The following is a 57,671-nucleotide window of genomic DNA, read 5'->3' on the forward strand; positions in this document are numbered from 1 at the left end:
GTAGCACAGTCACAACGATTAAAAATAGCGCCCCTTGGAAAAATAGCCAGATCTCGGCAAATTGTTCGCTGAAAAAACTTCTGGCATAGTTGACGAGCAACGCTCCTACAACTGCGCCTACCAAACTGCCACGTCCGCCAATTGCTACCCAAATTACCATTTCAATTGAGAAGGCAACATCCATCGCTCTTGGAGACACAGAGCCGCTTTGGAGAGTATACATTGCCCCAGCAATCCCCGCGATCGCCCCTGAAATTGCGAAGACTAGCACTTTAAATTCTGTCGGGTCGTAACCGGAAAAGCGAACTCGACTCTCATCATCCCGAATCGCTACCAGCAGCCGTCCGAAGCGTCCGCTAGTTAACCAGCGACACAAGGCATAGGTAGCAATAAGTAACAGCACTGTGAGGACGTAAAAGCTAAATCGCGTCGGTCGCGTCCCTACTGCTGCGCCCAAAAGAGTTTTGAAGTTAACTAATCCGTTCGTACCGTTAAATAGTTTTTGCTGTCCGTTAAAAAAGTTGAAAAAAACGATGGTTGCTGCTTGAGTCAAGATCGAAAAATAAACGCCACGAATGCGATTGCGAAAGACCAAATAGCCCAAAGCAGCAGCTAAAAGCCCAGGAATTAGTACGACAGCAGCCGAAGCAAAGGGAAAAGCTTGAAATGGATGCCAAAACCAAGGTAGTTCGGTCACGCCATAAAGTCCCATAAAATCGGGAAGTTCGCCTTGGGGGACTTGGAGTTTCAAATGCATTCCAATCGCGTATCCACCCAAACCAAAAAAGATACCGTGACCTAAACTGAGCAACCCCGTGTAACCCCAGATCAAATCTATGCCCAAAGCGACAATTGCCAGAGATAAAAATCGTCCTAACAAATTGAGGCGAAATGGGGAAATTAAAGCTGGAATGATAAAAATTAATAAGATAGCGATCGCGCCTATTATACCTGCTTCAATTAAGAGCGATCGCTTCTTATCCCGCACTAAACTTCGTCTTCCGATCGCTAATTGGTCATTTGTCATTTGTCAATCGTCATTTGTATTTAGTGAGTAGTCGTAAGTCGTAATTGAAATTATTCGATCGCTGATAACTGTTCACTGATAACTGATAACTGGTCACTGATTAAGCATCCACAGTCCGTCCTTTCTGTGGGAAAATCCCCCCTGGGCGCACTTGTAGAAAGGCAATAATTAAAGCAAATACCATAACTTTTGCCATACTCGTAGTGGCAAAAAAGGTAAAGAACTCAGATAAAGGCGGGATGGGCGCTGTGAGGATTGCGAGAGTTCCAGAACCAACTAGGTAATTTACCGTACCAATTGCTAATGCGGCTACAATTGTGCCGACTAATTTACCAACACCACCGACAACCACTACCATAAATGTATCGACAATGTAGTTCTGTCCTGTATTTGGTCCCACAGAACCGAGATAGCTAATCGCACATCCAGCTACCCCAGCTAGTCCCGAACCAATTGCAAATGTAAGGGCATCAACTTTTTGAGTCGGAATGCCCAAGCAAGAACTCATGCTACGATTTTGCGTTACAGCGCGAATTCGCAACCCCCAAGCAGTGCGTTGCAAGAATTGATAAACTCCAATGACACAAATAATTGTCAGTGCAATGATAAATAATCTGGCATACGGCAATTGAAACCCACCTACAGGTAAACCACCACGCAGCCATCTCGGTGCGGAAACATCCACGTTCTGCGCTCCAAACCAAGGCTGATTCACTGCGAGTTTGTAAGTTTGACTCAAAATATTGCCAACTGCGATCGCAATACCTAAAGATAAAGGCAGCATCACTAGTACAAACCAATTCCGAATGCGATGGAAGTCCGAACGACGCTGGACGAGCCACAAACTGCCGAAAAATAACAAACAAAATAAAGCTATTCCAATTGCCAGCACCCAATTCACGCTGCGCACGAACTGTTGCAAGATTAAACTCACGCCCCAAGTTGCTAGTAGGGTTTCTAAAGGTCTGCCATAAAGATAGCGAATGACTCCTCTTTCTAAAATCACCCCCACCCCAGCGGCGACTAAAAAAGCAAGTATGAGAGCGAAAAAGATATAAAAATCGAACCAAGGTTCGCCCAATTTTTTAAAGCCCGCTTGGACTACAAAAGTCGTGTATGCTCCTAGCATCATCAACTCGCCATGTGCCAAGTTGATTACACCCATCAGTCCAAATACGATCGCTAACCCTAGTGCTGAAATCAATAGCACCGAACCGATACTAATACCGTTAAATAAACCGTCAAATAATCCAATTAACACGCTTCCTCCTATTCAGTTGTCAGTTATCAGTTATCAGTTATCAGTTATCAATCTAGAGACGTTACATGTAACGTCTCTACTTTCTACCAGCTACTATTAAACAGTTTGATAGCGATCGGCGATCGCGATTGTTTATGAGAAACAAAATTTTTCTCGATCGTCAATAATTTAGCTGTAATTGACAACTGATAACTGATAACTGACAACTGATAACTGATTAAGCTGACTTGTATTTTCCGCCTTTGTTGGGATCTGACCAATCGCAGCTATATCCCTTAGTTTCTTTGACAAATTGATTCCAAGGAAGCGGTGCAACTGCCTTATCAGTAGAGTAAACGATTTCAAACAAACCATCGTCTCTCACTTCACCAATTCGGACAACTTTAGAGATATGATGATTTTTATTTAGAGCGATTTTACCTTCTGGTGCATCGAGGGTTTGTCCGTAGGCAGCAGTTCTAACTTTAGCTAAATCGTCAGCCGTACCAGCCTTTTCTACTGCTTGTTTCCACAGATAAACCGCGATATATGCAGCTTCCATTGGATCGTTAGTTACTCTATCTTCGCCGTATTTCTTCTTAAAGGCTTCGACAAATTTCTTATTAGCAGCAGACTCAACTGTTTGGAAATAATTCCAAGCGGCGTAGTGTCCTTTTAGATAATCTGGGCCTATTGCTCTGACTTCCTCTTCCGCAATACTCACAGACATGGAAGGATACTTATCTGGACCCATGCCAGCACCTTGTAATTGTTTGAAGAAAGCTACGTTGCTGTCTCCATTCAATGTGTTGTAGATGATGCCACCATTAGGTAGAGCTTGTCTAATTTTGGTAATAATTGGGGTAACTTCTGTGTTGCCAAGTGGTAGATAATCTTCACCGACAACCTTACCACCTTTTGCTGCTAATTGCGCTTTGATAACGGTGTTAGCAGTCCGGGGAAAAACGTAATCGGAACCAACTAAAAAGAATTCTTTTCCTTTATTTTTCAGCAACCAATCTACTGATGGTTCGATTTGTTGGTTTGGAGCTGCACCAGTGTAGAAAATATTTTTAGAACACTCTTGTCCTTCGTACTGCACTGGATACCAGAGCATATGGTCTTTAGATTCAAATACTTCTAGCACGTTCTTGCGGCTAGCAGAAGTCCAACAGCCAAATACTGCAACGACGTTATCTTCGTCGATCAACTTGTTGGCTTTCTCTCTAAAAGTATCCCAATTAGAAGCACCATCTTCAGTAATTGGAACAATTTTCTTTCCTAACACGCCGCCAGCAGCATTGATCTCCTCAATTGCCAGCATTTCTGCGTCTACGACGCTCTTTTCGCTAATCGCCATCGTACCGCTCAGGGAGTGTAAAATCCCCACCTTGATTCCATCTCCACTAGCAGCAGCCGTGCTGACATTAGCAGCTGATGGCGATGCAGTTCCATTCGGACTCGATTCAGTCGTAGGCGAATTTGCACAAGCTTTTAATAAAATACTGGTTCCCAAAGTGGCAGAACCGTACAGTAAAAACTTCCGCCGATTAAATTGTGTTGTCATATGTGGAGAAATTATTTCGTGCAGATATATGCTTTACAGCAGCTATATCAAAAGTATGGACATTGATAGATACTATGGCTCTACTTGCAGGTAAATTGTATTTTATTATACTAATTTCATATTTTCGAGACGGTAGGGTGTAAAGTAAGGTAAAAATTTTCAGTCTTAAGCTAGAAGCGGCTCTTGAAAGCGCTGTGTCACTCCGGCGATCGCTGCTAACAGAATCCAGAATAGAGTATTCAAACGTGCATCGAATATAGTGACATCTGTAGTGTTAAAAAGCAGACAAGCACAAACAGCCACTAGATAAGTGAAAACAATGAGGCGATCGCCGTTGTGTAATAGTCGGGAGTTGGTAGGGGCGGGTTTATTCGGGATATCTGTCAAAGAAGGAATAATTTTTCGAGCGAACCCGCCCGTACGGGAGTCGGTAGGTCTGTTTGCTAAGAATTGAATCGATTGAAATAAAATCCAGCCGATCCAAGCACAAAAAACGATGGTTGCTGGAAGACCAATTTCCGCTGTCAGCATCAGAAAAAGATTGTGTGGATGACCCATCCAAGTTTGCGTTTGTGCCATGTAGAGAGGCTGAAAATTTCGTAACCCCCAACCCGTCCAAGGACGCTGTAGGGTCAAATTCCAGGCAAATCGCCACTGTGTCGTTCTCAGCGTCGCCTCTGGACGAACGTAGAGTTGGTCTGTTAACCTCTGCCAAAAGTAAGCGGGAACGATAAGCCGCAGCCATTGTTGCAGGGGTGGAGGTGAAAAAGCTGCGCCAAAAATAGCCGTCGCGATCGCACTTACTCCCACCAGCAACCAATACCAACCTCGATACACTGCAAAAGCGATCGCGGCGATCGTCGCGATCGCCCAAGCATTGCGAGAATTCGTCAAAATCAAAGCTGCCAAATTGCCCAGTACAATTGCACCTAGTAAGATTTGAGTGATAAGGGGTGAGGAGCGAGGAGTGAGGGGTGAGGGATAAAATAGTTTTGAATTTTGACTTTTAACTTTTGACTTTTCCAAAAAGCTTTCAATCCACAATCCCAACGAGAGAATAAAAGCGATCGCCAGGTAAGCAGCAAGGACGTTGGTATACATGAAAATAGAGGTCATCCGTCCGGGTGGATTACCTTGAGGTGCGATCGCGCAACCTAGTGTCACTAAAATATCGTGCCACGCTTTCGGAGTTGCCCAGCCCCAATATAGTTGACCAAAGCCCGCGATCGTTATCGGTATGGATGTGAATACTAAGATTTGTGCTAATCGTCTGAGTTGAGCTGGTGTCTGTAACAAGACGCTAAAAGTTACAAATAAGCCAAAAAATGGCACGAAATTAAATAAACCCAACCAAGCATCCTGGCGATAATAAGCATACAAACTCATTACCACCAACCATCCACTTAAGAGTATCAGTACCCAATTGAGTTGCCTGCGGAAAATCGTGCGATACTGTTTTCGCCAAATGACAAATTGCGCCCATAGCAGAGCGATCGCTCCTACCAAAGGTAGTAACGGAAATAGTAGCAGCCCTAATTGGATGCTGTTCCAAGCATTCTGTAGGCGTTGATCTTTGACAGCCATCAGTTATCAGTAGAGAGTGACTAGTGACTAGTGGCTGGTGACTAGAGATAGAATCTAACCACTAACTACTGGTCACCAGCCACTCATCAATGACCAATTTATGCCATTTCCCAACATTCAGCACGGGTGAGGCGAATTTGTGCTAGAGCAAAGATTGCTGGAATAACGCGACCGTAATTGGTTGAAATTGCCCTCCAACCTAAATCGGCGAGAAACCACGACCACATAATCGGTCCTAGAAAGGTAAATGCTCCCCTGACTGCTCCATACCTAGCTGCACTTACAGCCATACCTTGCTGGGCTGTTTTCAGCGTGACGTAATTTTGAAACTGAGCTGCTGCAACTGCACCACCTTGAACGATCGCTTCTTTAGCCATTTGATAGCTGGCAAAATGCAAAGCAAATTGCTGGGCGATCTGTTTGAGCAGTATTGGTTGGATAATCGAGCTAACGGCGATCGCACTACCACCTTTGACCAGCAAAGACATCGGATCTTTTTGTATGGTTAGCGGTAGCGGTTGTGATGGGGAAGACGCTGCTAGCGATCGCTGTACCCGTGCTGTCAGTTGTTGCTTTTCTGAGGCAGGTAGACGCTTCCACGTCCGTCCTAAGAGATTTAAAAAGACTTCTACCTCTAAATCGGTGGTACTCAGCGCCGTGGAGTAAGAAATTTTGAGATAGCGACAAACTTGAATCAGAGCTTGTCTGTAGGTAAATTTGTTCGTGTCTCCACGCAACACAGTCATTCCATCGGCAGCTAAATAGCGGAATCGTTCTTCTAGCGTATCTAACCACGCTTCCCTATCTAAGCTTTGGACATCAATCGGTTCGGGGGTCTGAACGTAATCCAGGGGATTAAACTTACGGCGAAATAACAGTTGGGTTAAATGCTGCAATTCTTCTTCCGTAGCTAGTTCCAATGCCGCTCTCAGTTCATCCAAAATCCCGTCCTCCCGCAAGTCCAGCAACAGTCACTCACGATCGCTATTTTACTTCTAAAGTGAAGGGGAAGGGAGAAGTCAAAAGTCAAAAGTCAAAAGTCAAAATTCAAAATTCTTTCTGAATTCTCCCCACCACACCCTACATCCTACACCCCACCCTCTTTCCTACTCCCTACTCCCTACTCCCTACTCCCTATTCTTATGTACGACATTGCGATAATTGGGGCTGGAATGGCTGGCTTGGTTTGCGCTCAGCAGTTGCACCAAGCTGGATATAACGTGCTAATTTTGGAAAAATCGCGGGGGTTGGGGGGCAGAATCGCCACGCGCCGTTTGCATAATACTCTCGCCGATCATGGGACTTGCTACTTAAAGCCAAAAGGCGAGTTGATGCAGCAGTTCGTGCAATTGTTATGCGATCGCCATATTCTCCAAGTTTGGACAGATAATTCCGAATTCCGAATTCCGAATTCCGCATTCCGTTACGTCGCTCCTGCGGGAATGAATGCGATTGCAAAGTTTTTAGGACAAGGTTTGGAAGTTTGGCGTTCTCAAAGGGTAGAGGCGATCGCTTGTCATAATTCTTATTGGCAGCTATCTCTAGAATCTGCTGGTTCTGAAGCTACTACTAACCGATTGTCAGAAGTCATAGCTAAAGCTGTTGTTTTGGCGATTCCCGCACCGCAAGCTTTAGCAATCTTGGAGCCATTAACCGAGCTTTCCACTGTTTCTACATTGTGCGATCGACTGCGTTCTGTGGAATTTAATCCGTGTTTGAGTGTTATGGCTGGATATTCATCTCAATTGGAACCACAACCAGATTGGCAAGCAGTGAGTTTTGTTGACAATCCGGTTCTCGCTTGGGTTGGTTGGGATAGTAGCAAACGAGGCGAAAAAACTAGTAATTACGAAGTTTTTGTCGTGCAAAGTAGTGCGGATTTTGCTCGGCGTTATTTAGATTCCGATCTACAAGCTGCTGGTTACGAGTTGTTAGCCAATGCCTCTGAATGTTTGCTTCCTTGGTTAGCAAAACCGGAATGGATGCAAGTTCATCGTTGGCGCTACGCTTTTCCCAGTCGCCCTTTAATGCAATCTTATTTATCTACTGAAACTAACTTACCTTTAGTTTGTTGCGGTGATTGGTGTGGCGGAAATTTTGTCGAAGGTGCAATGCATTCCGGTATAGCAGCAGCAATAGAGATTAATCGTCAAATGGAGGAGCGATCGCTCCCTGGATCTAACTTTTTACAGGCGATCGCTCTAGAATAATCTCAATTCGATACAGATCTTATCTAATCTCATTTGCAATCGGGGATCGCGAATCTTGAATTAAAAATAAGCTTAAACTAAAGAAAATTGTACAAATCTCAAACCTTAATTTCTGTCAATTATTTCTAGAATTTTCCTCTTTGTTACTCACTTGTATATTAAGTTGAGTAAATATTTTACTGAGTTTTGTATAGATTCGTGCTAGAAAATCTTGGCATTGAAATAATTGTAAGTGAGAGGTAGATCGATTTGCTGCAAGAGGTTTTTCAGAGTTAGTAACGAGCTTAGAAACAGGGTTTATATAATTCTATTCTCCAGTCTAAATCTACTTACACAATTGAACGATCGCTTCGCATCTATCAAAAGAAATAAATTTTATCAAAATACACTTTTGCTTGGGGATTGGAGGAATGAAATATGCCGAAAACATTAGTTAATTTAACCCATCAAGCACTAATAGCAGAAATTGAGACAGTTTTAGATAGTTATCCTTACTATCCTCACTGTCAAGCTTTTGCTAATCCCGATTTACGGCAAGAGTTAATTGCTTACGTCCTCAGTCGGATTCCTTGTGCTTTTAGTGCAGTAGACGATTGCAATTTAACTTTTCTAACCTATAGACTTCCTGGCGATCGCGCGGAGTATCGCATCCAGATTGAAAATTTAATTCATCAAGGGATTTGCTGTGTCTTACAGGATAAAGCAGATTGGGTCAGCTGTCACATTCCCGAACCATATCAATGTAGTGTAGAACCTTCGCATTGGTTCGGTTAAAGATCGTAGTCAACTATGACTCGCCACCTTGAAATCCCTTGACAATTCGCGATAACTCTGCTTTCTCGTCCGTACTAACGCGACTGGGAGAGCCGCTGATGATTCCCTCGTAGTTACTAAAAGAATCGGTAATTTCAGGACCGTCAGCACTAATTGTATACTCGCGAATCCCATTATCGTGCCAGGAACCGCGCATCTTAAACACGTTAATTGCCCGCGACATTTGCCCGCGAATTTCTACGTATTGCAGTAATAAAATCGTGTCTGTAATTGTCGAAATATGGGATTCTGTGATTGAATGCGCTCCCATGAACTGATCGGTAGTATTGGTGAAAAAACCCGTGATCTCTTCTTGTTTAGCAAAACCAGTTACGCCAATGACGAATTGTCGAAAAGCATTGTTGCTCACTCCTCTAGCTAAAGCTGAAAGCGAGTCGATCGCCACTCTAGCTGGTTTAAATTCAGCAATTTCTGATTTAATAATCTGTAAATGGTCTTCCAATCCTGCCGATTCAGGATAAGCACAGATAATCTTTAACAGTCCTTTTTTCTCTAAGTCTTCAAAGTCAATTCCCCAAGAATAAGCATTGCGTGACAATTGAGCGCGAGATTCTTCGTAAGCAAATAAAATTGCTCGTTCGCCGCTGCGACAGCCATTTTCGAGAAACTTACTGACGAGTAACGTCTTACCTGTACCAGTAGCCCCCGTTGCCAAAATAATCGAATCTTTAAAGAAACCACCGCCGCACATTTCATCCAACGTCTTCACCCCGGAAGAGACGCGCACGTTAGAAGAACGCTGCGTTAAGCGCATTGCACCCAAAGGAAAGATATTCACTCCATCGTTGGTAATCGTGAACGGATATTCTCCTTTCATATGCGTCGTGCCACGCAGTTTTAAAATCTCCATCGTGCGACGACGGCGTTCTCCTTCTAGAACGTTACGCACGATCGCCACGTTGTCAGCGACAAACTCTTCTACACCAAAAGAGGCGATCGCGCCATATTCTTCGGTGCGTTCGGTTGTAATTATTGTGGTTACGCCAATCTGCTTGAGTCTGGCAACCAAGCGAAAAATTTCCCGCCGCACGACAGAAGCCGCTTCATACTGTTGAAAGACTGCCGTAATCGAGTCGATCGCCACCCTTTTTGCCTTATATTTATTGATAGCGTATTGCAAACGCTCGATCAACGCCGATAAGTCGAAGTTCCCAATCACCTCTTGTCCCTCTGGATCGGGCGAAGCGTCTAAAATAAATAGCTTGCCTTCCTCAATCAGTTTTGGTAAGTTCCAGCCAAAACTGTAGGCGTTTTTAATAATATCGCTGGGAGACTCTTCAAACGTAACGAATACACCTGGCTCGTCAAAAAAAAGTATCCCGTTGTACAAGAATTGTACGGAAAATAAAGTTTTACCAGTCCCCGAAGTCCCGCTAAATAGAGTGGTTCTCCCTAGTGGTAAACCACCATGACTGATATCGTCAAACCCCTCAATCATGGTGCGAATCTTTTGCACGCCTGTCCCATTTGGGCTAATCTTATTTTGCTTACCGCTGGAAGTGATTTCGCTCATCGCTTTAGAATGAAAGGGTTATTAAACCAAATTAAGACTAAATTAAAATTAGTTTATTTTCTATAACAATCCAATTTTACTGAAAGATTATCCCATATTGAAGTTGTAAAATCACTCCTCAAGTGCCTCTGCCTCAACGAGTTCTTCGTAGAGTAAATCTAAGCCGATTAAAACTTTTTCTCGATCGGAAAGATCCCCGATAATCTTCCGTACTGGTGGAGGCAAAATTTTCGAGAGCGTTGGCGTAGCTAAAATTTTATCTTCCTCTGCCAGTTGCGGGCTTTTCAGCACATCAATTACTTTCAGAGCATAGACTCCTTGAAATTCTTGTTCTAGGATGTTTCTGAGCGTTCTTAATGCCCGAATAGAGTTAGGAGTATTCCCGGCTACATACAGCTTTAGAACATAAGTTTTTTTAGGCACGTTCATAGATAAAGACGCAAAGGTTGTTTGGACTGAAATCTGACCACTTATTATGCTATCAAAGTTTAATTGATACATCGATTGTCAAGACATGGAGGTGCGATAAATTTCGCACAGGTGAGCCAAAATATCAATTAGAGTCAAGCGATAGTCTAGCAACACTTCGTCATTTCGCCCCTCTAGCTTCAACTGCTTGGAAAATTCGTCAATTAATTCCATATGAATTTCAATAATCTGAGGCACGGGAACTTTAGCATCAAAAGCTACATTAATAAATCGATCGATCTGTTGTTTTACTGTATTATCGTTGTTAAAATAACGCAACAAGATTTGACAATAATCAGCTTTTAGTTGCTGTAGAAACTCCCGATCGCGATTCAGTGTCATCTGCTGTGATAAGCTTTGGCGTTTTCCGAGTTGATGTTCATCCATGCAGTTAACTGGCAATTACTCTGAGGAAAATAGCTAATAGCAAGGCAGTCGTGTTACATAGCATTATATGGTTAGCTTAATACTATTTTTAGATTTGCAATTTGACTAAAAAAAAGCAGGTAGTTCAATTTAACTGCTTTGCGATCTAGGAAGGGATCGAGCGATCGCCATCAAAAAGAAATTGAGGTTGAAGCCGCGCACTCGGTCAGTGCATTACTAGTCATAATGATTTCATCAAACAATCGAGACGACAAAACATAAAATTATTTGTTTATTTATGGGCGACAGCAGACAGAATAGAGTAAAAAAGATTCTAGATTGCTCCAGTGGATATAGTTCGATTGCTCGCTACTAAGTCAGCATTCATATCTCCAGAGTTCAAGAAAGGTGTCAGTTCCGTTACTTTTATGAAGTTAATTAAACTAAATTAAAACATTATAGCGTTTTCTCGTGCGCCTTTCCTTCCACAACTTCAGTTTGAGAGACTATAACTGGTATATGCGTAGCTCTGTTGCTAAAGGAGCTATAACTGTAATCGAAAGTCTCTATTGCTTGGCAGTTTTAGATTCAATTATCTATCCAGCAAAACACTAGAGCCAAAGATGGCAGCGCCAAGCGTTCAATTCGTGGATCGAGTACCGCATTTTTGCTTTCTCCCCACTCACTATTTTGTTAGCTCATGTCAAAGTCCAAGTACAACTTAGGTGACTTTATCGAGACTGTCCCTAGCTGTTTACAGACAGCTACTTTGGCTATGGCATGGGAAATCTTCAGCCAGGAGCAAAGCGATCGCCTGATCGTGTTAGATCGGCAACGATCTCCCCTGGGAGTGCTGCATCTGCGGCAATTTTTCCCCTACTGGTTGGCAGCAACAAGTAATACCAAGAATGCCAAGCAATCCTTATTCAAAGCAACCGCTCGCATACTAGAGCCTATAGAAAAACTACCCAATGAGTTTAGCCTAGAACAGTTCCAATCGTATATAGATTCCCGTCCCGAACCCAGCGACATCAAGCAGACTTTTGCGATCGTCGATGCTGAGGGAAAGTTTTTAGGGCTATTGGAGCAAACAAAGCTCTGGAAAGTTTTAGCCGCAGCCGCGAGAACCGAAAAGCGCGATCGCTTAGCAAAGACAACTTTACTCCAAGCAAGCATCCAGCGTGGCATCGAGCCAGAGCAACTCGACCCGATCGTCCAACTGCTAGAAAGATTACCCTTACCATTGATGTTACAAACAAGCCTGGGCGAACCGATCGCCCAGAATCCTGCCTGGAATCGGCAATTTGGTAACATGGGCAATCCCGAAGCAATTCGGCAAGAAGTCGAAGCAATTTTGAATGTGGCGGGAACTCAGCAATCGGTAATTGACTTGGAATCGGCAACAGCAGAAGTTACCGAAGCTAGTCGAGACATCGATCGCGCCAAGTTAAGCGATTGGCAGGCAACAACTCATCACTTCAGTCTCACCGCACTACAGGAGCAAGTCTCTTTACTATCCACACCCGATTTAGCAGAGTCCAACATCATACGTTACTGTCAGCGGGGAGAGCAAGAAGGAACATGTATCTGTGTTTGCCCCGGACAACAGGGACAAGACAGAGTGTGGCAATTTCTCAAAATTCCTTTACAGATGTCAGTCGTCAGTCGCCAACAGCAATCCGAGCGAATTTGGTTGTTGATGGCTACAGATGTGACAGAACAGCGGCAGATGGCTTCGGAACTAGCCGCCAAAAATGCCGATTTGATTCAACTCAATCGCTTGAAAGATGAATTTCTCGCGTGTATCAGTCACGAGTTGCGGACACCCCTAACAGCAATGTTAGGGCTGTCTACCTTACTTAAAGATCAGGCACTAGGACAGCTCAACGAGCGTCAAGCACGGTACGCGCGGCTAATTCACGAAAACGGACGGCATTTGATGAGCGTGGTCAATGACATTTTGGATTTGACCCGCATGGAAACAGGACAGTTAGAATTAACCCTCGAACCAGTCCACATTCGTAAAGTCTGCGAACGCGCGGTCGAGCAAGCTCGGCTTGCCTTTAGTCCAAAAAACAACAAAACTGCTGTGGTGGAGGCAGGGACAGACAGTCATCTCGAACACCACTTTACCTTAGCGATCGAACCCGAGTTAGAGATCGTTGTGGCGGACGAACTGCGCCTGCGCCAGATGCTGGTTCACTTATTGGCAAATGCCTTCAAATTCACGGCATCCGGCGGGGAGATCGGTTTGCGAGTCAGTTACTGGGCGGGGTGGATTGCCTTTACAGTTTGGGATACAGGAATTGGCATTCCCGAACACCAGCAACACTTAATTTTTCAGAAATTTCAACAGTTGGAAACACCGTTGACGCGGCAATTTGAAGGTACGGGTCTGGGTTTGGTTTTAACCAGAGCCTTAGCTCGGCTGCATGGTGGTGATGTCAGCTTTTTGTCTCAAGAAGGTAAAGGCAGCCAATTTACCCTGTTGCTAGCTCCTACGCCGCCGAAGAAGAGAACTGGGGGAGTTGGAGAGGCTGGGGAAGTTGGGGAGCAGGTGGGAAAAACGTCCGCCAATTTACACCGACAGTCACTCACTAATATCTCTACTAGCAACAACGCACTGGCAGCTCAGAGCCGGACACCCGGACGTGGAGAAAGCAATTTTTCTCTGGGGTCTTTGGTTTCTCCAGCTCCCGATCGCCATTTGGTGCTGGTTGTGGAGGCTGCACCCCGATTTATTGAGGATTTAGCAGAACAGCTGACGAGTTTGGGATATTGGGTGGCGATCGCGCGTTCTGGAACTGAGGCGTTAGAAAAAGCCCGTCGTTTGCAGCCAGGAATTATATTTATCAATCCCTTACTCCCTTTACTCTCTGGCTGGGATGTCTTGACTTTGCTCAAATCCGATCCAGCTACAAGTCAAATTCCGATCGTCGTCAATACCACAAGAGCCGAGAAAAATCAAGCTCTTTCCCACCGAGCTGACGAATTTATCAGCTTACCCGTACAGCAGCAAGTCTTGCAGCAGGTGATGACTCGTTTGTGCGGCGCGCCAGTGACCCACTCTCAGATCGAATTGTCGCAGCGCGTCCAAAAGTACAAACAGCTGACGATTTTACGATTAGTAACTCCCAACACCGAACTTTTAACCAGGGGCGATGTCAACCATTTAGAATCATCTCTAAATCACTGTCGCGTTCTCGAAGCCGACGACTTAGAGCAAGCATCATTGCTAGCCCGGATTTGGCGACCAAATGTCATTTTACTGGAGCGGGCGATCTGCGAACCCCTCGATTTCCTGCAACAGTTGACCGAGTATCCAAGCTTGGCAGATTTACCCATCGTGACGCTAGATGCCGCGATCGCGCAAGTTGCGAGTCAAATAGAGCAACTCAATATATTTCCTTGTTTGACAAATCCGCCAGAGCCATCGGCTGAAATGTTGCTATCCGTTCTGCATGTGGCAGCAGGCGTGAGTTGGGAATATAGCGTGTTAGTTTTAGATATTGCTAATTTGGACGATTTGTCTGACGAACACAGCTACAATACTCAAGCTTCTGCCGTATCGTTGCGGGCGGAATGGTTGCAAGCTTTAATTCAATATTTGCAAACGGCTGGTTTTCGCGTCGTGATGCCGCATACTTGGGAAGAAGTGCAGCAGCAAATTCAACAACAAAACGTCGATCTGATGCTCGTTTGTTTGGGAGAGATGCAACAAGTCGAGAAAGCTTGCACGGCGATCGCAACTTTAGAGCAGCAGAAATTACCACCTATCATCGCTATGGAGCGATTATTTACCCAAAATGAAGTGAGAGAGCAATTTCCCGCTTACTTGGAGTCAGAGGGGCGATCGCTGCCTTCAGAGCAAATGCACAATTTGGGTAACGCGAACGCCGCATCCGATTTGGAGTCGATCGAGCGCGCTTTGGGGGCGATCGCAACTAAAGTTTTGCCTTCCTCTATCTCTATGGAAGAGTTATTAAACAATATTCATCAAACTCTGTTGGCTCACCCTGTAGAAAAGGATTGAGCGTACAGAGGAAGGCAACATTGAGAAACGCGATCGCGAATAAATGCAAATGGATGCAACGCGATCGTAAAATTTGTATTGATTTGTAAAAATATTTGTTAAAAGATCGTACTACTTTGCCAGAGTCAATTATACGGAGTGGTGCGGTGAATTTATAACTGGCAGTACTTCTCGGGCTAAAAAGTTAATAATGCAACGGTACGAACAATAGGAAATATCGACTAGAACGAACGCGATTGAGCGAGGTCGCGAATCAAAGACGTTTTCCCGCGCAAGTATGTACTCACATTCGCGATCGCTTCTCCATCCAAGGGCTGCTTGTTGTCAAGTTCTGCGATCAAGTGCGAGACCAGTTCTGAGTCACTCAGTCTGAGTAAAATGCTGCTTTGAGTATCTTCTACCGCAGACCATAGCTGCCGTAGGATGTTTGAATTCATGTTGCGGGTTTCGGTTGCGTACATAACAAATAAAAAATTAAGGTTTTCTTTAGACTTTCTTTAGAATAGCTCATTGCCTTTTCCAGAAAACAGAAGTTGAAACATTGCTACACATAAACTCTAGCGTCTACAGAGATTCCGTAATGTTTGCAGATATGTACGCAATTTTACTCTGTCGGTAGAGGCAAAATCTCCGTAACCGTAGATCTACCCAAAGCTAGAAAGTCGGTGGGCATTGCCCACCATCAATCATTCCTGCGGTACTTGTGCTATTAACCTTTCCTTATCCAACCTCCGCTTTTTAGCGTAAAGTTGAATTGTTGCTGCCATTGCCACAATCATGCCGAAAATTGCCCAAACGGTAGCATTTGTAGGTAGGTTATTTTTGAACACAGCTAGCAAGACAATCGCCACTAACATCACAGTTGGGGCTTCATTCAACGCCCGTAATTGCTGACTGCTCCACTTACACTCATTTTTTTCTAACTGTCGCATCAGCCGTTTGCAGTAATGGTGATAGCCCAATAGCAGCACAACAAAGGCTAACTTGACGTGCAACCATCCCTGTTTTAGGACTTCCGGTTCCGTCGTCAGTAGTCCAATTGCCATTGCAACTGTCACCAGCATCCCAGGAGTGGTAATAATGCTATACAGTCGCTTTTCCATCAATTGATACTGATTTTTGAGAATCGTACGGGCAGGTTCCGGCTGTTCGTCAGCCTCGACATGATAGATAAATAGCCGCACCAAGTAAAATAACCCAGCGAACCAAACAACAATGCCGACGAGATGAAACGCTTTAAACCAAAAATAAGCCATGATCCCAATTTTGGATGTTGAATTTTAGACTTTGGATGTTATACCATTTCAGATCTTTGCGCTTTTGCGTCTCGGCGTGACATTAAATCCAACAAAATTTACGCTTGTCGCCACGCGCCATGAAAACCCATCGGTACGACGCTAGGTAATTCCAATCTACAAACGGGTGGTGCATCCAAGCGATCGCTATTGAAAATCCAGACCTCACTGCGATCGCGATTCCCGTCATAGACTACTGTGACGATCCAACCAGAGGCGGGATTTTGCGGATCGGGAGCAAAAATAGGCTCCATGGGATAGCAATTTTCGCCAAAATCCGCAATCGTCAGAGATTGAGTTTGGGAGTCAAATTTAGCGATCGCGCTAAACAATTCTGCACCAATATTTACACCAGGACGATGAACGGAGAGAAAAGTAGGAGAAGCAGCTTGCCCAATTAAATGAGGTAATCCGATCGGAAATTCACAATCGCGATCTAAAATTTGCTCGATCGCCGTCACCTTACCCAATTTCGGATTCAAATAAACTCGCGATAAACTACTGGGTGCAGGTGTATGAGTTTGTCCCGTTGCCACTTCCTTTAAATATTGATTGGTTTGAAAGTCTTCATACCGCACCAAATCCACGACAATCGTACCGCTAGGATCGACGTAACCGTTAGCAAAATGCCATTGATACCAAGGTTCGGTTTCGCCACGACTGACAAGGGTAAGGGTTTCGCGATCGAATATGAGAAACTGAGTCCCGAGTTGAGGCTGCCATTCGATCGCATCGCTGTAGCAACTCAAGCCTAACAGCACGGGTAACGCATTTACCCTGACTGGAGGCACGAAAAAGACTAAGTATTGTCCTGCCAAGACGAAATCATGAACGATCGGCACGCCATCTAAGGCAAATGCAGCTTTTTGCAGAATTTTACCCGTGCGATCGCTTTTATAAAGATTCAGTTTGGCGTTAATTCCAGGGCTAATCCCAAAGTTGAAAATTTCTCCTGTGTGCGGATCGCGCTTGTAATGGGCAGAGTAAGGTAAACCATTACTTAATCCCGATAAATTATCCTCGCCTTTTGTCTCCAAAGTCTGCAAGTCTAAGGCGTGCGGTTTACCACCTTCCCACAATGCTAAGAGTTTATCTGGTAAAGGTAAAACAGAGGTATTTGCCACATTTTTTATTGGCTTCAACCATCGATTCCAGAATGCACCTGGGGCTGTCATTCCATAGTTACCATAAAGCAGGCGATTCGCGGTAGCTTCTTCTTGGTAGCCAGCAGTTTGTACGTAGCGGTATGAGGCGATGGCAGATCCCCCCTTGCCCCCTTTAGAAAGGGGGGAATTAGAATTAAAATAAACGGCGAGAATTGCCCCATCACCATCAAACCAATGTCCCATCCGCATTCCATCCCGTTCTAATCTGGCGGGACCATTGCGATAAAGAGTTCCGCGTAAATTAGAGGGGATTTCTCCAGCGATGACAGGTAGGGGAGTGGGAGAAAATTCTGTTGCGGGTTGGGCGATCGCTTTTGCCCAAGCTTTCTTTGTGGAAGGTCTTGTAGTTGTCTGCATCAATAGTAAGTGGTGCGTGGTGCGTGGTGCGTGAAATACTTCTGACGCTAGAAATATACTCCGTCGCGTGTCTCAGAACTTAAGTTGTATGTTTCTATTTATATAGTCGTGACAATGCCAGGGCGATCGCTCATCCTAAAGACAGTTATCAGTTGTCAGTTATTCATAGCGATTCTCATTATGATGGAATACATTCGTAGGGGCGCACAGCTGTGCGCCCCTACAGATCTTGTATCTCACCCAATTGAAAAAGGCTATCAGTTGTCAATGGAAGCATCACTCGTCACCAGTAACGCTTCCACTCACAAACAACCAATTAAGGAACTGAGAGAGGCTCAACTTAGTCTGTTTGTGGGGGAACTCAATTTAACAATTGTTTTTGTGTATCTTATTACATTTGCTCTGAGATGCCTTACTCTCCTGGCAGAACGATAATTCTATGGTCGCTGATTGGTTTTGCATCTACCACGGTTATTGCTGGTATCGTACTAAGTATCTGGCGTTGGGTGCAACCTTGCCCAGTCGGGGAAAAAAGATTTTGGGCGAATTGCTATCGAGACTTGCAGGCACAACCGCTGAAAATTGGAGTGAGTGCTACCTCTCCAATAGAAGATTATCGGGCTTTGGCGACCCATTTACAGGAGCAATTAGGCGTTCGGGTAGTAGTCGATCGCCATACGCCTTTTCCAGAAATTCGCGATCGCCTCGATCTCAAAGATTGGGATATTGCTTTTACTGGTTCTCCAGTACTTTCAATAGCAGCTGAGGATAATAACTACACTGGCATGGCTGTAATGTACCCCGACCGACCACTTTACGATCGAGCAGCTTTATTTGTGAAAGCTGATAGTAAGATTAAATCTATTGCCGATATCCAACCAAACACGACAATTGCTTTAGGTAGTTCCGCATCAGCCCTAACTTTTCTCATTCCAATTTATGCTTTATATGGCAAAACACTTAAAATTGGCAGAGGTTATCATCCTAGAGAAGCGATAAATTTAGTTAAGACTGGAAAAATTGATATTGGTGCTGGTCTGTATACCGCAATTAAAGACGACTCAGCATTACGATTTATCTATATTAGTCAGCCAATTCCTGGTGTGGGAGTTTATTTATCGCCCCAGCTTTTGAATTTCGATCGAGAGTTAATCAAAATAGCCATGCTCAACGCCAATTCAGAAATTAAATCTCAAGCTAAATATACTGCGGTTCAGACTCCTGATTATAGCGAACTCAGAAAAATTATCGCTAGAGCTGAAGAGGTTGCTAGCTGCCTCAAATCCAATCAAAATTACTTTAATTGGCAAGTTCCGATTCAATTATTTTGTCATAACTTTTCTAAGTCATAACAATGTCTGAATCTCCCAATAAGTTAATCGCGATCGCCCGTGAAGTTCGAGCCACAGAGAGCAAACTGTCATTGATACCAGAAACGACAGGCTCGCAATTTTTAATCCAGCCAAATAGCGCAAAAGTTTGCCTTTTCTTTCATGGATTTACGGCAGTTCCCGAACAATTTGCCCTGATAGGTAGAGCGTTTTATCAAGCTGGATATCACGTTCTAATTCCCTTACTACCAGGACATGGTATTGCAGGTGAATGGAATGGAGATAACCCGCCACCACTACCAGAAGATCCCCAAATTTATCAAGAGTTTGGTCGTCATTGGTTAGAAATTGCTTGCTTTGGAGGCAAAGAAATTATTATTGGTGGCTTGTCCGGTGGGAGTACTTTAGCGGCATGGCTGGCTTTAGAATATCCCGATAAAATCACTAAAAATTTAATATTTGCTCCGTATTTAAGTGGAAGTAATAAAGTTGTCGATCTATTTGTCAGAATTTTCAATATCTATTTTGAATGGTGGCAAGACCCCCAAGTAGCTAGTTTTGGTTATGATGGTTTTGCCATGCCAGCTTTGCGAGTTTTTTTGGATATGGGAACTGAGATCTTAGAAAAAGCCCAAACACAAAAGGCTGCACCAATGTTAATTGTATCGAGTGAGAGCGATCGCGCTGTGGGAAATCGAGAACACGAAAAGTTATTTAACGCCGCAGTTCAGTTACAACCTAAATCTTGGTATGTCTGTTTTGATGATGTGTGGGATATTCCCCATAACATGATGACTCAAGCAGAAGGAAACGAACACGTCGATCTGTTGATTTCCCTTACCTTAGCGTATGTTCATAGCAATGCTACCTGGGGGGAAATGGTAACATTGTGCGATCGCCTTAAACAAGATGATTTTCCAACTGCGATCGCACAATTAAACTTGCATGGACGAGTTGCATCTGCAATGGCGACAATCGTGGAAATTATTAATACTTCTATCGAAAAACTGAAGGACTAGGCTACATTCCCGATCGAACTCAATTTAATAGTTTGACTTCAGCAAATTTCCAAAAACACTCAAGTATCGATCCATCCAACCGATTGCCTGGAAATAATTTTCAAACGCTTTTGGCGGGTTAGAAATGAGAGTATCTTGAACGATTAACTGCTGAAAATCAATTTCAACTTTACCTTGGCGCAAGTTACCTCGATCGTCATAAAACTCCACGCCAGCTGTTTGCATAATTGCAATTAGCTCTTGCGCCATAATGCCATAACCAATGGTTGTGGGATGAATGCCATCAAGGGAAAACAACCCACCTTGCTTGCGTCCCGTAGCATCAAAGATCGAAAAGCGAGAGTCTGGCTTTGGGTCTAATTTTTGCAACTGTGACGGTAACTGATATTCGCCACCAATTTCTTTCCACCAACTCGGTCTAGCTCTGGGAGATTCAATATAGCGCCTCTGTGCCAAGCGATCGAGTAGTCCAGCCAGATCCAACAAATACCAATCTCGACCTTCTGTTCTTGCTTGTCGCACGGCATCAACAATACAGTCATTATATTGGTCGATCGCACTGTCTATCGCTCTGACTTCTGATGCAGTTAAGTTTGGGTGTCGGTCTTGATTAAAACCTGCATCGCTAACCCAAGGCAATGTGTAGTATGGGAAATAGCGAGAATCTTTTCTAATCTTCGTATCCACTCCACGGGCAAAGGGGGCGATCGTTACGTGAGGAACTGTAGCCCAAATAACGTGACGGGCGCGAATTTGCTTAACTTCCGCCACAACTTTATCTAACTCAGCTTTAAAATGAATTGGTCGCCAGATCGTATAGCGATCGTTGATCTCCATATCATCGTAGCCATCATCGCTCCAAGCAATCTTAAAAGTGAGGAGACTACCGAGAGCATTATTGCTACCGATCGCCATAATCAGCGTCTCGATGCCATCACCATCGCCATTTTCTCTCCTTCCCTCAGCACCAAGAGCCTTTGCAGCTTGTAAAGGAGTTAATGCCTCACCTGTTTGACTCCGCACCGACGAGTTTAATACCCTCAGTGCCGCTCGTTCGTTATGGTAATCGACCAATTGACGAAAAACATTTTCTCTAGGAATCTTTCGACTGATTAATTCCTGGCAGCTTCTTGCATTACGAGATAGGATATTTCGTAAATCCCAACCATAAACTCCTAAATTGTGGTTAATCTCTTTTTGAGAGGGTAGTATAGCCCCTTCACCCCGTTCCCAGTAATCTTCTAATTTGTCTAAATAGTTGCGTAAAAACAATAGCGTCGGGATAAAATTCCAAATATCAATGCGATCGCCTACCTTTTGTTCTAGTTCTCGTACCAACCGTTCTAAATTTAACGGCAATCCATCACCTGGAGTATTGTAAGTAGGATAGCGGAACTCAGTCCAACCTATTTCCCGAGCGATTAAGGCTGGAAAAGAAATTTGAGTATTAAAAATTGCGCCACTTTGAAAGCCTTGAGTCAAAGAATCACCAATTGTTACTAGACGATGCTGAGGCGTACCTTCTCTATTGACTTGTACGCCAATACCAAGAGTGGGATCTGTCTGCGGTTTGCGTGCTTCAGCCCGAATGATGACATCTTCCGGTGTTTTCAAGTCACGCATATCATCTGTAATTGGTTTTGCCATGTCGTCTTTACCCAATCGTGGTAAAGATTATATCTGGCATTGGTCATTTGTGAGTGACTGGTGGCTGGTGGCTACTGGCTAGTCACGCTTTCAACAGCTTTTATCGCCACTGATAACTGTACGGGCGGGTTTTGAACGAAGATGATGGCTTGAGCCGTGAATCTGCTGGCTAAACCCGCCCCTACGACAACTGATAACTGATAACTGATAACTGTTAACTCTGTTGGCTGAGAACAGTATCGTGTTCTGTGCTTTGTCCGTTATTGACGTTTTCCCAAGTGGGCATCAAAATCGACAAGTGTAAGCCTTTGCGACTTTCCAGATTGAGATATCGCTGTTGCAGAGTTTGCCATTGTTGCCAAGCTTTGTAATTATGCTCTGCTAATAAATTAGCCAGAGTTGGCATGGTTTTTTCAATTTTTGTTTGCAAAGCATCTGCTAAAAACTCAGACAGTACGGCGCTGTCTTGAAATTGCCCTAAAACGCTCTGGATGGCTTTGAGATCTTCAAGGTAAGTTTCGTAGGAAGCTCCATAAAAGTTAGCAAAGACTTCCATTTGATAGCGAGCGCGTTTGGTTTCTTTACGCAAGCTGTGGAGAAGAGGGGCGTTATCGATTAGTTGTTGTTTTGCCTGTGCTGGTGTTTGTCCTGTTTGTACTACTACCTGTTCGTCTTGTAATTTGGTTCCTACTAACCAACTTGGGTGTAAAAGTAGCCTACCAACCTCAGATAGAAGTAAATCTGGTAGAGTCGCCTGAATTGGCATCTGCGCGATTGGTTGCAGTTGGGGCTGAGATAGCCATTTTTCTAAAGCCTGCTTCAGTTCTTGATAGCGATCGCCCGTCAAAGTTTCATGCACTTTCGCAAAAGCCTTCCGCCGCCGCTTATACAGGTAAACCAGTGCTGTATCCAATTGTTCTTGTTCGTCAGCAGGTAAAGCGGGTTTATATTTGTTTTCTAATGATTCTCGCAGTACGTCTAAATCTCGCAATTTGCCCAGAATACGGGCAATTTTACCAATTTTTTTTTCTTGGACTGGTTTCGGCAAGTCGATGGCTGGAGCAAAACCCGCGATCGCACTACGCAAGCGACGCATTCCTACGCGCATCTGATGCAATGCTTCTGGATCGCGATCTGCGATTACGTCAGCTTCGTGTTTGAGAAATTTTTCAAAGTGCTTTTTAATTGCCAGCACCGCGCGATCGCCTAAAGTATTCTTTCCGCTTAATGTAGACGATGTCATACTTTATACCCCGCTTTACCTACCTGACAGCACTATCTTGTTTTTGAGTTTCTCATACTATCACACAGCCGCGATCTCCTTTATTCCACCTCAGACAGAAACAATAGCAAAAAGCCGCAAGTTTTAAGTATTGTTAGTTAAAACTTGCGGCTTCTCCAGACACGCTTGAAATTTGTATTTGATAGCAATTTCCAGTTGAATGAGGTACACGGATCTGTAGGGGCACACAGCCGTGCGCCCCTACGAATGTATTAAACCCGCATGGGAAATGCTACGAATTTGAATTTGTATCGCGCAATGGCGATACACTAATCGCTAAATTTTGGTCGCTAGCTTTTCGATTAGGCAGCTAATTCTTGCAACTGTGCGCGATCCGTGTTGTACTCTACGGCACTTAGCGGTAATTGTTCTGCTTGTGGAGCTGGTACTTGTTCCAAAACCTTGACTTCAATATTGACGGACACTAGATATGTACCAGGTTCCGCACCAATAGCTTCAGCAATCAATTTTGCGATCTCTGGACGCTTGGCAGTAATTGGATCGCGCAGGATACACCGATCCCAGTCATGCTTAGCAGTGGGGTTAAGGCTGAGAATATAGTGCTTGGTCATAGAGCAATTTTGAGTTTATCTTGCGTCACATCGAGCTACCATCAAGCCATTTTTTACTTCTGCTGACTCGATAACAACTATCACTATTATAGTACAAGTGTACCAAATTAGCCAAGAGACCATACAATTCAAAATCGGTCAATTCACGATAAAACCCGCCTGTACCAGTGTAGGGGCGGGTTTTGAACCAAGATTTATTCTCCCCAGGCAGGAATCCTTTGCTAAACCCGCCCCTACAACTCCTACTCCCTGATCGCTGACAACTATTCAAACAACGATTATTGAGATAGTATATATATGCCCCAGGGGGGGATTTACATTGTGATATATTGAATAAGATTAAGATAAGTAACAAATTTTAATATTCAATTGATTAATTCTACTTTGCCTACCTACACCACTCCCACACCTACGATTCGCTCAGTCTCAACTGAAACGAGCGATACCATCGTCCAGCCGTCAAATTTAGAATCGTCAAACTTCGATCTAGTACAACCCATCTCAGCTCAAAAAGCCAAGCAGCAAACATGGTGGGCATTTGGAGCGGCTGTATTTTTGGTATCTGTACCAGTTTTTATCGAAGCGCCGCTGGTGCGATCGCTACCACTACTCAGTCTGGGAATAACCCTGATTTGGGTGTGGCTGAGTTTAGTATTGATGTCTCGTCCTTCTAGTCATTTATGGGGCGATATTCTCTTGGGATTTAGCTGGAGTTGGTTAGCTGGCTCGATTTATTGGGGATGGTTGCGCTGGGAACCACTGCTACATCTTCCAGTTGAGGCGATCGGGCTACCGTTTGCGATCGTTTGTTTGCGGCGTAATTGGGGCAAGGTTGGTAATTTTTTCTATCTAGGCTCTTTGTTAGGTACAGTCGTCACCGACCTCTACTTTTACATCGCCGATCTAATTCCTTACTGGAGGCAAGTCGTACAGGTCGAACCAACGTTAGTCGCACCAATTCTTCGCAGTGCCTTGGCACAAGTGTATACCCCTTGGGGGTTGAGTTGGGCAGCGGTCTTAGTGTTGGTGTTGCTAGCAGGGGGAGTCTTTTCCTTGCGCGCTCGACAGACTCATTGGTGGGCATTTAGTGGAGCAGTGTTGAGTACAATTTTAGTAGATAGCTTATTCTGGCTAGCTGCGGCACTGGCTTAAATTTTTGCCGATCGCGATCGCCTTGTCTGATACTCAGGTAGTCAATAAGCTATATATTAGTTTCTGATACTAGCTGTGTGCTGATTTCAGTTGGATGCAAAGAGGTAGAGAAACTGTGAAAAAATTGATACGTTTATTAACAATTTTGAGTGTATTGGTAGGTTGTTTGGGATGGCTGGGCATATCCCAACCCGCGATCGCTGCTAATCTCAGCGATTTTAGCCTGCGTACCGTACCAATCCTAGCTGTAGAGTCTCCGGCTCAATCAAGCAATCGAGCAGATGCGAAGCTGGCAACAGACTTTGGTAAGAAAATCGATTTAAACAACACAAACGTTGCTGCTTTTCGGAAATACCCAGGACTTTACCCCACCCTAGCCCGTAAAATCGTGCAAAACGCTCCCTACGAAAACGTAGAGGACGTAATGGAGATGCCAGGATTATCCGAGCGTCAAAAACAAACTCTAGAAGCAAATCTCGGTAACTTTACTGTTACTGATGTAGAAGCTGCTTACACAATGGGTGACGATCGCTATAACAACGGCATCTACAGATAAATCCTTTTTGAATTGACAATTTAGCCTCAGCCCACCCTATTTCTAGAGTGGGTTATTTTTTACTCAGTTATTGGTTATCAGTTAACCGTCAACTGTCAACTATCAACCAACAACCCTTACCCTTGCTACAAAACCTCAACCATTTTGATGTCATAGTCGTAGGAGCCGGAGCTGCCGGACTCTACACGGCACTGTGTCTACCCAGCCACTTTCGCGTCGGTTTAATTGCCAAAGAAACGATAAATCTGTCTGCAAGTGACTGGGCGCAGGGTGGAATTGCTGCGGCGATCGCGGCTGATGATTCTCCTCAGTTGCATGTAGAAGATACGCTGCAAGCGGGGGCTGGGTTGTGCGATCGCGCATCTGTAGAATTTTTGGCTCACAAAGCACCGGAATCCATTCAATCTTTGGTAGACATGGGGGTTGCCTTTGACCGTCGCGATCGCGAATTAGCATTAACCATAGAGGCTGCTCACTCCCGTCGTCGCGTCCTCCACGCCGCCGATACCACTGGTCGCCAGGTCATTGCTACCCTGACAGCGCGGGTTCTCGAACGCCAGAACATTCAAGTTATTCCCCAAACCATAGTTTTAAGTCTGTGGCTTAACCCCCAAACCGGACACTGTGAAGGTATTAGTCTCTTTGATGGCAATCGCATTCTCTGGTTGCGCGCTCGTGCTGTCGTCTTAGCAACAGGTGGCGGAGGTCAAGTTTTTGCCCAGACAACCAACCCCAAGTTGAGTACGGGTGATGGCGTGGCGATCGCTTGGCGGGCTGGAGCCATGCTGCGAGACTTAGAATTCGTCCAGTTTCACCCGACTGCTCTGACCAAACCTGGAGCAGACCGATTCTTAATCAGCGAAGCGGTACGCGGTGAAGGAGCGCATTTAATCGATGATACGGGTAGGCGTTTTGCTTTTGACTATCACCCAGCAGGAGAGCTAGCACCCAGAGATGTTGTTAGTCGTGCCATATACAGCCATTTGCAGCGTACCTCAGCCGATCCTGCTACTGCCTGCGTCTGGTTAGATTTGCGATCGATCCCAGAGGCAAAAATTCGTCAGCGGTTTCCCAATATCGTTCAAGTATGTCAGCACTGGGGCATAGATGTTTTTCAGGAGCCAATTCCAGTTGCTCCCGCCGCCCATTATTGGATGGGAGGAATTGCCGCAGATTTAACGAACCGCACTTCAATCCCTGGATTGTATGCTGTCGGCGAAACAGCTAGTACGGGAGTCCACGGCGCGAATCGTTTAGCAAGTAATTCTTTGCTGGAGTGTGTCGTCTTTGGGGCGCAGATGGCTCTGTTGAAAGATGAAGTAGAAGGGATGAAGGATGAATATACCGGATCGGATTTTAGTCTTTACCCTTTGTCGTTTAGCTTGTCAGAGATTGATTGGCTGAGCCAGCAAACCACAATTGAAGCTATCCGTTACGAACTGCCGCGTTTGGTCTGGCAGAGTGCGGGTATCTGCCGCGAACAGCAAGGATTAGAGCGGGCGATCGCGCAGGTACAATTGTGGCAACAGGCATTTATTACCCTGCCCTTGAGTCAGTTTTTGCTTCAACTTCCGCCTGGACAACCAGCCCATATCAATGTTTCCGATCTTTCAGCCAATCTTCCCGCGAATTTGCTTGAGGTAGAGCAGTCTTTGCGTCTGTGGAGCGAAACCCGCAATCTACTCGATATTGCTTACTTAATTCTCAAAAGTGCTGCCTTTCGTACCGAAAGCCGAGGCGGGCATTACCGCTTAGATTATCCTCATACCGAAGCTCACTGGCAAACTCATACTCTCATCCAGTACGAACAGTGGTGGAAATCCGAACCGACCGCAACTTAACAACCAATTTGCTTATCTCGTACCAGATCCGATCGTTCTACTAGGACTACCGATTGAGCTTGGCAATTGGTAGATTTGACTGATTTGCTCGATCGCCGGAGGAGCGTCCGAGAAATTAGTAAAAAAATTGACTAAGGTGTCAACACTGCCAGCAATCCAAAAAGCAACTAGCTGCAAGCCGAGCGTGACCATAAGTATAGTAATTTTGAGATTGTCGGACATGGCTGTTGCTGGACTGCTACGCATGTACATACTCCATATTTCAGCTAAAATTTTTCAGTATTTTTACTAGTAATTAATGTAATTTATGCATTTTTTATACATTTAATTGGTTTGAGCCGATTGTTATATGCGATCGCCTCTCTCACCATCTAATGTAGAAAGCCAAAATCGACAACCAAGATAAACAATATGTGGATATCTCTTATAGGTACTACAATCACATCGAGCGATTTACGGAACAGACATGATTTTATTCCTTAGCAAATTAAATCTCACTCTATCCGCAGAAAGAAGAGCTAGTCTCTCTATAGAGAGAAGTAAAAATTGTTGATTCGAGTTAGCTTCCCAAAGCTAGAAAGTCGTTTCAGCTAAAAGTAACGTAGTCTTGCATCTATCTCGCAGCAGAGGTAAACAAAATATTAATCCTATGGCAATTAAGGCTAATCCATTTTTTGCGGGATTTGCGTGTGGCGATCGCTAGCACAATTTAGCTTTACAAACTAGCTTTACCTAGAGACAACAACCGCTATTTGATAGCAGTTTTTTCCTAGCTGCTTTGCTCGGTACATTGCAGTATCAGCCTGCTTAATCAGACTATCAATAGTATTGCAATGCAGGGGGTAAACGCCAATTCCTACACTAGCTGTAATTGAAAGAGCTTGTTCGTTAAGCGCAAAAACCTCAGACAGAGTTGCCAAAATCTTATTTGCTACTTTTTCGGCAACGCTGACTTCTGGAATTGCAGGCAAGATAACGGTAAATTCATCACCACCCAAACGAGAAACAATATCGCTGTGACGCAAACACCCCGATAGTCTTTGGGAAACAGCAACTAACAAGCGATCGCCCCAATCATGTCCTAAAGTATCATTGACCTGTTTAAAGCCATCTAGATCGATATACAATAGCCCTACCAACAACTGATGGCTTTGCGCCCAAGCAATTGACTGGTTCAGATGTTCGAGGAATAGCTGTCGATTTGGTAAACCCGTCAGTGGGTCGTGTAAAGCCAGATGGCGGAGTCTTTGTTCGGAAAGCTGTAGCTCGGTATTATATTGGACTAAATCCGCCGTCTGACGCTTCAGCTCTTCTTCCAACTGCTTGCGTGCCGTGATATCTCGAATGACACCCACTAGATATAGATTGCCAGCCGCGTCTTGATGGAGCGATCGCTTCGTAGAAATTAAATGAGTCGTCCCGCTAACATCGCTAAATTCTTCTTCGTGTTCCATAGTCGTGCCACTATGAAAAACCAGATCGTCCTGCTGGCGAAACACTTCTGCTTCTTGAGGAGAAAAAAAATCGGCTTCCGACTTATCAATTAATTCTGCTAACGGATAACCAATCAGGCGACAGTAAGCTTCATTCAATACGATCCAACGATACTTTTTATTCTTGACAAAAATCGGATCGGGAATCGTATCAATTATCCCCTGCAAAAAATCTTTAGAGCGCTTGAACTCCTCTTGCATCTGAGCGTTGCAGGCAGTCATTAAACCGGATACAGCAAATAGCGCCAGCAAAGGTGGGACAATAGGCAACCACCAACCTTGAAGAAAAGCAAGATAAGTAATGCTAATTAAGCCTAAAGCCGCCAGTAGCACGTAAATTGTGGAATAGACGATCTGCCAACGGCAACTGAGATTTGCTGCCACCACGATCCAAGCCACTATCCACATGCTTTCCCAAAAGTCCGACCAGACGTGGATTAAGGGGCGTTCTCCTAAAGCTGCGCTGACAATTTGGCTAACAAAATTAGCGTGTAATTCTACTCCGGCAATCGGTTGAGCTGCTCCCCATAGGGGACTGGCGCTATCGGGAGTATAGAAAAAATCCTTTAAGCTAGGGGCAGTAGAACCAATAATGACAATGCGATCGCGAAATATTTCTGCTGGGACTCGATCGGCTAGTACGTCACGCATCGGCACTTGTAGAAAATTCGTGCTGGGGTGACGAAAGTTAGCGAGAATTTGATATCCACCAGCATCAGCACCAACATAACCGCCATCGTGAGGCTGAAAGCGGTGAAACACGGCTTGACCCAAATGCAACGCCTGAAAATTCTGCTCGATTAATGGGGACGCGATCGCTTCTGCTTGCAGGTACGTTAAAGCTAGCTTCAAATCAAAGCTTTCATGTAGTTTTGTAGGTGTAGACCAGTACAGCAACCCTCGCCTCACCCTACCATCAGCATCTAAGACAACATTGTTAAAACCAACGCGATCCAGTCGATCTAAAAGGGGCGATGGGGCGACACTATAGCGATCGCCCATTTGTTCGATACCAACTAAATTGGCAATGGTAGTCAAAGCTTGGCGCAATTCCTGCTGACCTGGAGGTACTGGCAAGTCGCGATAGATATCTAAACCTATAGCGCGAGGCTTGCCAACACTCACTTTTTGTAACAGTTCGGCAACTACCCTATCTGGTAAGGGCCACTGCCCGACTTGCTGTAAATCTGCCTCATCGATCGCCACAATTGCTATCCGTGCGTCTTGTGCTTCCCAAGGACGCAGGCGAAAAAACCGATCTAAAGCCGCCCACTCCAAAGGCTGTAGTAAGCCACTGAAGCGTAGCAGCAAGCAAATAGCAGCGCTAAAAATTGTAATCCAAACTCGCTGTTTACGAGATAGCAAAGGAGGGGTGAGGAGTGAGGGGTGAGGAGTGAGTGGCTAGTGGCTGGTTGCTGGTGGCTAAATTCTGAGTTTTGTTCTAGTCACTAAACACTAGTCACCAGTCACTGATAACTAACTACTGAAATGCATTGGGAAAGTTTTTGAAATTCGTCTGTCCTTTATAGCCAGAAATTTCTGCTAATTCCTTCAAAGACTTCACACCTGCATATTGTTTACCGTTAATCTCCCAAGTCGGAAAACTTTGAATCTTGGCTGCTTCGCATTCGGGTGCTAGCTTCTTGGCTTTAGGGGGAGCGCACTCAATATGGTTGATATAACTGTAAGCTTCTTTGCCAAATAGTTGCTTTTGTTCGTGACAGTGGGGACACCACCAAGCGATGTATTCTTTAGCTCCAATTTCTTTGAGATGTTTTGCCAGTGCGATTTCTGATTCTCCAGAAGTCGTTGTAATCTGCCAACCAACTCCCGGAATCGGATCTCCAGCAGGCTCTAGCTGTACTTGTTGTGCAGTAGTAGTATTATTTGGTTTTTCTACGTCCGCATAAACGGCAAGCGTACCAATTAGCGTGACCATTCCTACTATCAATGCTGTAAATAATATTTGCCCTACGTCTTCCCAGGAGCGACCTAATAGTGTCAGGGTGAGCATACTAACCGAGAAGAGCGCCGAGGCAATACAGTACAAGCAAAAGGCGTTGATTTTAGCAAATAGCACGTACATCAAGTAGCCGCTAAAAACGGACATGGCGATCGCCCCTGCTAATAGCAGCATCCACGTCACATTCTCCAACTGAGAGCGGAGTGCTTTGTTTTGGTTTGGATTGACTGCTAGGGGAGTCAGGGCAAACACGACCATGCTCGCATAAGCCAAGCAACCGAATAAAGCCAAAGGTAAACCAAATACAGTTGCCCAAGGACTTGAAAGGACATCAGCGCAGCTGGAACTTGCTTCAGCGCCCGCGCTAGCAAGACATCCAGGCGTGCGTCCCATCAACTTTTCTATAGTTAAGTATCCCGTGACCAGCGCTCCTACTCCGGCGATCGCAGCGATCGCGGGGCGAGACCAGCGATGAATCCAAGGTGTAGAACGTCGGCGTATCATAAACAAATGACAAATGATAATTAATAAATGACGACTAATTATTAGCTTTGTCAATCATAACGGAACCTTTTTACGACCCTTAGGCAATATCACAACTCCGTTACATACTCTAGGGATAAGGGAGAGAAGAGAGCTGAGGCAGCGATCGGGAGCTGAGGAGGCTGAGGAAGAAAGAAATTTAAAATCTTTACACCCCACACCCTACATCCCACACCCTACATCCCACACCCCACTTACTACTAGCCACCAGCCACTAGCCACTAGCCACTCACTCTTCCGACTCCCGACTCCCGACTCCCGACTCCCTTCAAACTAGCTACCTTTGTAAAACTGCGACGTGCGGCTTCGACAAACTGGCTGACGCGAATCGGATCGACTGGCTGTTCGCGTCGTCCGTGACGTTTGAGAGAACTAGAAACAATCACTCCATCTGCGGCTGGCATTAAAGTAGAAATATTTTCCCAATCCGCACCGCTGCCAATAAAAACTGGCGTACCGTTGGCTGCTGCTGTCGCCAGTTCTAGGTCTTCTAAGTTGGGCGGGTTGCCCGTTGCCCAACCAGATAGAATCACTGCGTCGGCTAGTCCCCGCTCGATCGTGTCTTGTACGGCATTGGTTAAATTGGTAGAACTGAGAGGACGAGCGTGCTTTACCAATACGTCTGCAAAGATTTTGACATTGCTACCAAGTTCTCGCCGATAGCGCAAAAGGCTGTGGGCTTGTCCTTCAATAATGCCTTGATCTGTTGCCATTACGCCTGTCAAGACGTTAACGCGAATGAATTGTGCCTGCACGCAACTAGCGATCGCCATTCCACTATGAGCGTCGTTTCGCAATACGTTCAGTCCGATCGGTAGAGTCACTAGCTGTTTGAGCCGCTGTACGATCAGTGTCATGGCGCTGACGACTGCTGGATCGACTCGCTCTTTAACGAAAGGTGCGTCAAAAAAATTTTCGACAATAATTCCATCTACTCCACCAGAAGCTAAAGCTGTAGCTTCCTGTTCTGCCCTGTCAATGACAGCAGCTAAACTTCCACCCCAGCGAGCAGATGTAGGCAGGGGTAATAAATGTACGACTCCAATGATAGGGCGATCGGTTTTAAATGTCTGATTCAGATCCACGTCTTTACAATACTTCGGACGCACTTATTTAGAAGTAGGCTAAGACAAATCATAACTTCTTTCAGTTATCAGTTATCAGCGAAAGCGTGAAAGCGTGACTAGAACAGAACTCAGAATCCAGCCACCAGCCACCAGCCACCAGCCACTCAATATAATTTTTGTAAAATATTGTAAATTTTCATTCATTACGCTACTATATAGATTGCATAGGTTGAGCGATTGCATTGACCGCATCCGGTGAGCAGAGAGCCATAGGGGTGTAGCATCAAACGGGGAAACCGTTTTGGAAGCGATCGCTACAATAGAACGACTGAAAAACCCTGTCTCTACTTACACTTAAATTGACTTCATGGGCAAAAAGCCAACAATTGCATTTTCTCATCTAGGCTGCGAGAAAAACCGAATAGATACGGAACACACGATCGGACTCCTCGTTCAAGCTGGATACGAGGTCGATAACGACGAAGAACTAGCCGATTATGTTGTCGTCAATACCTGTAGCTTTATTCAAGCAGCGCGTCAAGAATCGGTTCGTACTATAGTCGAGCTAGCAGAAGCAAATAAAAAAATCGTCATTATGGGCTGCATGGCGCAGCACTTTCAGGAACAACTGCTAGAAGAGATCCCGGAAGCGGTAGCCGCGATCGGTACGGGAGACTATCACCAGATTGTAAACGTAATTGAGCGGGTAGAAAAGGGAGAAAAAGTAAAGCTTGTCTCGCCCGAACCAACATATATCGCTGACGAAACTACACCTCGATATCGCACGACGACAGAAGGAGTAGCATACCTGCGGGTAGCGGAAGGATGCGATTACCGTTGCGCTTTTTGCATTATTCCTCACTTACGGGGAAATCAAAGATCGCGCTCGATTGAATCGATTGTGACAGAAGCAAAGCAACTCGCCGCTCAAGGGGTACAGGAAATTATCTTGATTTCCCAAATTACCACTAATTATGGTGTAGACTTGTACGGCGAACCAAAATTAGCAGAACTGTTAGTTGCTTTAGGTAAAGTCGATGTTCCTTGGATTCGGATGCATTATGCTTATCCAACAGGGTTGACACCGAAAGTCATCGAGGCAATTCGAGCCACGCCAAATGTCTTACCGTATTTAGACCTACCCTTACAACACTCCCATCCTGAAATTCTCCGTGCGATGAACCGCCCTTGGCAAGGTCGGGTCAATGACAGTATTATCGAACGGATTAAAACGGCAATCCCAGAGGCAGTTGTACGGACAACATTTATAGTAGGATTTCCTGGCGAGACAGACGCGCACTTCGAGCATCTGATGCAGTTTGTCGAACGCCACGAATTTGACCATGTGGGTGTGTTTACATTTTCTCCAGAAGAGGAAACGCCAGCTTACAGCCTGCCGAATCAAATTCCTCAAGAAATTATGGATGCAAGACGGGATGCATTAATGGCACTCCAGCAACCGATTTCTTGGCGGCGGAATCAGGCGCAAGAAGGCAAAGTTGTGGATGTTTTAATCGAGCAAGAAAATCCTGAAACTGGAGAATATATCGGACGTTCAGCTCGGTTTTCACCAGAAGTAGATGGTTTAGTCTACGTCAAAGGTGTAGCTAGGTTAGGTTCAATCGTGCCAGTCAAAATTACCGAGGCTGAGCCATACGATCTCAAGGGTGAGGTTGTGAGTAGCTAATAGCGGATAGCTATCGATCGATAACAATCGATAACAAAAGTAGAAAAAACAGAGTAGTTTAGGAGCTTAAATGAATTTATCCTTTGAAAGCTTAGGTCTTTCAGAAAGCCGTATTCAACAATTAGAAAAAATTGGATTCACTACACCAACCAATATACAAGTACAGGCAATCCCCCAATTATTAGCAGGGCGCGATGTCGTTGGCAAATCTCAAACAGGTACGGGGAAAACAGCCGCGTTTTCTTTGCCAATTCTAGAGCAAATCGATCCGCAAAATAAGGCAATACAAGCGCTAATTCTCACTCCTACAAGGGAATTAGCCGTTCAAGTCTGCCAAGCCATGAAAAGCTTTGTAGATCGAAACGAAAGCCGCATTCTAGCTATCTATGGCGGACAATCAATTGAACGCCAAATTCAGCAGCTCAATCGCGGCGTACAAATTGTTGTTGGCACGCCAGGACGAGTGATTGACTTACTCGATCGCGGTAATCTTAAGCTAGACAAAGTGAAATTTGTCGTACTTGATGAAGCCGATGAAATGCTGAGCATGGGCTTTATCGACGATGTGATAAAAATTCTTGCCTCCGCACCAAAAGAGCGACAAACAGCTTTGTTTTCGGCAACAATGCCAAGCGCAATTCAGATGATAGTTGGGAAGTTTTTGCACTCGCCCGTCACAGTTGCGGTAGAACAGCCAAAAGCCGCTCCTACTAAAATTAGCCAAGTCGCTTATCTCGTACCGCGTCATTGGACAAAAGCAAGAGCATTGCAGCCAATTTTGGAATTAGAAGACCCAGAATCGGCAATCATATTTGTCAAAACTCGCAAAACAGCAGCAGATCTCACCAGTCAACTGCAAGCATCAGGTTATAGCGCCGACGAATATCACGGCGATTTAACCCAACAAGCACGGGAGCGCCTACTATCGCGGTTCCGCAACAAGCAAGTACGGTGGGTGATTGCAACAGACATCGCCGCGCGCGGTTTAGACGTAGATCATTTAACTCACGTGATTAACTACGATTTACCTGACAGCGTAGAAACTTACGTTCATCGGATCGGACGCACAGGTAGAGCCGGAAAAGAAGGCACGGCAATTTCCCTCATCCAACCGTTCGATCGCCGCAAACAGCAGCAGATTGAACGTCACGTTCGCCAAAGCTTGAAAGTTAGCTACGTCCCCACCAAAACGCAAATCGAAGCGCGGCAAATTGAAAAACTGCAAGAACAACTGCGGGAAGTTCTCTCTGGGGAAAGGTTAGCCTCCTTCTTACCAATCGTGCGCGAACTGGGCGAAGAATACGACGCACACGCGATCGCCGCAGCTGCTTTACAAATGGCTTATGACAAAACCCGTCCAGCGTGGCTCGACTCCGCTGAAGACGACATAGCAGACGAAAAGCGCTCCACTCCCAAGCCTCGCTTAGCCAAACGCGATCGCAACGGAGAAAAAGAGTTTTCCAGCTCAGAAAAGCGCCCAGTTGCTAAACCCAAACTGCGCACGGCACGGGAAAACTAGAGCATAGGGTTTTTAAAGATAAGAGAGACAAGGAGGACAAGGGGGACAAGAGAGCTGAGGGAGCTGAGGGAGCAAGATAATTCAAAATTCCCCACACCCCACACCCTCTTTACGACTCCCGACTCCCTAATAAAGCCAAGGACGAGTCACTTGCTCTAATTGAGTTATTTCTTCGTCCGTCATTTGCCAGCCGAGAGCGCCAGCGTTTTGCTGGACTTGGTTGGCATTTTTTGCACCTGCGATCGCCACTATGTTACCTTGAGCAATTAACCAATTGAGGGCGACTTGAGCGGGGGTGCGTCCGTGGCGATCGCCAATTTTTTTCAAGATTGAAATCACTGGCTCGATTTTCTGCAAACCTTCTTTGCTAAAACGAGGATCGATCCGGCGTGCGCCTGTGGGCTCGGTACTACTAGCCGTGTATTTTCCAGTTAACAAGCCTTGTGCTAGGGGGCTATAAGCCAAGATGGTTACGCCTAGCTTTCGTGCCGTGTCGAGAATGCCGTTCGTTTCAATTTGCCGCGTTAAAAGCGAGTAGCGGACTTGATTGCTAGCAAGCTTGACTCCACGAGTTGCCAAAATTTTGTATGCTTGCTGCATTTGTTCTGCGGAATAGTTGCTGACTCCTACTGCCTCAATTCTGCCTCGTTGCACTTCATCAGCAAGGGCATTCATTAGTGTTTCTTGACTCATGAAAAAGCTGAAAGACCAATGGACTTGGTAGAGGCTGACTCGCTCTAAACCCAGACGCTTGAGGCTTTCTGTCAGCGCATCAGAGACAGATTGAGCTGTAAACCGCCAAGGCGCGGGACCGAATTTCGTCGCAATCTGAATGGGGCGATCGCTTGTTTGCATGAACTGCCCCAAATACTTTTCTGATGTACCAAACCCGTAGACTTCTGCCGTGTCAAAAAATGTCGTACCTGCTTCTAGTGCGGCTTGGAAGGCTACTTGTAGCTGCTTGGCATCCTCCTCATCGCTACCGTAGTTCCAAAATAGTTTATCGCCCCACGCCCACGTTCCAATGCATAAGGGACAAACAGCAGCGCCATCCTGACCTAATTTGATAGTTTCCAATTTTATCGCACCTATTTACACTTCTTTACACTCTCTCAGTGTAGCGTTGCAGTTATCAGTTATCAGTTATCAGTTGTCAGTTGTCAGTTGTCAGTTGTCAGCTGTTAGTGTAGCGGTGCTATGTGTATCGTCTCGACAAAACGATCCGGTGACCAGTTGGTTTATAGTGATTTATTTCAGCGACAATTTCTGACTATTCTAGAAGTGGTTGTTTCAAGTCGGAATGAATTCCCTATCTTCTATATGAAACCTTGGTAGCAACTCACCGATAACTAATAACTGATAACTGATAACTGATTAAATATGGCAAAAAGTAATTTATCTGAGCGAGAGTTGCCGCCTAAAGTCAGCATCTTGACAATGTTTCGGTTGGGCTTATTTCAAATGGGGCTGGGGATGATGTCTGTCCTCACCTTGGGAGTCCTTAACCGGATTGCAATTAAAGAACTAGCAATTCCGGCTACCTTAGCAGCAGGGACGATCGCCATGCATCAATTTGTGGCTCCCTCGCGCCTGTGGTTCGGGCAAATGTCCGATGCTAAGAAAATTTGGAGCAATCACCGCACGGGTTACATTTGGATCGGTGCGGCATTATTTGCGATCGCTGCCTTTCTTGCAGTCCAAGTTATGTGGCAACTTGGCAGCAGTATATACAACCAAGGCTGGAGTTTCGTTACCTATGGTTGGATAGCGTTATTGGCAGGAATCTTTGCTTTGTACGGGTTGGCACTTAGTTCTAGTTCTACCCCATTTGCCGCTTTGCTCGTCGATGTTTCCGATGAAGACGATCGCTCTAAGCTAGTAGGTGTTGTTTGGTCGATGCTCATGGTAGGAATTGTGATTGGGGCAATTATCAGCTCCAAACTTCTGCCAGCTGCAACCACTTGTCAAGAGTCAGCTGTAGGAACAGTATCGCTTTACAGTCAACCCGCTCAACTTGCTGCCCTACAAAGCTCGATTAACCGCTTATTTTTCATTTTGCCAGCAGTTGTCACTGGGTTAGCTCTACTATCAACGTTTGGTGTAGAAAAAAAGTATTCTCGTTACACATCGCGATCGCTAGTAGCAGACAGAGAAGACCAAATTACCATATCTAGGGCGCTGAAAGTCTTAACCGCCAGCCGTCAAACGGGTTTATTCTTCACCTTTCTCCTCGCCATGACTTTAAGTTTATTCATGCAAGAGGCAGTAATGGAACCTTACGGCGGGGAAGTCTTCGGAATGTGCGTTTCGGAAACTACGAGACTGAATGCTTTTTGGGGTACGGGTACGCTACTGGGGATTGGTAGCACGGGCTTTTTAATCGTGCCACGTATTGGCAAGCAAAAAACGACTCAAATCGGCTGTATCCTAGTTGCCCTTAGTGTGGGACTCGTCATTGCATCGGGTTTTACTGCTAATCGCCAAGTTTTGCAGGGAGCATTAGTACTATTTGGCTTGGCTTCTGGCGTGACGACCACGGGTGCATTAAGTTTAATGCTAGACTTTACGGCAGCAGAAACAGCAGGGACATTTATTGGCGCGTGGGGGCTGGCGCAGGCATTAGCGCGGGCAACGGCAACAGTCAGTGGAGGGGCAATATTAGACGTAGGCAAACAGCTATTTTCAGCCCCAGTGCTAGCTTATGGTTTGGTATTTACCATTCAAGCGTTGTTAATGGTGTTAGCAATTTGGTTACTCAGTCGCGTAGATATAGTTGAATTTCGCAGCAACGCCAAAAAAGCGATCGCTTCAGTTTTTGAAAGCGAATTAGATTGATAATGGGTAATGGGTAGTTGGTAGTTGGTAGTTGGGAGGAGCGAGGAGTGAGCCTTCTATTTGTTTCCCCTTTGTCCCCCTTGTCACCCTTGTCTCCCTTATCTCCCTTGTCCCCACACCCTACACCCCGCACCCCACACCCTCATTCATGACTGACTTTTGGACGACAATTCTCGATTTTGCCGCTACCACCTCCCAGAGGGTAGGGGCGCAACTGATGCAGGATTTTGGGCAGGTACAAGCCTCTCAGAAAGCTGATGGTAGCCTCGTTACCCAAGCAGATAAATGGGCAGATCGAGAAATTCAGGATGCGATCGCCTCCAACTTCAACGGCTATGGTATTTTGAGCGAAGAGGGAGAGACAATTTTTCCCGAGGCTGAATGGTGCTGGGTTATCGATCCGCTGGATGGGACGACAAATTTTACGCGGGGAATTCCCATCTGGGGTATTTCTTTAGGACTGCTGTACCGAGGTACGCCTGTTTTTGGCTACGTCCACTTACCACCGCTAGGACAAAGTTTTCACGGCTTTTGGGCAGGAGATTCAGGGCTAGCAACACCTACAGGCGCATTTCTCAACCATCATCCGATCCATGTGAGTAAGGATGCGGCTAGCAAAAATCACTTTTTCAATCTTTGTTCCCGCAGTACATCTGTCATGCAACCTGGTTTTCCCTGCAAAATTAGGATGCTGGGGGTTGCCAGTTACAACTTTCTCACCGTTGCTGCGGGGGCTGTGCTGGGTGGTGTGGAGGCGACACCGAAAATTTGGGATTTGGCAGGGGCTTGGGTAATTTTACATGCAGCTGGGGGAACTTGGGTAGAGCTGCGATCGCAATCTATTTTTCCTTTATTACCTGGGAAAGATTACAGCAATATCTCTTTCCCCTCTCTTGTCGTCAGTCGTCGCGAACTGACTTCTGTATTTCAACCCTTCTTAGAATCTTTAAAATAGCAGCACTAATTCACTACAGATAACGTGAAATCTTTAAAAAAACACTCCGTCAAACTACGGATGAAGCGCTAAGATGTACCAGAAGCCGTACATTACTTAACACATGCACGTTCATCCGTCTGCCAGCAATTCAACTATACGTAGTCTGCGCCAATTCTTAGTTAAAAGTGCGCCATACATTGTTATTGCTAGCATTCTTCTTGTGGTTGTTGCCACTCTTTTTCCTTTCAATTTTTCTAGGGATGAAGGTGGCTCTCTGAGATATTTTCTTAGCAATTTCAAACATTCTAGTCATTTAGGCGATAAGATTAAGAATATCTTTTTATTTATTCCATTTGGCTTTGGTATCACCTGTTTTTTGCAAGCAAAAAAGCTCAATTTATTATTCAAATTAATTTTAGTTGTCGTTCTTAGTTTTAGTTTATCTTTTGCTGTAGAAACGCTTCAAATCTTCTTACCTTCTAGAGAGACTTCACCTGCCGATCTCTTGACTAATAGCTTAGGTGGATTTATCGGGTTTTTATGTTTTTACATCTGGAAATTTAAGATTGTTAACTATATTTTAAATTTGGTAGAAAACAACAAAAATCAGTTTAGTTTACCAATAGTAGTAGTTGCTTTTTTAGGTTACTTAGCTACATCAATCCTATTTACAGTTCCATTGCAATCCGCCAATAACTTAAGTACTTGGGATTTAAATTATCCTCTCATATTAGGCAACGAACGTACAGGCGAACGTCCTTGGGAAGGATTTATTTCAGAAGTGGCTTTCGCAGATAAAGCGTTTTCTTCAGCAGAAATAGAGCGCGTGTTTGCCAGCCAAAACTGGTGGAATAATGTAGATACGCCTTTGTTAGGACACTATCAGTTAGATAGACAAAATTACAGCGATCGCACGGGAACTTTACCCGACTTGAGTTGGCGAGGGCAACTGCCAGAAATAACGGACGATCGAGGAGTCTTTCTAAGCGATCGCCATTGGCTGCAATCAAATTCTCCTGTAAATCTACTGAATCAAAGATTACAAGCAAGCTCCAAGTTTACAATCATAACAACAATTGCAACTAATAATTTTCAACAAAAAGGACCAGCTAGAATCGTCTCTATTTCAGAAAGTCATGGTAGGCGCAATTTTACTTTAGGACAACAAGGTAATCATTTGAATCTGCGACTGCGAACACCAATTAACGGTGTTAATGCTCAATATTTAGATACGAACGTTTATAACGTTTTTACAGATAATCGACTCCACAAGCTAGTCATCACATATGCTAATTCAGGGTTGCACGTCTATGTAGACAAACTCCAAAATAGACATGATATTAACCTTCTAGAAATCTTACCAAAAGAAGATCGAATTCTTTACTATGGCTTGACCTTCATTCCTTTAGGAGCGCTATTAGCAGTTGTCATTACTTTAGCAAAAAAACAATTCATTCGTTATATATTATTTTATGCTGGTGTATTGTTGCCAACTCTTATCGTAGAAATAATATTAGCAACGAGTAGTGGTAGAAGTTTTGAAATCGCTAATATTCTACTCGGACTATTAATGACAGCTTCTACAACCCTAATTTTGAAATTACAAATACCTTTTTGGTTGAGAAATAAAGTATTAAATTACGCTAATCATAAAAACTTCTAGTAGGATGGGCAACGCCCACCTTATATTTAAATCTCACTGAGACAAATAAAAGCTACTGCCAAATATAATCTGCTATTGGTTGAGAAGAATTAGTATCAGTATTTTTAGGAAGACTTAACAACACAGAAACCTGTGAGAATTGCCGATGCATTCTTCTAGCTACGCGGCTAGGAATGCCATAACCATAAATAATATGTCCTTGCCCAGCAATCACGACAACTTGATGACTAGGATTAGCTTTGACAAACTTAGCAACTTCTGCTGCCATAGTCTCATCCCATAAAACCTGAGCGAGAAAAAAGCGATCGAAACCGCTACTATTACCACGATTAGAATGTTGATGCTGTTCAAAAGTTTTTGCCAACATCTGACGGTAAGCAGCATTATCAGTCCGAATTTCTGAAGCAGGAGGAATAATTTTTCGCTGCTGAGGTGTGAGACTATCTAAACCTTCTTTTGCCACTTGACGAGTAATTTCAGAAGGAGTGTTCGCAGCTAAAACCGACAATTGCTTCTCTTTCGCAAATCTGAGTATAGGCGCATAAGATTCCCAAGAATATCCCCATCTTTGCTCGTATTCAGTTTGTTCTAGCAACTCTTTTTCAGTCAACTTACCAGCTAAATAGCTATCGATCGCATCTTGGTACGGTATTTGAAACATCTCCATCGCGATCGCAACTTGAGGATTTCTTTTTTGTAACTCTTGAATTATTTTTAACTGAATTTTACGATCGCGATCGCGATCGTGAGTTTCTCCTAAATACACTACATCCACCTCGATCAGTTCTTGAATAGTCTGTGAAGGAGTTATAACAATATCTTCTGCTTTACAGTTACTATTATTTAAGTTCTGGGAGATCGAAGCAGGAAACATATCTAGCTTTTCTGTTCTAACAAATTGCGGACGACAATTGTTAGTAGCTTCTTGAGCATGGATAAACTGAGTCCAAATAGCAACAAGACCAAAAACACCAACTAAGCAATAAAATAATCGTCGCCATTGCTGCTTTTTCATTAGCCATTTCATCTGCTGCAATGTATCCTCAATTAGTGATAGAACTGCGATCGCTTGCCATCTTATTTATCCTAAATGAATCTCAGCTCGTCCGAGAAAATTATGAGAGGCTTGTATTCACGCCTTCAGCCTGTTAACCTTACACGTTAAAACTAGAATAATCAAAACTAGAATAGTCTCCAGCCCCTAGCCGCGTATGAAAGGACTCTGGCTCGAAAACAACCAATTGCAACTGCGCGCAGATCTCCCCACTCCCGAACCTTCCCCAGGAGAAGCCTTAGTGCGCGTCCTACGCGCGGGTATTTGTAACACGGACTTAGAACTGATCCGAGGCTACTATCCCTACACGGGGATTTTGGGTCACGAATTTGTTGGCGTAGTCGAACAAGGACCCCCTCACCTAGTTAACCAAAGGGTTGTAGGAGAAATCAATGCTACCTGCGGTCAATGTCGGTTCTGTCGCAACGGACAGCCAACCCACTGCGAAAACCGCACCGTGCTGGGAATCGTCAACCGTGATGGAGCCTTCGCCGACTATCTCACTTTACCAGCCACAAACCTACACCCCGTCCCGGACAACGTTTCAACAGAAGCTGCTACGTTTACCGAACCTATCGCCGCAGCACTAGAAATTCAGCAGCAGGTGCAAATCCGGGCAGCAGATCGCGTGTTAGTAGTGGGAGATGGTAAATTAGGGCAGCTAGTCGCCCAAACCTTAGCCTTAACTGGTTGCGATTTATTAGCTGTAGGCAGACATCAGGAAAAACTGGCTAATTTAGAAGCGCGAGGGATTAAAACAGGCTTAGCCGAAACCGTAACCGACAGATCTTTCGATCTTTCCGTCGAGTGTACGGGCAATCCAGCCGGATTTGCGATCGCCCGTCGTGCGTTGCGTCCTCGCGGTACGCTAGTACTCAAAAGCACCTATGCAGGTAACTTAAGTTTTGATGCTTCCGCTTTGGTTGTAGACGAGATTACCCTCATCGGTTCCCGTTGCGGACCTTTTCCCGCCGCCCTAAATTTACTCGCCACTCAAAAAGTAGACGTTCAACCACTAATTCACGCTCGTTATCCGCTCAGTCAAGGTTTAGCTGCCTTTGAACGCGCTCAAACACGCGGTGTGATGAAGGTCTTGTTAGAAATGGATCGAGATTGAGCTAATTTAGTACAGCAAGGGATTGGTTTTCGCTTGGTAATCCATGCAAGTAATTGCTGCCTCGGTATTAGCAATCGTAGGTTGTACCGTACATTTCAGTCGATAATCTCCTGTAAAAAATTGACAATTCGTACAGGGAATTTGGTGCAATTTTTGACTGGTAGCTACACTGTCTCGCACAGCGCTATAGAGACTCCAAACGATTAGAGCCACAATTGCCCAAGCACTAACAAAGCAAACCGGAACTAAAATTGGTTGGATAGCTTGAATGACAAAATAAATGAATTGCAACACGAAAACTCCAAAAAGCAAAAAAACTAAGAACGTAAGTTACGAGTATTTGTCTGTTTGATGACTTGTAGAAATTCTACAAAAAACCGCTTGAATTCACACTCCTCCCTATGTTGGGTTTATCTGGCAATTAAGTAGTGTTCGACACAAAGTTGTCAGCTATCAGTTGTCAGTTATCAGTTATCAGTTATCAGCAGGAGTCAGGAGCCAGGAGTCAGGAGTTAGGAGAAAAGAATATAAATACAATTTCTTTCACGCACCACGCACCACGCACCACTCACCACCCAACTACCAATGACCAACTTAACGTAAAACTACTGAGACATTAGGCATGGCTTCACAAATAAAACAAATTCCTCAGTAAAAATGCGCTTGGAGCGATCGCGACGGAAAGGATAACTTGTGTCCAGTTGCGTTCCTTTATACCAACGATAGTCACTTTAGGGGATTGCCTGGGAAACGGGAACGATTGTTTCTCCTTTCCCCTTTCCCTTTAATTACTGACTTGCTCTCTCTATGAAAAACTTAGGCTCTCCTGATAGGTATGAGACGAGCCGCGCTACCCAGAACGGCATCCCCTGGTACATTAATAGCAGACACCAGTAGAGCCTATACTAAACTATGTCTCATGACGAACATCCCGAGCATTTACATCTTTTAGAGGCGGGATGGGATGGCTTTCATTTCATCTATGAGTTAGAACCTGCTGATGAAATGCCTGCGAGTTACATGAGTCAGCATTTGGTGATTATTGCTCTAGACAATTTTCGGGCAAGCTTCGATTTCAATGGCAGCTGGCGACATATAGATTACGCTCAAGGCGATATTGGCATTTTTCCAGCCAGCCAACTGTTCCCCAGAACGCAAGTGGATCGCGAAGTCCCCATCTTAGATCTATTTCTCGATCCTGCCACCCTATGCCTTAGTGTCGATAAATCGTTCGATGGAAATTGTATCGAACTCATGCCTCAGTTGCAATTACGCGATCCGTTGATTCAGCAGATAGGGTTAGCGTTGAAAGCTGAGTTGACAGTGGGAGGTGCAGAGAGTCGGTTATATGCAGAGTCAATGGTAACGGCGCTTGCGGCTCACTTACTGCGTCGCTACACTTCTCGCCAGCAGCCAGTGAGAGATTATCGAGGCGGATTGCCCAAGTATAAACAAGATCGAGCGATCGCCTATATTTATGAAAATTTAGATCGGAACATCACTTTGGCAGAACTGAGTCATGTCGTCAACATGAGTCCCCATTATTTTGCAACTTTGTTCAAACAATCGATCGGGCTATCACCACATCAATACATCACGAAATGCCGGATTGAGACAGCAAAGCATCTACTCGCCAAGCAGGAACTCACAATTGTAGAAATTTCTCAGCAAGTGGGGTTCCAAAATCAAAGTCACTTCACGAGAATATTTCGCCAACACGTCAAGACTACGCCAAAAATTTATCGAGACAAGCGAAAATAAGTCAAAAGTTAAAAATTAAAAGTTAAAAAGCTCTTTATACCAATTCTGTTTATCTTCGCCATAAACTGAGCGTCGTAGCCCTCCTTTTTAAGAGAGTGGAAAGCCCTGCGCGGATTGCCATCACCTTGTTTATCTTTGCAATCAACTGAGCGTCGTAGCCCTCCTTTTTAAGGGGGGTTGGGGGGATCTTCACACAAAGTAGTCAGAAAGAATTGGTATTACGGGGAAAGTTTTTGGAAGAATAGAACATTTTTCGGAATAATCGGCAAGACAGCACCTAAAGGCGATCGCTAAATTAACTACCAATTGGTATCCTCAGTTGGAGTTGTAAACTATGACAGACGCTCAGCTCCCATCATTACAAAAATGGGGTATTGTCGGTTGGTCGGCGCTAGCAGTTGGCACGATGGTTGCTACCATTTGGCTAGTTAATGGAATAGACGAACAAGGAATGCGGATGGCAATTAGAGCCACTGCTCGTACTTCGTGTATTCTGTTTCTGTGTGCTTTTGTCGCTTCGGCACTACGTCGAATGCGATCTACCCCTCTTTCGGTTTGGCTGCTGAAAAATCGTCGTTATTTTGGGGTATCAATGGCAGTTTCCCATACCTATCACGCGATCGCAATTTTTGGCTTATGGTATGTCACTGCTGGAGCTGCGCCTAAGTTCGAGTCTTTCACAACGCTCGCCATACTAGGCTATATCTTTCTGATTGCCATGACAATAACATCCTTCGATCGCCCAGCTGCTTTGTTGGGACAGAGAGGGTGGAAAATCTTACATACTACAGGGATGCACTTTTTCTGGCTGGCTTTTACGGTAGAATTCAGCTTCAAAATTGCCAATTCACCGCCGATCTATTTCCCCTTTGTTGTCTTGTTAGTCGGGGCTATGGTGCTGCGTTTAGTGACTCCTAGAAGGCAAAGAAAGTTAGCTAGCTAATTTTTCGCCTTCTGCTGCCAATCTGAGGAACAACCAGGCTAATGGCTTTATCTCAGTGGCACTACCAATAGATGATGGGATCGAGTATTCTGTCAAACTGTAAAGTTAATACATGTCTCAACTGCAACGAATCGTCATTGCTCCCGCACAACTGCAACAGCAGCAAATTACCCTCACATCGCAGCAACAGCATTATCTCATGCGAGTCTTGCGGCTGCGTCAGGGCGATCGCTTTATTGCGATGGATGGGAAAGGTCAATGGTGGCTAGCGGTATTAGCAGAGACAACAGCACAAATTTTAGAACAAATGCAGGTGCAAACTGAGTTACCTGTAGAAATAACTCTGATGGTGGCGCTACCCAAGGGAAATGGATTTGATGAAGTGGTACGCGCTTGTACTGAGTTAGGAGTCAATTGTTTTGCTCCAGTAACCAGCGATCGCACTTTACTCCATCCCAGCCCGCAAAAACTAGAGCGTTGGCGGCGAATTGCAGCCGAGGCGGCGGAACAATCGGAACGTCAAATCGTACCGACGATTTTAGATCCCGTCCCCTTTAACAAGGGATTGTTGTCTGTGACAGGCGATCGCAAGTATATCTGTGTAGCACGGGGTAATGCTCCTCATTTGATCGCAAGTTTGCAATCGATCCCCCCTAGCCCCCCTTATCAAGGAGGGTTGGAGGGATCTATCGTCATTGCCACAGGTGCAGAAGGCGGTTGGACGACAAACGAAGTCGAAAATGCGATCGCCTCAGAATTTCAACCTGTCTCGCTGGGTAAACGAATTTTACGCGCAGTCACCGCTCCCATTGTCGCCGTATCGCAAATATCTGCGATTGTAGAGATAAGCAAAAACTCTGAAAACCCTGGGCTTGTACCCTAAATTTTGACTTTTGACTTTTGACTTTTGACTTTCTTACGAACTCTCTTTCTCACCGCGATCGCGAATATATTCTGCCAAGAAAGCAACAAATCCAGAAACAATCATTAGAATGACGCTCAAAGCATTAATATCGGGTTTGACTCCCGTGCGGATGCGACTGAAAATTTCCATCGGTAAAGTATTGATGCCGCTTCCAGATGTAAAACTAGAGATGAGAAAATCATCTAGGCTGAGAACGAAAGCCAGCAAACAACCAGCGACAATTCCAGGCATTAACTGCGGTAACAAAACCTTGACAAAAGCTTGCAATGGTGTAGCGCCGAGGTCAAGTGCGGCTTCTTCTAAATGGGGGTCTAACTTTGCTAGTCGCGCCGCCACCACAATTCCCACATAGGCAAGGCAAAAGACAATATGAGCGGCTACAATCGTCCACAAGCTTAACGAAATGGCAAATGTAGCCAGAAAGACGAGGGTAGCTACGGCGATCGCAATATCGGGAATAATCATTGGTAAGTATGAAATCCCGCGATAGATCGTCTTCCCAGGAAATCTATATCGTCCTAAACCTACTGCCATCAGGGTTCCCAAAACAGCCGAAATGACGACAGCAAATACAGCCACAATCAGACTATTTTGTAGTGCTGCCAGGATGCGACTATCTTGAAACAACTGTTGATACCATTTGAGCGTGAACCCTTGCCAGCCAGCACTGTAGGGAGAAGTATTGAAACTATAGAAAGCGAGAACGAAGATCGGCAGGTACATGAATAGATACATCAGTACCGAAAACATGGTTTGCCAAGTAAAACTACGAGCTTTGGTTTTGGGATGTTTCACGCAGTTCCTCTTCTACCCTTAAGTTAATTTAGTATAAACAGGCAAAAGGTAGAAAGGCTCGATTTCTTCACTTATCGCCACTGCCGCTTAATATACAATTAATCGCATTTTGCAACTTATCTCTGAATGCTTGTGCTGCTTGATATGCTGCAACTCTTTCGCGACGCGAGGTACGATCTTTCAAATCTACTCGATATACAGGTTGAACAAAGTAACGCAAACGCGATCGCATTGCCCATACTCCCATAGAAGGAAATAATGCGAATAAAGGCATTAAAGGCGATAGAGGTAAGAAAGGTAAGCCCAATATCTTTCCAATGTGTTGCAAATTCAAATTAATGGCAAATGGATGCAAAAATTCATTGCCAAGACAAATAACTGGCAAAATTGGGATTTGGTGGCGATCGCTCAAACGAATAAAACTCGGATCGAAACTTGCCAATTGATACCTTTGCTGCCAGCCTTTACTAGGTCCCCGCAGTCCTTCCGGTGCGTACAATAATACAGTTTTTTGGGCGATCGCGGTCTCAAATTCCTCTTTTTCTGCCCTTACGCCGCCTAAAACTTGCGACCATCCAGGGGGTAGCCACCAAATCATCCAAGGGTGATCGAATAAGGAGACTCCAGCTAATGGTTTAACATTCCATTCCCTTACCGTACTTAATAAATAAGCCAAAACGATAAAATCCCAGGGAAAAGACATTCCAGCATGGTTCATCGCCACAATCATCGATTCTGATTCCGGCAAGTTTTCGATTTGCCTCAGTTCGCCACGGTAGTAATATTTGGCAATTGGCGCTAAGACTTCATTCCGAAAAGCTTGTTGATAGTTGCGATCGAATTGCACTGCTGGTTGACGCGGAAATCGACAACCCAAGCGTAACCACCGCAGTAACAAGGCAATATAAAATCCGCCTGGAAGTAGAAATAATCCATACTCTAACCAATTCCAACCATCAGGATCGGCGTGATAGTGTTGCCAGTGACGATTAAATAGGATCAGCCAGCCGGGAGGATACCAAAGGCAAAACCGATCGAACCAGGTAAACTTATAGCCACTCACGTTTTTGTTACTGCCAAAAACCACCCTACCTCATCCTAAATCATTCCCACATTACACCTGCTAGCTGTCTGCGCGTCTATCCTACTCACGGAGGAATTTCGAGCTTTCTATATCGCGTACGCATCTAGAGCTTAAAATTACTAATTCGCATCTATTTTTTTCTACGGATTCAATAGTATTTTCGTAGAGATTGTGAGCCAGTTGAGCTACCGCGACGACATACACTAAGTCGTAAAACAGTTCCATCCATGTCACACGACGTTGTTCTGCTTCCGTCTCATCACCAATTCTTAACTGGGGTTGCCACCAACTTTTCATAATTGGTAGTTGGTAGTTGGTAATTGGTAGTTGGTAGTTGGTAGTTGGTAGTTGGTAGTTGGTAGTTGGTAGTTGGTAGTTGGTAGTTGGTAGTTGGTAGTTAGTAATTATTCTCCTCTGCTCGTCTATTACTCCGTTTCCTTGTCCCCCTTGTCCAAAACTAAAATCGCCTCGCAATAACTCAGTAGAGTCTGAAGGCGTTGGGTAATCTGCTGCTGACGGGTTTGTAGTGTCTGAGGTTGTCTAGCAGCTTGCAAAAATGACACATCCATACTGAGCAAGTTGAATTGCTTGCTAATTTCCGTTTGCAGCGATCGCACTCTCGACTCTACCGCTGGATCGAGATCTTGACTATCTAAACTGGCAATCTGTTGCTGAAAATACCGCTGTGCTGCCAAAACATTCTGGCGCAGTCTGGGAGGTTCCACCTCTGGTGCTGTCGCCGCTGCTTGTATTCCCTTTAGCAGTTCCCTCAGCTTTTGATAGCACTGATAATAAAGATCTGGCAACATGGAGCGGATTAATAAGATATTATTAGTGTAAAGAATTATGTTTCAAAGCATAAAGTCCATTAATCTACCTGAGCGAATAAATTTGAGATTAAACCAGTTCGAGATTGAACCAGCTTGAAATTCAACAGGTTTGAAATTTGTCTGATTACGTGCGATTTGGCAAGATATTTTCTCAATACCCCGATTTCATAGATCTATTGCCATATATACACTTCGGCAATAATTTCAGCCACAAGATTGTAGTTTATGCTACGCTTACTCATCCCCCAAAATTAAAGAGTGTTTGAAGCCGCCCCCATGAACACCCTGACTGCTACTGCCACCACTGTTTGTAATTCCTACGAATGTACTATACCTGACTGGTTGCAAACCTGCCTTGTAGAGAATTCGGAATTAGAAACACAACCTACTGCGACAGATAATCAACTAATTTGTCGTGCTTTTAACTTTGCTTACCAACTGCATCAAGGGCAATATCGCAAGTCAGGAGAACCTTACATTTGTCACCCCGTAGCTGTAGCGGGTTTGCTCAGAGATTTGGGAGGTGGTAGTGCAATGATTGCAGCCGGATTTCTTCACGACGTAGTAGAAGATACGGATGTAACCTTAGAGGATATAGAGCAACAATTTGGCGCAGAAGTCAAGCATTTAGTAGAAGGTGTTACAAAACTATCTAAGTTTTCCGAAACTTTTTCGAGTAAAACAGAACGGCAAGCAGAGAATTTTCGACGCATGTTTTTGGCGATGGCGCAAGATATTCGCGTTATTGTCGTGAAACTTGCCGATCGCCTGCACAATATGCGAACTTTGGAACACTTACCCGATGAAAAACGCCGTCGCATCGCTTTAGAAACCAGAGAAATTTTTGCTCCACTGGCAAATCGGCTAGGTATTGGGACATTTAAATGGGAATTAGAAGATTTAACCTTTAAATACCTCGAACCAGAAGCCTATCGTCAAATTCAAGACTTAGTAGCGGAGAAGCGAACAGACCGAGAAGCAAGGCTGACGCGGGTGATTGAAGTTTTGCAGCAGGGGATGGCGCAATCACACATTCAATGTATTGATATTAGCGGTCGTCCCAAGCATCTATATGGTATCTACCAAAAAATGCAGCGGCAGCAAAAAGAATTCCACGAAATCTACGATCTAGCTGCAATTCGGATCATCGTCAAAACTAACGAAGAATGCTACCGCGCTTTAGCCGTGGTACACGACGCTTTTAGACCGATTCCCGGTCGATTTAAAGACTATATCGGCTTACCCAAACCCAATCGCTACCAGTCTCTACACACTACAGTAGTCGGCTTTACGGGTCGTCCTCTCGAAGTGCAAATCCGCACGATAGACATGCACCACATTGCCGAGTATGGGATTGCCGCGCACTGGAAGTATAAGGAAACGGGAGGTTCTATCCATACCAAGCTGACACCTGTAGATGAGAAATTCACCTGGTTGCGCCAACTCTTGGAGTGGCAGAACGACCTCAAAGATGCTCAAGAGTACTTAGAGAGTATCAAAGATAATTTATTTGAAGACGAAGTTTATGTCTTCACTCCCAAGGGTGATGTTGTGCCTCTCACCCCTGGTTCGACAGCAATAGATTTCGCTTACCGGATTCACACAGAGGTGGGAAATCACTGTGCGGGGGCGAAAGTTAACGGCAGAATGGTAACGCTGGATACAGCCTTAAAAAATGGCGATATTGTAGATATTTTAACCCAGAAGAACAGCCACCCTAGCTTGGATTGGCTAAATTTTGTCAGAACTTCCGCAGCGAAAAACCGAATTCGACAGTGGTACAAGCGATCGCGGCGGGAAGAAAACGTTGCCCGTGGACGGGAATTGTTAGAAAAAGAATTGGGGAAAACTGGCTTTGAAGCCTTACTCAAGTCAGACCCGATGCAAGCTGTTGCCGAACGCTGCAACTATCATAGCGTCGAAGACTTACTTGCTGCTTTGGGTTACGGCGAAGTGACGTTAAACCTCGTACTCAACCGCTGGCGAGAAATCGTGAAAGGTCAGCAGCTGATTCCTGCTGAACCAGAAGTTCCACTCAGTTTAATACCTGCAAATGCCAAATCGACCCGCGAAGCAGCAGTTGCACCTAAATCTCGTGCTAGCGAATCGCCGATCGCCGGTGTAGAAGGATTACTCTATCATTTAGCTAAGTGTTGCAGCCCAATCCCAGGAGAATCTATTATTGGTGTCGTAACCACCCGTTCTCAGCGCGGCATCTCGATCCACCGTCAAGGCTGTCCAAACGTCGAGAACATCCCCTACGATCGCCTCGTCCCCGTCAGCTGGAATGCTAACGGCGATCGCAATCCCCGTCCGCAGACTTACCAGGTAAACGTCCAAATTGAAGCGATCGATCGCGTCGGCGTATTAAAAGATATACTGTCTCGTCTCAGCGACCAAAGTATCAACGTCCGCCACGCTTCCGTCAAAACAGCCAACGGTCAGCCAGCAATCATTGAATTAGGCATAGATATTCGCGATCGCCATCAACTCGAACACATCTTCAACCAAATCCGCAAAATGAGCGACATCATCGACCTGCGCCGCGTCGGTCAAGTGGATGAATGAGGAGTGAGGAGCGAGGAGCGAGGGGGAGATGAACAACTTCTGACTTACGACTTACGACTTACGACTTCATTATGACTTTTTCAGACCTTTCCTCACTAGTCAACTAGGGAGCGATTTAGTGGCGCTTGGCGAAGTGCTGTCTATTTCTGACTTTTTCATGCTGGCAAAATCGAAGCCGTATTTTAATCTGTATTCATGGTCACATCAACCTTGAAGCAGTTACCAAAAGTTTCAGGTAATGATAGCTAGTCACTAGTCACTGTTAACTGTTAACTGTTAACTGTTAACTGACAACTGACAACAGACCACCCTTGGGAGGATTGTTAGGAACGACAAGACTGCAAGTGTTGCGCTCCCGATAGGGGTAAAAAACCAGAATACAACTGCCGCGATCGCGCTATTCGTTCAACTAAGCACGATTGACCCAGCAGTATTGAGTAAAGTAAGGAGTCGCAAATGCAGGTTGTCACATTACCTTTAGAATCAAAATTTACAGCTAGCCAAAACGCTACATTTGAAAATATATTGCAAGCTTGGCACTGGCAATTGGCATTCGACTATCCCGATCGCCGTGTAGCTACTAGAGATAGTATTGTTGACTGGCTAATCGGAAACCATTTCGAGCAATTCGACCAGCTTGACCCACAGCAAATCCAACTGATCCAGCAAGGGATGGCATATCGCTATCGGATTTTGCAGAATCGTTATTTGGGACAAGCGCCAGAACAAGGCTATCGTCGTCTGATGACTCGCTTAGGTAGCCTAGTCGTGCTGCAAAATAAGATTCGGATGATGGTTGACCTCAGCCGCGATCGCCGCCGTCAGGTGACGGAAGTATTACAAGAATTTTTGCAAGATTTACTGCAACGCGATTCCTACTTACAACAGCAAATGGCAGCGATCGCTAAATGTACGGACGATATTTGTCTACGACATGCCTTAATATTTACAACGATTGAAGAGTACTGCTTGCGACCAGTTCGCAATCAACCACTGATTGTTTATCGCTTTATCAATTACATGCGTCGCCTCGCACCAGGAGGAGTGACGCAAGTTCCAAAAAACGGAGAAATTCGGATTGTCTTTGCCCAAATTCCCTCAGAAGACAGCGATCGCAGTTTCAGTTTGTTAGATGCCCAGGCGATCGAGCAAGATCGCGAGCAAGAAGAAGCAGTTGAACAACAGCAGCAGCGAGATGAAATCAAACAGCGGCTATCCAAATATCTAGAGCAAAAGTTGGGACGTTTAGCTGTAGAGTGGTTGGATTTATACCTCCAAGGACAACCGCAGCAAGCGATCGCTTCTCAGTTAAATTTAACGACTAAAGATGTTTATCGTCTGCGCGAAAAAGTTTGCTATCATGCTATGCGGCTGTTTCGGAAATAACATCTTGATAGAGGCGCACATCTGTGCGCCCCTACTCTTCCTTTTTCGTCAGTTTTTGAATCGAAAGTTGAATTGCGAGTGCAACTAGACCTATAGCGACAATACCGAATATACCTGTACCTAGTGCCATGATTCCTACAACCAGAGTACGGACGGCAGCAGCAATATTAACGACAGTAAAATTATCAGAATGAATTGGTTTGCGAGCAAACGTTTGCGCGATCGCGGCTGTGAGAGAATAGGCTGCAAAAGCAATTCCTGCCGAAATCACTGCCCCACTCATACAGCGTAAGGGAGTTGGTTCTGGCGATTGTGTGGTTTGATTGTCTGGCATTGGTAAGTGGTTGACGGTTGACGGTTGACGGTTGACAGTGACTAGTGGCTAGTGGCTAGAATCGCTCCCTCTGCTCCCTGATAACTGATAACTGGTCACTGATAACTGATAACTGATAACTGGTCACTGGTTACTGACTTGTATTCCCCCACTACACATTCGGGCAATCCATAGGTCTAAATCGGGATCGGGGATGGTTTGACGGACTTGCTGGTGTACCTGTTGGGCTTGTTCTAATGAAGTACATAGAGCAAATACTGTAGGACCAGAACCAGACATCATCGCACCATCAGCGCCGCTGTCTTGAAATGCTTGCCGTAGTTGCGAGACTTGGGGATATTCTGGTAAGACAACTTTTTCTAAATCGTTGTGTAGTTTTTGGGCAATTTCTGCCCCATCTTCATGAATAATTGCTTTCACCATAGGTCCTGAGTGGACGGCTTGAGCGCGAGATTCGAGGTTTTGGATATTTCTCGTGTAGGTATGACCGAAGGTGGCGCGATAAGTTGAATACGCCCAAACTGTGGAAACTGCCAAACTACGATGTTTACCGAGAACGACATATAAATTATCGAGACTGGGGAGGGGAGACAGCTGTTCTCCCCGTCCTGTGGCGATCGCCGTTCCGCCTGCAATACAAAAAGGTACGTCAGAACCAATTTGGGCTGCGAGTTCCTGCAATTCCGATTGCGTGAGTCCCAGTTTCCACAATAAATCTATACCGACCAAAACGGCAGCAGCATTGCTAGATCCTCCTGCTAAACCAGCAGCAATCGGGATCTTTTTGTGAATCGTAATTTCTACCCCGCCATATTGAGCAAAACTTTCTGGAAAATGTTTCGCCATCAGTTCGGCGGCGCGGTAAGCGAGATTGCTTTTATCTGCTGGGACTTGGGCACGATCGCAGTGAACGCGGATGGTATCGGTACTAATGGCTCGAATATCGATTTTGTCAGCCAGATCGATACTTTGCAGGATCATTACCAATTCGTGATATCCATCTGGGCGATCGCCTAAGATTTCCAGATACAGATTAATTTTTGCCGGAGCAATCAGAGAATAGGAACGCATTCAGTTATCAGTTATCAGTTATCAGTTACCAGTTACCAGTTACCAGTTATCAGTTACCAGTCACCCATGACCTAAACTATTACTCAAATTTACCCATTGAGCCACGCTTAAATCCTCAGCGCGGGATTGGGGATTTATCTTTAATTCTTGCAGTAAATGGCTGAGGCGATCGCTATCGACTAGTGCTTTCAAATTATTTCGTAACATTTTCCGCTTGGCACTAAAACCAATTTTGACTAAAGCTTCCAATTGCTTCGGATCGTTGGCTACAGTTGACAATGTTCGCGGACGCAACCGCACTACGGCAGAATCTACTTTTGGTGGTGGTTGAAAAGCTCCGGCTGGGACAATACAAATCTGTTCGCAGGCTGCTAAATACTGCACTCTAACAGACAAAGCTCCAAATGCTTTCGATTCAGGTTTAGCATACAGTCTATCTGCCACTTCTTTTTGAACTAACAATACAATTGATTCGTATGGCTCTGGGTTAGGTTCGGCAATTGTTCCCAGCAGTTTTTCTAGAATTGGTCCAGTAATGTTGTACGGAATATTAGCAACAACTTTATTTGGCTTTTGAAAATTTGGTAATGGAGCTAATAAAGTAGCTAAATCTAAATTTAGGAAGTCACCTTGCAATAGTAAAAAATTCTCTACTTTTTTTAATTTTTGTGTTAGCAACTGACAGAGATCGCGGTCGATTTCTACCGCTACTACAGATGAGGCGAGGGGTAAAAGCTGCCGAGTTAAGACACCTGTACCAGGACCAATTTCTAAAATGCGATCGCCTTGTTGAATCTCCGCCGCCTGTACGATTCGATCCAAGGCTTTCTCGCTCTTAAGCCAGTGCTGAGCAAATTGTTTTCTAGTTTTAATCACTCTACCTCAGTTATCAGTTATCAGTTATCAGTTATCAGTTATCAATAGTTACTTGTTGTTGAAAACTTCAATTCAATTTATCTACATTCAAGCGTGATGTGGTTGATACCAGTACTCATTTACTATTCATTAATTCCTTCTACCTTCTGTCTTTCTACAACCACTAAAACTGCAACAACGAAAAAAATGACAAATAAGGTAGAAAGATTTGCATAGTTGCTGTAGTCAGACATTCCCTACGATGAGACAAAAGCGATCGCAGCCTGCTTCATCTTAGCTTTGTGGCGCGGGAAAAAGATATCCGAGCGTAACAATCGATCCATCATGTCAACCGTTAGGGAAAAGAAAACTCAGTTTGAGGAGGAGTCAGGTGCGAAACCCAAGGGTTGGTGGCGGATCGCCTTAGCTCTAATTTTGGGAATAGCAACGGGAGCTTTGGCGCTGAGTAAATTTCAGCAGAGTCAAACCCCCGCACCTGCGCCCGTAACTCAAAAACCCCCAAAAATAGATGCTGTTAGTGCTTTAGGACGTTTAGAGCCGCGTGGGGATGTGGTTCAACTGTCTGCCCCTAGTTCTTCCTTTGCTCTGGAAGGCGCAAGAGTACTTCAGCTGATGGTCAGAGAGGGTGAAAGAGTACGCAGTGGTGATGTTATAGCCGTTTTAGATAACCGCGATCGCGCTTTGGCAGCTTTAGCCAAAGCCAAGGAAGATGTCAAAGTCGCTCAAGCAAATTTAGCCAAAGTCAAAGCAGGGGCGCAAACCGGAGAAATTGAGGCACAGCAAGCAACGATCTCCCGCCTAGAAGCCGAACTCGCCGGACAACAGCAAGTCTTACGAGCAACAATTGCCCGCCTAGAAGCCGAGCAACGTAACGCCGCGATCGATTTGCAACGCTACCAGCAGTTGTATCAAAACGGTGCGATCTCCTCTCAAGAACTCGATCGCCGCAGTTTGAATGCTAAATCTGCTACCGAACAATTAAACGAAACTCAATCGACTCGCCAACAGACGATCGCGACGTTGCAAAGGCAAATTGAAGCAGCAAAAGCGACTTTAAATAAAATTCAAGAAGTTCGTCCAGTGGACGTACAACTGGCACAATCTGAAGTTGACAGGGCGATCGCGGCGATGAAACAAGCTCAAGCAGACTTGACACTCGCTTACGTGCGCGCGCCAACTGGCGGCGAAATTCTCAAAATTCACACTCGCGCCGGAGAAAAGATCGGTTCCCAAGGCATTGCAGAAATGGGGCGCACCGAGCAAATGATCGCCATTGCCGAAGTCTTAGAAGAAGACATTGGTAAAATCCGCCTCGGTCAAAAAGCCGCAATCAGAAGCGAGAATCTTGCCTTCCCTGGAGAACTGAGAGGTACAGTCATTGACGTTGGCAGGCAGATCGGTAAACAAGACGCACTCGACAGCGATCCCGCCGCCGATGTCGATGCCAGAGTTGTAGAAATCAAAGTCGGTCTACCCCCAGAAGCCAGTCAACGAGTTTCCGGTCTTACTTACGCCAAAGTTATCGTCAAAATTAATATTTGAGGGAGCAGGGAGTAGGGAGCAGGGAGTAGGGGGACAAGGGAGAGAAGTCGTAAGTCGTAAGTCGTAAGTCGTAAGTCAAACGCCTCTTGCCCCTCGCCTCTTAACAAATGACCAATGACCAATGACAAATCAAAAATGACAAAATTTATTAAACGCAAAATTCCGTTAGCTTGGTTGCAATTGACTAGGGAAAAACCTCGTCTTATCGTCGCACTAGCTGGAATTGCTTTTGCTGATATTCTCATGTTTATGCAACTGGCTTTTCAGCAAGCTTTATTTGATAGTAACGTACGTTTGCATTCTAGTTTAGATGGCGAAATTGTCTTAATTAATCCTCAATCTAACGCCATCAATTTTTTAGAAAGCTTCTCTCAAAGACGCTTATATCAAACTTTAGCACTTTCAGAAGTTGCGTCAGTACATCCGATCTATTTAGGCTTGACTGAATGGAAAAACCCCGAGACTAGAGCGCTGGCTGAGGTTTTAGTGATTGGAACTAATCCTAGAGATAAAGTTTTCAATTTACCAGGGGTACAGCAAAATATAGAAAAAATTAAATTGCCCGATGTCGTCCTTTTCGATCGCGGCTCTCGACCGGAGTTTGGCGCGATCGCATCT

At 44.9% G+C, this 57,671-nt stretch carries 50 protein-coding genes and 1 pseudogene (2 of these 51 only partly in view); 23 read left to right on the forward strand and 28 right to left on the reverse strand.

The window, feature by feature from the left end:
• The 5 genes from urtC to QH73_RS16360 form a co-directional block, all read right to left on the reverse strand.
• Positions 1-1,027, reverse strand: partial view of an urea ABC transporter permease subunit UrtC gene (urtC, locus tag QH73_RS16340; RefSeq protein WP_052290223.1) — the 5' portion only. The gene continues 143 nt to the left of window position 1, outside the view; only the first 1,027 of its 1,170 coding nucleotides appear in the window; its start codon is at positions 1,025-1,027; its stop codon lies beyond the left edge, outside the window.
• A gap of 100 nt (positions 1,028-1,127) precedes the next feature.
• Positions 1,128-2,288 (reverse strand): urea ABC transporter permease subunit UrtB, encoded by a 1,161-nt coding sequence (gene urtB / locus QH73_RS16345; RefSeq protein ID WP_039717116.1) that lies wholly within the window; start codon positions 2,286-2,288, stop codon positions 1,128-1,130.
• A 217-nt stretch (positions 2,289-2,505) separates the two neighbouring features.
• The gene (gene urtA / locus QH73_RS16350; RefSeq protein ID WP_039717115.1) at positions 2,506-3,834 is read right to left on the reverse strand and encodes an urea ABC transporter substrate-binding protein; all 1,329 of its coding nucleotides are present in this window, start codon (positions 3,832-3,834) and stop codon (positions 2,506-2,508) included.
• 165 nt (positions 3,835-3,999) lie between these two features.
• Positions 4,000-5,418 carry an O-antigen ligase family protein gene (locus tag QH73_RS16355; protein ID WP_039717114.1) on the reverse strand — a complete coding sequence of 473 codons (1,419 nt, stop codon included), beginning with the start codon at positions 5,416-5,418 and terminating at the stop codon, positions 4,000-4,002.
• A gap of 98 nt (positions 5,419-5,516) precedes the next feature.
• Positions 5,517-6,359, reverse strand: coding sequence for a YaaW family protein (locus QH73_RS16360; protein ID WP_039717769.1), 843 nt, complete (start codon positions 6,357-6,359; stop codon positions 5,517-5,519).
• Positions 6,360-6,560: 201 nt separating this feature from the next.
• Between QH73_RS16360 and QH73_RS16365 the strand changes: the two genes are divergently transcribed.
• On the forward strand, positions 6,561-7,628 hold the full coding sequence (locus QH73_RS16365; protein ID WP_039717113.1) for an NAD(P)/FAD-dependent oxidoreductase: 1,068 nt from the start codon (positions 6,561-6,563) through the stop codon (positions 7,626-7,628).
• 417 nt (positions 7,629-8,045) lie between these two features.
• On the forward strand, positions 8,046-8,402 hold the full coding sequence (locus tag QH73_RS16370; protein ID WP_039717112.1) for a hypothetical protein: 357 nt from the start codon (positions 8,046-8,048) through the stop codon (positions 8,400-8,402).
• A 13-nt stretch (positions 8,403-8,415) separates the two neighbouring features.
• Here the strand turns inward: QH73_RS16370 and kaiC are convergent, their stop codons facing one another.
• The 3 genes from kaiC to QH73_RS16385 all read right to left on the reverse strand — a co-directional run bounded on the left by kaiC (position 8,416) and on the right by QH73_RS16385 (position 10,830).
• Positions 8,416-9,975: a circadian clock protein KaiC gene (kaiC, locus tag QH73_RS16375; RefSeq protein WP_039717111.1), complete on the reverse strand. Its 1,560-nt coding sequence runs from the start codon at positions 9,973-9,975 to the stop codon at positions 8,416-8,418.
• Positions 9,976-10,086: 111 nt separating this feature from the next.
• On the reverse strand, positions 10,087-10,404 hold the full coding sequence (gene kaiB, locus QH73_RS16380; protein ID WP_039717110.1) for a circadian clock protein KaiB: 318 nt from the start codon (positions 10,402-10,404) through the stop codon (positions 10,087-10,089).
• A 78-nt stretch (positions 10,405-10,482) separates the two neighbouring features.
• The gene (locus QH73_RS16385) at positions 10,483-10,830 is read right to left on the reverse strand and encodes a circadian clock protein KaiA (protein ID WP_132867160.1); all 348 of its coding nucleotides are present in this window, start codon (positions 10,828-10,830) and stop codon (positions 10,483-10,485) included.
• Between the two features lie 679 nt (positions 10,831-11,509).
• Here QH73_RS16385 and QH73_RS16390 point away from each other — a divergent pair.
• A complete protein-coding gene (locus QH73_RS16390; RefSeq protein WP_039717109.1) occupies positions 11,510-14,842 on the forward strand; it encodes a hybrid sensor histidine kinase/response regulator in 3,333 nt (1,110 codons plus the stop codon).
• Between the two features lie 221 nt (positions 14,843-15,063).
• Here QH73_RS16390 and QH73_RS16395 read toward each other — a convergent pair whose 3' ends face one another.
• The 3 genes from QH73_RS16395 to QH73_RS16405 form a co-directional block, all read right to left on the reverse strand.
• Positions 15,064-15,303: a hypothetical protein gene (locus tag QH73_RS16395; protein WP_039717108.1), complete on the reverse strand. Its 240-nt coding sequence runs from the start codon at positions 15,301-15,303 to the stop codon at positions 15,064-15,066.
• Positions 15,304-15,528: 225 nt separating this feature from the next.
• Positions 15,529-16,098 carry a protoporphyrinogen oxidase HemJ gene (hemJ, locus tag QH73_RS16400; RefSeq protein ID WP_015155509.1) on the reverse strand — a complete coding sequence of 190 codons (570 nt, stop codon included), beginning with the start codon at positions 16,096-16,098 and terminating at the stop codon, positions 15,529-15,531.
• Positions 16,099-16,196: 98 nt separating this feature from the next.
• Positions 16,197-17,660: a carotenoid oxygenase family protein gene (locus tag QH73_RS16405; protein ID WP_039717107.1), complete on the reverse strand. Its 1,464-nt coding sequence runs from the start codon at positions 17,658-17,660 to the stop codon at positions 16,197-16,199.
• Positions 17,661-17,744: 84 nt separating this feature from the next.
• Between QH73_RS16405 and QH73_RS16410 the strand changes: the two genes are divergently transcribed.
• The 3 genes from QH73_RS16410 to QH73_RS16420 are packed head-to-tail and all read left to right on the forward strand — an operon-like array spanning position 17,745 to position 20,010.
• The gene (locus QH73_RS16410; protein WP_132867162.1) at positions 17,745-18,095 is read left to right on the forward strand and encodes a hypothetical protein; all 351 of its coding nucleotides are present in this window, start codon (positions 17,745-17,747) and stop codon (positions 18,093-18,095) included.
• The gene (locus tag QH73_RS16415; RefSeq protein WP_132867164.1) at positions 18,068-19,012 is read left to right on the forward strand and encodes a phosphate/phosphite/phosphonate ABC transporter substrate-binding protein; all 945 of its coding nucleotides are present in this window, start codon (positions 18,068-18,070) and stop codon (positions 19,010-19,012) included. The genes QH73_RS16410 and QH73_RS16415 overlap by 28 nt, the downstream gene beginning before the upstream one ends.
• Positions 19,013-19,014: 2 nt before the next feature.
• Positions 19,015-20,010 (forward strand): alpha/beta hydrolase, encoded by a 996-nt coding sequence (locus tag QH73_RS16420; protein WP_039717105.1) that lies wholly within the window; start codon positions 19,015-19,017, stop codon positions 20,008-20,010.
• A gap of 24 nt (positions 20,011-20,034) precedes the next feature.
• Here the strand turns inward: QH73_RS16420 and QH73_RS16425 are convergent, their stop codons facing one another.
• From QH73_RS16425 to QH73_RS16435, 3 genes are all read right to left on the reverse strand, one after another.
• Complete coding sequence (locus QH73_RS16425; protein WP_039717104.1) at positions 20,035-21,657, reverse strand: hypothetical protein; 1,623 nt, start codon at positions 21,655-21,657, stop codon at positions 20,035-20,037.
• A 214-nt stretch (positions 21,658-21,871) separates the two neighbouring features.
• The gene (locus QH73_RS16430; protein ID WP_039717103.1) at positions 21,872-22,900 is read right to left on the reverse strand and encodes a CHAD domain-containing protein; all 1,029 of its coding nucleotides are present in this window, start codon (positions 22,898-22,900) and stop codon (positions 21,872-21,874) included.
• A 341-nt stretch (positions 22,901-23,241) separates the two neighbouring features.
• Positions 23,242-23,511 carry a hypothetical protein gene (locus tag QH73_RS16435; RefSeq protein ID WP_039717102.1) on the reverse strand — a complete coding sequence of 90 codons (270 nt, stop codon included), beginning with the start codon at positions 23,509-23,511 and terminating at the stop codon, positions 23,242-23,244.
• A gap of 369 nt (positions 23,512-23,880) precedes the next feature.
• Here QH73_RS16435 and QH73_RS16440 point away from each other — a divergent pair, with 369 nt between their 5' ends.
• From QH73_RS16440 to nadB, 3 genes are all read left to right on the forward strand, one after another.
• Positions 23,881-24,663, forward strand: coding sequence for a DUF3120 domain-containing protein (locus QH73_RS16440; RefSeq protein WP_039717101.1), 783 nt, complete (start codon positions 23,881-23,883; stop codon positions 24,661-24,663).
• Positions 24,664-24,778: 115 nt separating this feature from the next.
• A complete protein-coding gene (psbU, locus tag QH73_RS16445; RefSeq protein ID WP_309476492.1) occupies positions 24,779-25,219 on the forward strand; it encodes a photosystem II complex extrinsic protein PsbU in 441 nt (146 codons plus the stop codon).
• 122 nt (positions 25,220-25,341) lie between these two features.
• Positions 25,342-27,060, forward strand: coding sequence for an L-aspartate oxidase (nadB, locus tag QH73_RS16450; RefSeq protein ID WP_039717766.1), 1,719 nt, complete (start codon positions 25,342-25,344; stop codon positions 27,058-27,060).
• A gap of 12 nt (positions 27,061-27,072) precedes the next feature.
• On the opposite strand, the gene QH73_RS16455 is transcribed toward nadB, so the two are convergent.
• From QH73_RS16455 to btpA, 4 genes are all read right to left on the reverse strand, one after another.
• Positions 27,073-27,306 (reverse strand): hypothetical protein, encoded by a 234-nt coding sequence (locus QH73_RS16455; protein WP_132867167.1) that lies wholly within the window; start codon positions 27,304-27,306, stop codon positions 27,073-27,075.
• 482 nt (positions 27,307-27,788) lie between these two features.
• Positions 27,789-29,918 carry a CHASE2 domain-containing protein gene (locus tag QH73_RS16460; RefSeq protein WP_039717098.1) on the reverse strand — a complete coding sequence of 710 codons (2,130 nt, stop codon included), beginning with the start codon at positions 29,916-29,918 and terminating at the stop codon, positions 27,789-27,791.
• A gap of 115 nt (positions 29,919-30,033) precedes the next feature.
• Positions 30,034-31,020 carry a vitamin K epoxide reductase family protein gene (locus QH73_RS16465; protein ID WP_039717097.1) on the reverse strand — a complete coding sequence of 329 codons (987 nt, stop codon included), beginning with the start codon at positions 31,018-31,020 and terminating at the stop codon, positions 30,034-30,036.
• Positions 31,021-31,280: 260 nt separating this feature from the next.
• Positions 31,281-32,144 carry a photosystem I biogenesis protein BtpA gene (btpA, locus tag QH73_RS16470; RefSeq protein ID WP_039717096.1) on the reverse strand — a complete coding sequence of 288 codons (864 nt, stop codon included), beginning with the start codon at positions 32,142-32,144 and terminating at the stop codon, positions 31,281-31,283.
• Positions 32,145-32,493: 349 nt separating this feature from the next.
• Here btpA and rimO point away from each other — a divergent pair, with 349 nt between their 5' ends.
• Positions 32,494-33,813 carry a 30S ribosomal protein S12 methylthiotransferase RimO gene (gene rimO / locus QH73_RS16475; protein ID WP_039717095.1) on the forward strand — a complete coding sequence of 440 codons (1,320 nt, stop codon included), beginning with the start codon at positions 32,494-32,496 and terminating at the stop codon, positions 33,811-33,813.
• A gap of 70 nt (positions 33,814-33,883) precedes the next feature.
• A complete protein-coding gene (locus QH73_RS16480; RefSeq protein ID WP_039717094.1) occupies positions 33,884-35,332 on the forward strand; it encodes a DEAD/DEAH box helicase in 1,449 nt (482 codons plus the stop codon).
• 126 nt (positions 35,333-35,458) lie between these two features.
• Here the strand turns inward: QH73_RS16480 and QH73_RS16485 are convergent, their stop codons facing one another.
• A complete protein-coding gene (locus QH73_RS16485; RefSeq protein WP_039717093.1) occupies positions 35,459-36,409 on the reverse strand; it encodes an aldo/keto reductase in 951 nt (316 codons plus the stop codon).
• Positions 36,410-36,712: 303 nt separating this feature from the next.
• Here QH73_RS16485 and QH73_RS16490 point away from each other — a divergent pair, with 303 nt between their 5' ends.
• From QH73_RS16490 to QH73_RS16500, 3 genes are all read left to right on the forward strand, one after another.
• The gene (locus QH73_RS16490) at positions 36,713-38,167 is read left to right on the forward strand and encodes a BCD family MFS transporter (protein ID WP_039717092.1); all 1,455 of its coding nucleotides are present in this window, start codon (positions 36,713-36,715) and stop codon (positions 38,165-38,167) included.
• 148 nt (positions 38,168-38,315) lie between these two features.
• On the forward strand, positions 38,316-39,122 hold the full coding sequence (locus QH73_RS16495; protein ID WP_039717091.1) for an inositol monophosphatase family protein: 807 nt from the start codon (positions 38,316-38,318) through the stop codon (positions 39,120-39,122).
• A 103-nt stretch (positions 39,123-39,225) separates the two neighbouring features.
• A complete protein-coding gene (locus tag QH73_RS16500; RefSeq protein WP_132867169.1) occupies positions 39,226-40,767 on the forward strand; it encodes a VanZ family protein in 1,542 nt (513 codons plus the stop codon).
• 52 nt (positions 40,768-40,819) lie between these two features.
• Here QH73_RS16500 and QH73_RS16505 read toward each other — a convergent pair whose 3' ends face one another.
• A complete protein-coding gene (locus tag QH73_RS16505) occupies positions 40,820-41,782 on the reverse strand; it encodes a ChaN family lipoprotein (protein WP_236147049.1) in 963 nt (320 codons plus the stop codon).
• 196 nt (positions 41,783-41,978) lie between these two features.
• Here QH73_RS16505 and QH73_RS16510 point away from each other — a divergent pair, with 196 nt between their 5' ends.
• On the forward strand, positions 41,979-42,938 hold the full coding sequence (locus tag QH73_RS16510; RefSeq protein ID WP_039717089.1) for an MDR/zinc-dependent alcohol dehydrogenase-like family protein: 960 nt from the start codon (positions 41,979-41,981) through the stop codon (positions 42,936-42,938).
• A gap of 6 nt (positions 42,939-42,944) precedes the next feature.
• Here the strand turns inward: QH73_RS16510 and QH73_RS16515 are convergent, their stop codons facing one another.
• A complete protein-coding gene (locus QH73_RS16515; protein ID WP_015155487.1) occupies positions 42,945-43,232 on the reverse strand; it encodes a hypothetical protein in 288 nt (95 codons plus the stop codon).
• Positions 43,233-43,366: 134 nt separating this feature from the next.
• On the opposite strand from QH73_RS16515, the gene QH73_RS16520 reads away from it, so the two are divergent.
• The 4 genes from QH73_RS16520 (at position 43,367) to QH73_RS16535 (ending at position 46,525) form a co-directional block, all read left to right on the forward strand.
• Entirely contained in the window at positions 43,367-43,558 is a 192-nt protein-coding gene (locus QH73_RS16520) for a hypothetical protein (RefSeq protein WP_132867171.1), read from the forward strand.
• A gap of 292 nt (positions 43,559-43,850) precedes the next feature.
• The gene (locus tag QH73_RS16525; RefSeq protein WP_039717088.1) at positions 43,851-44,699 is read left to right on the forward strand and encodes an AraC family transcriptional regulator; all 849 of its coding nucleotides are present in this window, start codon (positions 43,851-43,853) and stop codon (positions 44,697-44,699) included.
• Positions 44,700-45,033: 334 nt separating this feature from the next.
• Positions 45,034-45,642, forward strand: a complete 609-nt coding sequence (locus tag QH73_RS16530; RefSeq protein ID WP_039717087.1) for a ferric reductase-like transmembrane domain-containing protein — start codon at positions 45,034-45,036, stop codon at positions 45,640-45,642.
• Positions 45,643-45,754: 112 nt separating this feature from the next.
• Positions 45,755-46,525 (forward strand): 16S rRNA (uracil(1498)-N(3))-methyltransferase, encoded by a 771-nt coding sequence (locus tag QH73_RS16535; protein ID WP_039717086.1) that lies wholly within the window; start codon positions 45,755-45,757, stop codon positions 46,523-46,525.
• A 33-nt stretch (positions 46,526-46,558) separates the two neighbouring features.
• On the opposite strand, the gene QH73_RS16540 is transcribed toward QH73_RS16535, so the two are convergent.
• From QH73_RS16540 to patD, 4 genes and pseudogenes are all read right to left on the reverse strand, one after another.
• Positions 46,559-47,317, reverse strand: coding sequence for an ABC transporter permease (locus QH73_RS16540; protein ID WP_309476500.1), 759 nt, complete (start codon positions 47,315-47,317; stop codon positions 46,559-46,561).
• A 112-nt stretch (positions 47,318-47,429) separates the two neighbouring features.
• Positions 47,430-48,449 carry a 1-acyl-sn-glycerol-3-phosphate acyltransferase gene (locus tag QH73_RS16545; RefSeq protein ID WP_039717084.1) on the reverse strand — a complete coding sequence of 340 codons (1,020 nt, stop codon included), beginning with the start codon at positions 48,447-48,449 and terminating at the stop codon, positions 47,430-47,432.
• A 153-nt stretch (positions 48,450-48,602) separates the two neighbouring features.
• Positions 48,603-48,743 (reverse strand): annotated as a pseudogene (locus tag QH73_RS28305) (low temperature requirement protein A); the annotation flags it as partial.
• Between the two features lie 128 nt (positions 48,744-48,871).
• A complete protein-coding gene (gene patD / locus QH73_RS16560; protein ID WP_039717082.1) occupies positions 48,872-49,255 on the reverse strand; it encodes a heterocyst frequency control protein PatD in 384 nt (127 codons plus the stop codon).
• 297 nt (positions 49,256-49,552) lie between these two features.
• Here patD and QH73_RS16565 point away from each other — a divergent pair, with 297 nt between their 5' ends.
• Together QH73_RS16565 and QH73_RS16570 are read left to right on the forward strand one after the other, a co-directional pair.
• Positions 49,553-51,844, forward strand: coding sequence for a RelA/SpoT family protein (locus QH73_RS16565; RefSeq protein ID WP_039717764.1), 2,292 nt, complete (start codon positions 49,553-49,555; stop codon positions 51,842-51,844).
• Positions 51,845-52,300: 456 nt separating this feature from the next.
• Entirely contained in the window at positions 52,301-53,230 is a 930-nt protein-coding gene (locus QH73_RS16570; RefSeq protein WP_039717081.1) for a HetZ-related protein 2, read from the forward strand.
• A gap of 31 nt (positions 53,231-53,261) precedes the next feature.
• On the opposite strand, the gene QH73_RS16575 is transcribed toward QH73_RS16570, so the two are convergent.
• The 3 genes from QH73_RS16575 to rsmA form a co-directional block, all read right to left on the reverse strand.
• Positions 53,262-53,564 carry a DUF3082 domain-containing protein gene (locus QH73_RS16575; RefSeq protein ID WP_039717080.1) on the reverse strand — a complete coding sequence of 101 codons (303 nt, stop codon included), beginning with the start codon at positions 53,562-53,564 and terminating at the stop codon, positions 53,262-53,264.
• A 123-nt stretch (positions 53,565-53,687) separates the two neighbouring features.
• The gene (gene ispE / locus QH73_RS16580) at positions 53,688-54,635 is read right to left on the reverse strand and encodes a 4-(cytidine 5'-diphospho)-2-C-methyl-D-erythritol kinase (protein ID WP_039717079.1); all 948 of its coding nucleotides are present in this window, start codon (positions 54,633-54,635) and stop codon (positions 53,688-53,690) included.
• Between the two features lie 60 nt (positions 54,636-54,695).
• Positions 54,696-55,511 carry a 16S rRNA (adenine(1518)-N(6)/adenine(1519)-N(6))-dimethyltransferase RsmA gene (rsmA, locus tag QH73_RS16585; protein ID WP_039717078.1) on the reverse strand — a complete coding sequence of 272 codons (816 nt, stop codon included), beginning with the start codon at positions 55,509-55,511 and terminating at the stop codon, positions 54,696-54,698.
• A gap of 324 nt (positions 55,512-55,835) precedes the next feature.
• Between rsmA and QH73_RS16590 the strand changes: the two genes are divergently transcribed.
• The gene (locus QH73_RS16590; protein WP_039717077.1) at positions 55,836-57,053 is read left to right on the forward strand and encodes an ABC exporter membrane fusion protein; all 1,218 of its coding nucleotides are present in this window, start codon (positions 55,836-55,838) and stop codon (positions 57,051-57,053) included.
• Between the two features lie 135 nt (positions 57,054-57,188).
• Positions 57,189-57,671 carry the beginning of an ABC transporter permease DevC gene (gene devC / locus QH73_RS16595; RefSeq protein WP_201278185.1) on the forward strand. Its footprint extends 684 nt past the window's final position, so the window shows 483 of its 1,167 coding nt (coding positions 1-483); it begins with the start codon at positions 57,189-57,191; its stop codon lies beyond the right edge, outside the window.

Source organism: Scytonema millei VB511283, from assembly GCF_000817735.3.
Taxonomy (GTDB): Bacteria; Cyanobacteriota; Cyanobacteriia; order Cyanobacteriales; family Chroococcidiopsidaceae; genus Chroococcidiopsis; species Chroococcidiopsis millei_B.

Excerpts from the sequence above, each read along its gene's own strand:
- urtA (WP_039717115.1), bottom strand. The coding sequence starts at position 3,834 with ATGACAACACAATTTAATCGGCGGAAGTTTTTACTGTACGGTTCTGCC.
- QH73_RS16355 (WP_039717114.1), bottom strand. The coding sequence starts at position 5,418 with ATGGCTGTCAAAGATCAACGCCTACAGAATGCTTGGAACAGCATCCAA.
- QH73_RS16365 (WP_039717113.1), top strand. The coding sequence starts at position 6,561 with ATGTACGACATTGCGATAATTGGGGCTGGAATGGCTGGCTTGGTTTGC.
- QH73_RS16370 (WP_039717112.1), top strand. The coding sequence starts at position 8,046 with ATGCCGAAAACATTAGTTAATTTAACCCATCAAGCACTAATAGCAGAA.
- kaiC (WP_039717111.1), bottom strand. The coding sequence starts at position 9,975 with ATGAGCGAAATCACTTCCAGCGGTAAGCAAAATAAGATTAGCCCAAAT.
- kaiB (WP_039717110.1), bottom strand. The coding sequence starts at position 10,404 with ATGAACGTGCCTAAAAAAACTTATGTTCTAAAGCTGTATGTAGCCGGG.
- QH73_RS16385 (WP_132867160.1), bottom strand. The coding sequence starts at position 10,830 with ATGGATGAACATCAACTCGGAAAACGCCAAAGCTTATCACAGCAGATG.
- QH73_RS16390 (WP_039717109.1), top strand. The coding sequence starts at position 11,510 with ATGTCAAAGTCCAAGTACAACTTAGGTGACTTTATCGAGACTGTCCCT.
- QH73_RS16395 (WP_039717108.1), bottom strand. The coding sequence starts at position 15,303 with ATGTACGCAACCGAAACCCGCAACATGAATTCAAACATCCTACGGCAG.
- hemJ (WP_015155509.1), bottom strand. The coding sequence starts at position 16,098 with ATGGCTTATTTTTGGTTTAAAGCGTTTCATCTCGTCGGCATTGTTGTT.
- QH73_RS16405 (WP_039717107.1), bottom strand. The coding sequence starts at position 17,660 with ATGCAGACAACTACAAGACCTTCCACAAAGAAAGCTTGGGCAAAAGCG.
- QH73_RS16415 (WP_132867164.1), top strand. The coding sequence starts at position 18,068 with ATGCCTTACTCTCCTGGCAGAACGATAATTCTATGGTCGCTGATTGGT.
- QH73_RS16420 (WP_039717105.1), top strand. The coding sequence starts at position 19,015 with ATGTCTGAATCTCCCAATAAGTTAATCGCGATCGCCCGTGAAGTTCGA.
- QH73_RS16425 (WP_039717104.1), bottom strand. The coding sequence starts at position 21,657 with ATGGCAAAACCAATTACAGATGATATGCGTGACTTGAAAACACCGGAA.
- QH73_RS16430 (WP_039717103.1), bottom strand. The coding sequence starts at position 22,900 with ATGACATCGTCTACATTAAGCGGAAAGAATACTTTAGGCGATCGCGCG.
- QH73_RS16435 (WP_039717102.1), bottom strand. The coding sequence starts at position 23,511 with ATGACCAAGCACTATATTCTCAGCCTTAACCCCACTGCTAAGCATGAC.
- QH73_RS16455 (WP_132867167.1), bottom strand. The coding sequence starts at position 27,306 with ATGCGTAGCAGTCCAGCAACAGCCATGTCCGACAATCTCAAAATTACT.
- QH73_RS16465 (WP_039717097.1), bottom strand. The coding sequence starts at position 31,020 with ATGATACGCCGACGTTCTACACCTTGGATTCATCGCTGGTCTCGCCCC.
- rimO (WP_039717095.1), top strand. The coding sequence starts at position 32,494 with ATGGGCAAAAAGCCAACAATTGCATTTTCTCATCTAGGCTGCGAGAAA.
- QH73_RS16480 (WP_039717094.1), top strand. The coding sequence starts at position 33,884 with ATGAATTTATCCTTTGAAAGCTTAGGTCTTTCAGAAAGCCGTATTCAA.
- QH73_RS16490 (WP_039717092.1), top strand. The coding sequence starts at position 36,713 with ATGGCAAAAAGTAATTTATCTGAGCGAGAGTTGCCGCCTAAAGTCAGC.
- QH73_RS16495 (WP_039717091.1), top strand. The coding sequence starts at position 38,316 with ATGACTGACTTTTGGACGACAATTCTCGATTTTGCCGCTACCACCTCC.
- QH73_RS16500 (WP_132867169.1), top strand. The coding sequence starts at position 39,226 with ATGCACGTTCATCCGTCTGCCAGCAATTCAACTATACGTAGTCTGCGC.
- QH73_RS16505 (WP_236147049.1), bottom strand. The coding sequence starts at position 41,782 with ATGAAAAAGCAGCAATGGCGACGATTATTTTATTGCTTAGTTGGTGTT.
- QH73_RS16510 (WP_039717089.1), top strand. The coding sequence starts at position 41,979 with ATGAAAGGACTCTGGCTCGAAAACAACCAATTGCAACTGCGCGCAGAT.
- QH73_RS16525 (WP_039717088.1), top strand. The coding sequence starts at position 43,851 with ATGTCTCATGACGAACATCCCGAGCATTTACATCTTTTAGAGGCGGGA.
- QH73_RS16530 (WP_039717087.1), top strand. The coding sequence starts at position 45,034 with ATGACAGACGCTCAGCTCCCATCATTACAAAAATGGGGTATTGTCGGT.
- QH73_RS16535 (WP_039717086.1), top strand. The coding sequence starts at position 45,755 with ATGTCTCAACTGCAACGAATCGTCATTGCTCCCGCACAACTGCAACAG.
- QH73_RS16540 (WP_309476500.1), bottom strand. The coding sequence starts at position 47,317 with ATGTTTTCGGTACTGATGTATCTATTCATGTACCTGCCGATCTTCGTT.
- patD (WP_039717082.1), bottom strand. The coding sequence starts at position 49,255 with ATGTTGCCAGATCTTTATTATCAGTGCTATCAAAAGCTGAGGGAACTG.
- QH73_RS16565 (WP_039717764.1), top strand. The coding sequence starts at position 49,553 with ATGAACACCCTGACTGCTACTGCCACCACTGTTTGTAATTCCTACGAA.
- QH73_RS16570 (WP_039717081.1), top strand. The coding sequence starts at position 52,301 with ATGCAGGTTGTCACATTACCTTTAGAATCAAAATTTACAGCTAGCCAA.
- QH73_RS16575 (WP_039717080.1), bottom strand. The coding sequence starts at position 53,564 with ATGCCAGACAATCAAACCACACAATCGCCAGAACCAACTCCCTTACGC.
- ispE (WP_039717079.1), bottom strand. The coding sequence starts at position 54,635 with ATGCGTTCCTATTCTCTGATTGCTCCGGCAAAAATTAATCTGTATCTG.
- QH73_RS16590 (WP_039717077.1), top strand. The coding sequence starts at position 55,836 with ATGTCAACCGTTAGGGAAAAGAAAACTCAGTTTGAGGAGGAGTCAGGT.